Genomic DNA, 57,671 nt, shown 5'->3' on the forward strand with positions numbered 1-57,671 from the left:
GAAGAAGAAGAAGGAATCCCGAACCACCATGTTGCCAAGTTCCAGATAATTGCAGCAATCAGTGTCGCAATAACGATCTCTATACCGTTATCCAAAGTTGCTGGATCTGCTACACTACCACCTATCGTTTTGGCTACGCCTGTGAACGTGATCGCTCCCAGAAAGTTCATCACTGCCGCCATCAAAATCGCTGTACGTGGCGGTAACGCTCGAGTAGAAACCGATGTAGCAATCGCATTTGCTGTATCATGGAATCCATTAATAAAATCGAACGCTAAAGCCAAAAATACGACGATAGCCAGTATCCATATTGAGGTTTCTACCATATCATTCATCGCCCAGATGGATCTCTTGCACTCCAATCAAGAGAATCTGCGCAATCCTACCTCCTTAGTTATCTGTTACAGATTATTGCATCTCTGCATATTACATCCATCTATACTCAGCAAAATGGATCATATGCGTATCTTGTAAGCAATTTTAGGAATTGCGCATAATAATAGATTCGAGTCTATTCGCTACATCTTCGCAAGCATCAGTCGTTGTTTCCAAACGCTCATATATTTCTTTTTTCTTAATAAGTTCGATCGGGTCTTTTACTGTGGCAAACAAATCTTTAATACAGTTACGCAATACGTCATCACCCTGATTTTCCAGATCATTCAGACGAATCGTGTGTTCACGAATAGCCAACAGTTTTTTATGAGACAACAAGTGAATAGCTTTTTGAATTTCATAAGCAGATTCACGCAAAATTTCAGCAAATTGAACAATATAGTTATCCGGCTCAGTCATATGATACATATCAAAACGAGAAGCACAAGCTTCCAGACCGTCTAATACATCATCCATCGTTGTCGTCAAATCCATAATATCATCACGCTCAATAGGTGTGATAAATGTTTTGTTCAGTTCGGTAATAATGGTGTGCGTGTAATCATCACATTGATTCTCGTAAATCTTCATTTGCTTCGTAAACTCTGGAATATCCTTCAAGTTAGGTACTTGTTCCGCAAAGTAATCTGCAGCCTGCACAATTGCATCTGCCATGTTCTCCAGCGTTTGAAAAAAGATATCCTTTTTCTTAACACGCATTTCTATAACCCCTTTTCGAAATTTTGCCGAAAAATGTCGTAAATTAGAATTATGAAAACAAAATGATTTCATAACAACCTTTGTTATCTTATCAATCTGTACATAGGTTTGTAAAGATTCTGTTTACATTTATCATACAAAAATCATACAAAAATCGACTTTACTTTCATCATTTTAGCATATTTTTCCTTATTTACCCGTTTTCGCTCAACTTTTTACCATCTATTGTTAAATGATTTTCAAACGACGGGCTATTAGGGACAATATTGTAATACGTTACGCCAGGGACAAGCGGCACTTCTTGACCACTGCTCATAAAGCGAATTACATCACCACTTTTTTTACTCCATTGACCTTTAATCTGTTGACCCTTTTGAAATAAAATAGCTTCTCCGCCAGCGTCCAGATCCAGACTTAATCTACCAATATCATCTAATACTTTGTAATCTCCACCCAGCACAATAACATTGGACGCGGTTAATGGCTTTCCACTGTTCAAATCAATATGAGGTTCATTGTTCATACTGCGAGTATAGACTCCACTTTTGGCATTGTAGTCATAACCCACTTTATAACTTTCCAGCAAAAATTGAAGTTGGATCGATGTTGCTTTGACTCTTGTGGTAGCAGGTGTTGTCGTGGTTGTGCTGGTTGTAGAATTTGTATTATCTGTAGGATCGGTAGCACTCTGGTTAGGAGTAGCACTGTCAGCAGGCTTATCATTATTATCGGCAGAATCGGTATAGTTATCGAGTGATTCTGTATTTGTAGTATCTGTTACTTCTGTTGTAGATTTCAAAAAAGGATATGTTGGAATAGTTACTTCTTGTTTGTAATCTTTTTTGAGTGCACCTTCACGTAACTTCTCTTCATTTGTATACAAATTATGAGGAGCTTTGCGACTGGAATCTCGCCAGAATGGAGCACTTGCATTAGTAATCTCATCGAGGTGTTCTTTGTGTCCTTGTTGCAAGATACTGTACGCTTCAGGGCTACCACCCGCATGAACCAGTAATGCACCGATACTTTCCCCGATTCCGATCAAGTACGGGCGAATACTTCGCACAGGGCCGATCGTCACATCACCATGATAACTCTGATATACAGCGATTAGACGGGTAATTCCTCCCTCTGCTAGCACTTCATAGACCATATCGGCTTGAGCTAATCCAGATTGCGGACGGGCAGCAGGAGCATTATTGATCATCACTGCAATCGGTCTAGATAGAGAAGGCTGATCAACAGGTAATCCTGTAAGTGGCGCTGTATAGACGACTTCTGCGGGTTTTTCCGGTGTTATCGGTTCTGTCACTTTGGCTGGTTCCGGTTGTTGCTGTGGTGCAGGGGTAGCCACTTCCTCAGATCCGCAAGCGATCAAGCTCATCGTTAACACAAGCGGTACTGACCATTTGGTGACTTTCCATAATCGGGATTGATTCATTACAATAGTATCCTCCTCGGTGTTGAACATCATTAGACAGATCAGTAGCTCATTCTGATGTGCACTAGCAGGATACACTCCTACTATAGAACACACATATGAACTCCAAATGAATTCAATAGTCTCTTTCTTAACGTATGTATGATTCAGAAGATGTTAAACACAGCTTACTATGTATTAAAACATAAGCTTCTTCTATATAGAATACATATAGCGTAATTCACACATTCAAAAGCTCAAAAGTGTTCTCTCAACTATATATACCATATTTTAACAGTACAATAATAAAATATTAAAAATTTATATAAGATTGTGATTTTTATCACATTTAAAAATTTAGTTGTGATTTAAAATAAAGACATGGAAGAGATGATCATCACCAACTCAACAAGTTAACACAGACTTAAAAAAATAATACATTATTCAGGGGAGTGGCAATCATGAACAGATGGCTAAGAGAAAATAGTGTGGCAATGTGGTTATTAACTATCTTACGGGTATACATCGGATTCAAATGGATCACAGGTGGATGGGAAAAATTAAGCAGTGGCGGATTTGATGCTAGTGGATTTTTGACAGGTGCTATCGCTAATACAGGCGGAGAACATCCAAGTGTACAAGCAGGCTGGGGAGCATTCTTACAACACTTTGCTTTACCAAATGTCGGATTATTCAATGTTCTTGTTCCAATCGGTGAATTCCTTGTCGGACTTGGATTGATCTTAGGAGCTTGTACTACACTAGCAGCATTAATGGGAATGGTAATGAACTTTGCCTTCTTATTCTCGGGTACTGTAAGCACTAACCCTTACTTGTTACTTGCTGAAATCTTTATCGTAGTTGCTGGCGCAAACGCTGGTAAAATTGGTCTGGATCGCTGGATTGTTCCTTACCTACGTACTCGCTTTTTCAACCGTCGTAACAAACAACAAGATACCTTGCCTAATCAGCATAAAATAGCTTAACGATACAAATAAACGCATTACTTGGCTTCTACAGAATGATCGATGTTATTCGCAGTAACATACAGATCATCATAAGAATAGCGGAAAGAACCTACTGTTACGTTACACTATACAAACAGAAAATAGTGTTTACCATTCAAAGTCATTCGACACACCGTACTGTAAGCTACGGTATACCGAATGACTTTTTTTGATGGGGTCAACAAACATGTATTCAGCATTAGATCGTATCGTGGTGATTAGTTCGCAATCAATCGACGGGTAAGCGTATTTAACTGCTGCGTCGCTTGCTCTATATCTGTCTGTCCTGCGATCGCAGAGATCACTGCTATTCCATCTGCGCCCGCGTTAAAGATCGGCTCGGCATTACCTGCATGAATTCCTCCAATACCGACTAATGGAATATCAATATGATGGTTCTTCAGTGCTGTAATAGTGCTTGTTCCTTGTACGGCTTGCGCATCAGCCTTAGAGATTGTAGGGTAGATCGGTCCTATGCCTAAATAATCAGCGCCATCTTCAATAGCTTGTCTGGCTTCAGCTACGCTATGAGCAGATACACCAATGATTTTATCATCCCCTAGACGTGCCCGAATCTGATCTGCGGGTGCATCTTCTTGTCCTACATGAATTCCATCCGCATTCAGAGCGATCGCTAACTCTACATCATCATTCACAATAAACGGAATCTGATGAGTGTGGCATATCTGTTGCAGACGTTCTGCCAGCTTATAATACGCTTGCCCTGTTAAAGCGCCAACCCCTTTTTCCCGAAATTGAAAAAGAGTGATCCCTCCTGCAATAGCAGACCTTAATACTTCTTCTGGTGGTCGAGTACAATTGACGCTTCCCATCACTAGATAAAGGCGTAAGTACTGGCGTATATGCTGAGTATCAGGCTTGGTGATCATAGACTCGGCTCCTTTGCTGATAAGCAAAATGATTGGTAGGCCCATGACCGGAACCGATACCCAATCCATCTTCAATCGCTGCTTGAATAAATTGCTTCGCGGTATGTACAGCTTCATAAATAGTTTTGCCTTTAGCAAGTTCTGCTGTTAATGCCGCTGAAAAAGTACATCCTGTGCCATGAGTATGAGGCGTATCAATCCGCTGACTTTCCAAATAATCAAATTGATTTCCATCGTATAACAGATCGATTACAGTAGACGTCGATGTATCATGTCCACCTTTGATCACTACATATGTTGCTCCCATTTCTACAAACTGCTTGGCGGCTTGTTCGCGCTGCTGTAGATTGGTAATCGATAGACCTGTTAATAACTCGGCTTCTGGCAAATTAGGCGTGATAATCTCTGCCAGCGGAATCAGATCAGAGATCAGCGCTTGCAACGCTTCTTGTTGTAACAGCACAGAACCTCCTTTAGCGACCATCACCGGATCAATCACTAGATGTTGCCATTGATACTGTTTTACTTTTGCTGCGACATAACGAATAATATCTGCACTAAATAACATCCCTGTTTTGACAGCCTGGGGTTGTAGATCCGTTCCGATCGAATCCAATTGCTGTACAACACCTTCAATCTGAACCGGATAGACACCTTGTACCCCTGTCGTATTCTGCGCTGTGATAGCAGTAATAACAGACATGCCATAGACACCGAGTTCTTGAAATGTTTTGAGATCGGCCTGAATGCCTGCGCCTCCTCCACTATCTGAACCTGCAATCGTCAATGCTTGATACACGTTCATCTTGTCTCGCTCCTTTATCATATGAATGTATGTTCAATATTAAGCTTTGGATGAAGTGATCTGGGCTCGTGCAGTTACGATCTCCGGGGTGACTAGAGACAATTGATTGATAAATTGCATCTGAAAACTGCCTGTGCCTTGCCCTGCTGTCTGTTCATAGGCAATCTCTGCGGCTATACCGTAAAATGCTAAAGCTTCTGTCACGGCTTCCAGACGTTCTTGAGCTTGTGTAGGATCAGCGACTGCGATAAATGCACCGACTACGGCACTTAGTAGACAACCACCGCCTGTCACTTGCGTTAATATCTGATGACTGTTAGCAATGGTATAGGTGTTCTGTCCATCGGTTACAACGTCTTTTTCACCGGTGATGGCTACAATGCACTTTAATTTTTGAGCAGCCTGCTCTGCGATCTGGATCATATTGCCTTCGCCTGCTCCTGCATCGACACCTTTGATCTGCCACGATTCGCCGATCACATTAGCCACTTCAGCTACATTGCCACGTAAAACATCTACTTGAACGTGTTCAATAATTTGCAAAGCCGATTGTGTACGATACGGGGTAGCTCCTGCTCCTACCGGATCAAATACAACAGGCACACCTGATTCATTCGCTGCACGTCCTGCACGTTGAATCGATTCGACGGTGTATGGATCAAGCGTACCGATATTAAGCACAACTGCATTCGCTATAGCTGCCACATCGGCTACTTCTTCATGCGCATATGCCATAAAAGGAGAAGCCCCCAGCGCCAGCAATCCGTTTGCTGTAAAATTAGTCACGACCATATTCGTAATATTGTGAATCAGTGGATGTTGCGCCCGTACTTTGGCTAGAAAAGTCATTGATATTGCCTCCTATAACGTAATAAAGACCCATCCATCTCCAGAAGAGACAAATGGGTCAAACATTCATTCAGGTATATCACAACATGAGTGAAAATTCAGCCTCCACTTCCCTCCGCTAGTATAATCCAGATCAGGTTCCAAGGGTCCGAAATTGAATTTTCGTCTCAGCCAACAGGCTCCCCTAGTGAAATCAGTAACTATTCGATTGTTCTTTCTTACCATACCACTGGTGAATGATCTGGTAAAGGATTACACTAGAAGAAATCGCGTTTGTAACTGCCAAGCGCTTAGCGAAAGATATTTTGCTATGCAAAAATCATGTTGGATTATATTAGAAGAAGTCGCGCTTATACTGCCAAGCGCTTAGCGAAAGATATTTTGCTATGCAAAAATCATGTTGGATTATATTAGAAGAAGTCGCGCTTATATTGCCAAGCGCTTAAATCATCCAGTGTTGCCAATCGGTCTGAGCGACTTTGCGTTCGGTGAGCCATTGGCGGGTTTTGTCCAGCAGTTCGCGGCGGTGGGTTCCATTGGAATATGTGTGATCTGCTTGGAAAATAATTTCTTTATCACAGCGTCCTTCTGAACGTGTCCAGAATACTTTTTGATACAAAAAAGCATAATCTACCGGAATCACATCATCCCCTGTACCATGAATCACCAGCACATCGCCACCAAATTGCTTGGCTTCTTGAAACGGTTGGAAATTGCCTAGCGAATCAAAGTATACAGGTGTAAACGAGTAACCTAAATGATCGGCTTGTCCTTCGATCACTGCTTGATCGTATTTGTCCCGACCGGTTAATTTGATAATATCGTTAAATGGATGTCCTACTGCTGACCATAGCACCAGACTTTTGACACGATGATCTCGTACAGAAGTAAGAATTGCTACAGCACCACCCAGACTATGACCGATCAATGTGACGCGGGTGGGATCAATGTCACTGCAATTCATTGCATAATCCAGTACAGTACGAGTCTGAGCGACCATTGATTCAAGTCCTTCTTTGCCATAGTCGCCGCCACTTTCACCGCAACCTGCATAATCAAAGCGAACCACCATATAACCGTCAGCCGCCAATTCACGGGCTGTACTAACAAATAGGCGATCCACTCCAATACGGCTGCCAACAAAACCATGGCAGATCACAATTAGCGGTGTACGGCTTTTGCCTCGTCCTGCTGATTGTGGTTCCTGTTCAGGATAATGAATACTAGCTGTCAGATCCAAGTCGTGATGTCGAATGACGATATTGCGTTCCATGATGATTCCTCCTCTTAAATAAACAATTCCGATCAGTTTAATATGCTTTAATCTTGAAACCATATTATCATTAACGCTAGATCATTGTCAACGCAAGGAAAGTATGGCAAAATAGTAGCTTCGAACAACGAGAATGGAGGAATGAATAATGAGCTCAATACGCCAAATGGTTAAAAATATTAACACCGTACGGGATCAATTAAAACCAGAAAATTTGGATTATTATGATGATGTTATTGTACATGTACGGGATGCACGAATTGATCGTGAAGCAGGCGAAGAATTGCTTTTAGAAATGGGTCATCATTTGCTAGAAGCGCAGAAAAAAGGTAAAACTGCCAAACAGTTATTCGGTAAAGAATCGATAGAGTACGGCAATATATTAATTCGTAATTTACCGGAAAAGAAACAATTGAGCAAGCCGATGTATTACTTGATGATTCCGTGGGTAGCGTTAACATGGGTATTTCTTATTCAAGCATTAATGGGACTGTTCAAAATCAGTATTAGCGATTCAGGCATTGTCGGGCAGATCAATGTAGCGACTCTTATTATTGTAGCTGTAGGTTCGATTGCTCTGGTCGAAATGCTTACAAGATTTACCGATCAGCCTGTTGAACAAAGTGATGCGACAAAGCCAGGCATGCAAATCAATGCACGCGCTATCTTAACGTATCTGGTGATTTTGGTACTGATTTTTGGTGTGGGAATCTTTTTACGTGAAGTGATGCCTGTGATTACGATTGCTCCATGGGTAAGTTTGTTGTTATTTGTGATCGGTGTAGTCGGACAGAAATTTATTTTTATGCGCAAATAAAAGATCAGCAAGCCTATCTATTATTGGATAAAGCAAAATAGAAAGATTGCATTTTATTTTGCCAAAGGTATACCTATCGCTTACAATAAATAAGATTGATGAATATCGTTAGCTTATACACAAATCTTATTCATATTCTACGAACAGGTATAGTTAAAGGAGGTTTATGCTTTGCCACCTCGCACCGGGCTTAGTCTTCATTCTATTTTGCAAGCAGCTACAGAACTAGCAGATGAACGTGGATGGAATGAAGTGACACTTACGATATTATCTCAGAAGCTAGGGGTTCGTTCGCCTTCTTTGTATAATCATGTGAACGGATTACCCGGATTACGTCGTGAAATGGCATTAACAGGATTGGATCAACTCAAAGACGCATTGATGCGGGCTGCAGTAGGACGATCTGAAGATAAAGCGATACGTGAAATGTCGCGCGCTTATCTTGAATTTGCTCGTGCTCATCCAGGATTATATGAAGCTACGTTCTATACATCAGATATAGATGATGCAGAGATCAATGATAGCAAACATCAAATGCTGGAATTATTCATGCAAGTATTAACCGGATTTGATTTGAGTGAAGAAGCATTGATTCATGCGATACGTGGACTACGCAGTGTTTTGCATGGCTTTAGCTCACTAGAACGTATCGGTGGATTTGGCTTGAATGTGGATATAAATCAAAGTTTTGAATTGATTATTAATACTTTTCTGCAAGGTCTGCATACGGTAGAGTCCAATCATAAATAAGCAAATACACCACTTGTACAGAGATAGTAACGTTTAAATATGTTACTTCTGTCTGTAGAGTGGTGTATTTTTTATGCTTTTTGGTAACAGAATCATCGTTAGATTAGCAAAGAAAACCTCTTTCTTTTACAAAAGACTTATAATTTTTTCAGAAAAATGAATACAGTTATTGATTAAACTAATAATATTAGTTTATAGTGTAATCAAGAGGTGATTGATATGAAAATAATTAGCAAGAACAACTTACATCAACTTATTTTTTTACCACGTATATTTCCGGTAAATTGTTATATCGCCGAAGAAGAGTCTAGTGTGACTTTAATTGATGCAGGATTGCCAAATAGTTATAAAGGTATTCAGCACGCGATTTCTCAGATCGGCAAACCGTTAGGCGCTATCGTTCTAACTCATATCCATGATGACCATGTCGGTTCATTAGATACATTACATCAGCTTTATCCTGATATACCTGTCTATGTATCACAGCGAGATGCACGCTTAATGATTGGTGATATGAGCTTGGATGCAGATGAACCTCAGACTAAGATCAAAGGCAGTGTTCCCAAGCGTTTACAAACTCGCCCTTCTGTTTTGCTCCATGAAGGGGATCGAATAGGTTCTCTTCAAGTCATCGCCACACCGGGTCATACGCCAGGATCTATTTCGCTGTGGGATACTAGAGATCAATCACTTATAGCTGGTGATGCTTTGCAGACTAGAGGTGGGATCGCTGTGGCAGGTTCAGTACGTCTGACATTTCCTTTCCCTGCTCTGGCGACATGGAGCAAAGAACGTGCTCTACAAAGTGCTCACAAATTAGTAGCATTACAACCGAGTTTACTTGCTGTAGGTCATGGTGCGATGATCACCGATCCGTATCAAGCTATGCAAGATGCTATTCAGCACGCAGAACAACGTTTGCCCTCTTCCTTATCAATCAAACAATCGCTGTAATCATAAAAGAAACGCCAAAAAACCGCACAGATCTAACTTCATCCTGTACGGTTTTTGCTTTTGTACTCACGCCATAATAAAAATAGAAAATACGGTGCTCCAATGACCGAAGTAACCAATCCTACAGGAAACTCTAGAGGTGGCGCCAGAACACGTCCAATCACGTCTGCTAGTAACATCATGATCGCCCCTACCAGTGCTGCTACTGGCACAAAATAACGATGACCACCAGATACCAAGCGCCTTGCAATATGAGGGCTCACCAGACCTACAAAGCCTACCATACCTACAACCGCTACCGAACCGCTGGCTAATATCACTGTCAGTAGCAGCAATATAGTACGCATCCACTCTATGCGTAATCCTAACCCTTTGGAAGATTCTTCGCTTAATCCGAAAATATCAATAGATTTTGCTAATATCCAGACGATAGGTACAATAATCAAGATAATAGGTGCTAATTGAACCACCTGCTCCCAATTACGTCCCCATAACGAACCATTTAACCATAAAAGAACGGTATTCGTATTCGCAGACGATTGTGTAATCAGTAATTGTACCAGTGTGCTTCCACAAGCACTGACCGCAATTCCGACCAATGCCAGCCGAACAGGATCGACTCCATTTCGATAAGATAATAGATATACGCAAAAAGCCCCGAGAGCTCCACCGACAAAAGCTGTTAGCGATGTCAGCCATGTACTCTGTATACCTACAGGCAAAAGAAGTACAGTACAGACCGCTCCTAAAGCAGCTCCTGCGGAAATTCCTAGTGTATCAGGAGCGGCTAAAGGATTGCGCAAAATGCTTTGTGCCACCAGACCAGACACTGCAAGCCCGCTACCTACTAAGATCGCCAGTATAATGCGAGGCAATCGATAATGAAAAATAATATAGGCTAGATCAGCATCTCCATACTGTGTAAATGCTCTGCCGATATCTTGCCAGCTTATATCGACAGCACCTACTTGAATACTTATCATGATCAAAACAAAAGTAATCACAATAAGCCCGATCATGATCATAACATTCCGCTTTTTCCCGATAGAATGAATCATAATGAACTCCTGCTCTGCCGTCTAGCTAAATACACAAAATAAGGCGCACCAATTAGAGCTGTTATGATCCCTACAGGCGTCTCTGCTGGAAAATGTATAAACCGAGAACTGATATCTGCAAGCGTTAATAAAATAGCTCCAAATACTCCAGCAAAAGGAATCAACAAACGATAATCTGTTCCGATAAGATAACGTGTAATATGCGGTACGATTAATCCGACAAACCCAATCGGCCCAACAACAGAAACCGATATGCCTGCTAACAAAATAACGATCACACTACCAACTATACGTACTGTCCATATTTTCTGACCGAGTCCGCGTGCGATATCTTCACCTAGACTTATCAGAGATAACGAACGGCTAAGACCTATAGCCATGATCAAGCCAATAATGCTTACGACCGCTAATAATCTGAGTTCGTCCCATTTGACTCCTGCTGCTGATCCGGCAAGCCAGAACAATATTTTACTAGCCGATTCTTCATTAAAGATCAATAATCCCTGTGTAAACGAAGATAATAATGCTTGAATAACCACACCGATTAATGCCATACGAACTTCGACTTTACCTCCACGAATCGCAACACTCATTATCAATACAATCATCACTGTTAGCAATCCACCTGCAAAACCTGCCCCTGCTAGAATCCATCCATTGACAGCAGGTAAAACAATCGTACACAAGACGATCATAAAAGAAGCGCCTGCATTAATTCCAAATATACTAGGAGAAGCTAATGGATTACGGGTCAAAGCTTGCATAATACAGCCAGCAATACTGAGATTAGCACCAATTAGTATTACTGCTATTGCGCGCGGCATTCGTAAAATATGCAAAATAATATGTTCTTTGACTGTCGTAGAATAATGAAATACATAATCGATCACTGTCGGTAAAGAAATCCAGGATGAACCTATCATTAGCGAGAGCATCAACAACGTGATCAAGATTGCTAGACTCCCTACTGCTAAGATCAGCTTGTTGATCATTTAAAATAAGTAGTCGCTTCACTCATAATATGGTTCAATGCCGGAATACTGCGTTGTCTAGACCATTTGGCTAATTCAACTTCATGCGCTTTGCCTGTTTGCACAGCTTTTAATTGATTCCAGAGTAGATTGTCTTTTTGCCCTGCTAATACAGATGGATCATCTTCGTTAATCAAAATGAGTAGTTGATCAGGATCGATCGCTAATAATTGTTCTGTAGTCATTAGTTGACTTACTTCTTCTGCATCAGTCAAAGCATAATTCAGACCTAACGCTTGAAGAAATGAAGCATGAAATGCTTGATCTGTCCGTACTTGGAACGAATTGCTTGCTTCTTCATCAGCTGCAATAATAAGCACAGATTGATTACTGTTAATCGATTGCTTTACATTGTCCAATTGTTGTTGATGTTCTGCTAGCATCGCTGTTGTCGCATCTGCTTTACCCAAAGCTTCACCGATCGCCTGAGTAGAATTTATAATATCAGAGTAATTTGCTGTATCATTTTTGAAAACAATTGTAGGTGCAATCGCTGATAATTCTTCATATACATTGCTATGACGACTTGTATCTGCAATAATCAGGTCCGGCTCAAGGGTACGTATCACTTCCAAATTCGGCTCCGAGCGTGTACCTACAGATGTATATCCTTCAATATAAGCTAGCGTGTCTTGCGGGAACCGTTCAGGTTTATTATCATCTGCTACACCGACAGGTTTGACTTGTAGTTCTGCCACAGTCTGGGTAAATCCTTGCTCTAATACAACGATACGCTTCGGTTGATCAGGCACTTCAGTACTGCCAAGATCATGAGTGATCGTGCGTGTAGAGCTTTGCGTCGCATTTTCTTCACTCGTACTTTGTTTGCTTGAAGCGGTCTGACTTGTTGAAGAAGCGGGAGCTGAACAAGCACCCAGTAAAAGAGTAAAACTCAGAAGCAGCATCAACACTGCTGAACGTCTTATCGGATTATGCATCATTAAAGAACCTCCACTTACTATAATGTTTTGAGAATCATTATCACTATAGCGGTGTCCATCTAACCCAACAATAGAGAAATCGGACATGTTGGATGTCATATTGAGACTTTGTACGTTCTGGCGATGTTGTTGACGATAACGTATCGGAGACAAGCCCATATACTTTTTGAACATACGACTAAAATAATATCCATCTTGATAGCCCACATTAATCGCAATATCTTGTAAGGTTAGCTCTGTCTGAGTCAGCAGTTCACTCGCTTTTTGCATACGAAACTGAATCAGATAATCCGATGGACTTTGACCAATATCACTATTGCGGAATAATCGGGCTAGATGACGTGGACTGCATTCTAATATAGAAGCCAGCGAATCAATCGTAAGCGGCATTTCATAATGCTCGTGAATATAACGAATAGCTTGTGAGACAAGATCTGTAGTTGTGGGCTGATGACCTGCGGTCTGTAACTGTTCCAAAATGTCATATACGATTTGCAAAAAAGAAGTACGGACTTGCAATTGTTGTAATGGATGAACATATGTCCATGCTTGGTGCAATTGTTTGATTTTATCGTGCAACAGAATAGGATGATGTGGTTTAATTTCATACGCAGTATCTAATACCGGATGATGCTCTAATAACGAGCGGGCAGATGAATTGGAGGTGAATAATTGTGGTCGGTATAATATCAGATAGTATTCTAATAACTCGTCATATACTTCAATCTGAAAGATACTTTCTTTCCCACTATGAATAATATGAAATCGTTCTGTTGTGTATGTGTTATCATTGATCGTAATCAACGCATTCCCACGAACAGTATATAAAAATCCGTTTTCCGGTACATAATATGGTAGCGATAATTGCTTAGCTGTCAGTACATGATGCTGAACATCCATGACTTGAATAGAAGCTTGATTCCACAGCTTGATATAATGATCTAGATTCATGATTAACCCCTTTGAACAAACCTATTCTACTTGAATACCTATCTATACTTCTTTCTATTTTAATGATAATCATTATCAATTACAATCCATTTCATACTTTTACATCTTTCTATGATCTCAATCGCGAGCAAAAATGACATTCTATTTACTTTCGATTCACCTCAGATAAGCAAGGGTAGGGATATACATAAAGCTTTGGTATCGTTATTTTGTTGAATCTGATATGGATATGTATTTATATTTTTCTATCGAGGAGAATGATCATTAATGAAATTATCCAATCCGATCACTATATCTGCTGTGGGCACACTGCTTGTTTTACAGACGCTAGGATGTAGTCAACAACAGACATCTACGCTCCCTACAGTTAATTCTTCATTTGAAAGCACGGCTGAACTTGCAGCTCCCGCTCAAAAAAGTACCACTAGCCATGCACCAACATCTGCTTCATCTACAATTACTGTTGCTCATTTCAAAAAAATGCTGACAAGCAGTTCCAAACTTCCTCAAGCAGTCTCTTACCTCAAAAAGAATATAAAAAAAGTGACTCCTTCCACTGGTACTTTACTGGTTCTAACTTTGGAAAATGCTCAAAATAAATATCTGGATGCTTGGACAGATCAATATACCGAATCGATCCAAAAGAAACTGATGAATATGTATGCTTCAACCGGTGTATATGGCGATGAAAAAATAGAAAATATGATCAAACACACTACCGATCCAGCGCTTAAAAAGTTACTGTCCAACACCAAAAATAGCGGTTATCAAATTATCAATGTCGAAGGCTATTTTATGCCTATTATTGACTACGATCAGTATGATGCGTATGACGACTATGTCACCAAAGACATTAATGATTATGTAGATATTATGGCTGAAGAGTCAGATGAACCAGCGCTGATGGATGCAGGGCTTGTGATCGGATGGGATAAGTTATTAGTACGCACACTGGATATGGAGCAATTTATTTTAAAATATCCTCATTCTAATCGTCTCTCAGTTATTCAGCAAAATTATAGTTATGCTGTTTATACGGTATTTTATGGTGCAGACAACACTCCACTATTTGATAGCACGTCCAAAACTATCGATCCTGATGCCAAAAAGCAATATCTCGATTTGTTAAATGATACGGATACCGCAGAAGATTATCCGTCTAGTACACTTCTTAGTGACCTGCATGGATTGATGGATTTGGCGGCACAATCTAATTACAAACTGACATCCAAGCTAGAAGCATACCGAGCACAAGTTGCTCCTCTGGAATTATAGAACTTCCGCCAAAAGTGCAACATAACCTGTGATCTGACCGTCTTTGCTAGTATAGGGAGACGGTTTTTTACTGTTTTGGATCAATCGTGAAAGTTGTCGATTTTGTCATTTTAGGGATATCATAGATAACTATGGGTAATAGAAAAAGGACACCATTCTACCGAATAGGTCTTTGACTTCGCAAAAATCTGTTCTAATTGAATGTGTCGCATTCTACTAGCATATGCTAAAAGTGATGTTTGCTAAGCAAACGATTCTTCACTATTTATGACAAAGGAGTTTTATGATGAAAAAAATCAGTTTAATCCTAACCAGTATTTTGTTAATGTCTGCTCTTGCAGCATGTAACAGTAATTCCAGTACGACAAATCAACCTGCAACCACGCCTACTACTGAAAATACAGGCACAGGTAATCCATCAGCTACCAATCCAGAAGCAACGACACCGACAGAAGGTAGTACTTCTACTGATCCGGCTAGTACAGAGTCAGCTTCTGCTCAAAATGCTAAAATCGTAGCAAACAAAAAAGTTGTTGCGAGTATGTACCAAGACGTACTCAATGGGCATCAGACCGATAAAATAGATATGTATCTTGCAGACGATTACAAAGAACATGATCCTATGATTGCTACAGGTAAAGAAGCGTTCAAAACGTATATCGCTTCCTTTATCAAAGCGAACCCTGATTACAAAGTCAATGTCAAAGGTATGATCGGTCAAAATGATCTAGTTGCTGTCATGAACTACCCAATGGCTAATCCAGATGATCCCGGTCAAGCGGCTGTAGACATTTTCCGTGTAACTGACGGTAAAATTGTAGAGCACTGGAATACGGTTCAACCGGTAACAGGTGCTTCTAGTATGATCCAAAATCTACTACCAAGTGCGTCTACGAGCGCAGATGTTGCTGCTACTGATAAAGCAGTCGTAGCTTCTAATGCTCAATTTGTAAGCAACTTCTTTAACAGCTTTTTTGTAGAGCATAATACAGATGCGGCTTCAGGCGTTGTGAGTGAATCATTGGTTCAGCATAATGTGAAAATGAAAGACGGTATTGAACCATTAGTGAACAACTATCTTGCTCAATTCCGCGCTAACCCGGACAGCACTGCTACTGTAGTTAATATGGTTGCAGAAGGTGACCTTGTATTGATCCAAAGTCAGATGAAAAAGAACGCTGACGATGCCGGTCAATCTGTAGTCCAAATCTTCCGCGTAGAAAACAATGAAATTGCTGAAATGTGGATGCTTTCTCAAGACGTCCCTGCCAAAACAGTAAATGAAAATGGTATGTTTTAAAAATATAACTGTTTCCCTATGATCTTTATAAATATGTAGACAAAAATGCACCTTTCATATCACTGTTAGAAAACCTTGCGGTTAACTAATGGATATGTAAAGGTGCATTTTTTATTTCACAGCATATGGTTTAACAATGATGTATGCCAAATCAGTATTACCTATTAATGTTCTTGTTTTGGTAATAGACTCACCTGGTTTTACTGCACTATGCTTTTCACGCATATATTTGTATAGTTCTCCCTGCGAATTACCATTAGCAAGCATATACGAAGAATGAATATCTTCTTTTCCTTGCTCGATGGTTTTACCTGTAACATTTTTAGATGTATAGGTTATGCTACCTTTCCAAATACCTGCTTTTTTATCCGTTGCTCCTAGATTTATTTGATATGAAGTGACTTGGAATGCATTTTGATTTTCATCCAACCCTACTCTGTCTTGAGTTTCTTGGGTTAACTGAGGGGTATTCTTCATATACTTAGGATTATTTAATTCAATTATTTTAGTGTTAGCATTGTAAGCTCCATCTACATCTAAATATTCTAACATTACTTTAAGAGGAATATAAAGAGCATTCCTTTTTTGTACAGGTATAGTATCCATCTGCTCTATATTTTGATCAATAGTCACTTCTTTAGAGCCTGTAGTCAAAACTAAATGATGATTATTAAAGTTAATAGTTGCTTGCTTTTTATCTTTATTATATGCCACATCTGCTCCTAAAAGATCACTCAATGAACGTAAAGGTACAAGTAATCTATTATTTTGATCCACATAAGGTGAAGTTGGATAAGTAAATAAAATATAATACTGATTTATTTTGAGAATAGGTGGTGAAGATGTCTTTATTTTTGATTGAGCAAAAGTTGAATCAGGAAAAATTATTAATGTAATTAGAAAGAAAATAAGTAAAGATTTAAAATATTTCAAAATATCATCTCCTTGATTATTTTACTTTATAACGTTATATACATAATAAATGTTGCAGGTAAATAAATCTGTTTACTCTTGAAAAATTCAATTTTATTTTCAAGTTATATTACAAATCAATACTTACTGTTTCTTCTCCCTGATTAGTATAAGATGTTTTCACTTTAGTATTATTGGGATAAGAACACAAGCCACCTGATTGTGATCCACTATTCCAAGGCGTATTATTAATTGAGCTCTTACCAATATTAACGTCATACCAATGAATATTATTCATATAACTACCAGTCGCAAAATTTTCTTTACCTTTAGTCTGACCAATACTAGTAATTCTTTTTAATATATTATTTGACCCATCCAGAGTAAAACCTTGCGCTTCAGCAACTACTGTTTGAGTTTTTTTAATACCATCAATCAAAATACCAGTGATAACTAATGTAACAGAGTTATTAGCATTGACATAAAATTTCATCTGAACGTCTTGATTAGGTTGATAGCGATTGGTCATATCGAAAGGAGCAGAATTTCCAGAAACTCTTATTGCACCAGACCAATTTTTCTTAAGCGTATTATGTTGCATTCCTGCATCAACCGTCAAAGATTTATCACCACCCCAACCTCCTGTATAAATATAACCAGTATCACCAGTTGAAGTACCTGGTCCTAGGTCTTTAATTTCTGTTTCAGATGGAATATGAACTTTCATGGAAAGCCAAGAATATCCTGTACTACTATAAACTCGTCTATACGGGCCTGTGCCGCCGTTTGAACAATTAGGAGCGGCCACTTTACTAACTGAAAAATACGTATTTTTTACTACTGATGGTTTAGGGTCTGATTTAGGGAATATAAATTGCTCACCTATACTATTTTTATAAACATTATCTTTTACTGATGTTAACTCTTCAATATCATCTTTCAACTCAGGTTTATTGGCATAAATATCTCCTCCCTTTGTTATATAAATAACATTCTCTCTGTCTTCAATAGGAAGAGTTGAAATGACATCTTCCATTATTTTCTTTTCTGAACCTTGTATACTATTATTTATGTATAAATCTGGCTCTTGACTATTCTGTGCTTGGACTCCATTAATTCCTATAGTTGATACTCCTAATACAATACTTGCTAATAAAATTTTTACTGTTTTCTTTAATCTCATACATCAGTCTCCTTTTAAAATGTTAAATAAACTTAATTTAGTAAGTTTTATTTACATTTGTATTATATATATTTATTTCCATATAAGTAAATGATACTTTTTACATATATTTATAAGCAAGAAAAAATATATTAATCATTTCTAGTTAAAAAGAACTAAATATGATACTTTAATTTCAATGTACATTTTAAATCAAAATTATAATTATTAAATCTTTATTTATATTGAAAAATATCTCTATAATTTATATAATCTTATACTCCCTTAGATATTGATTTTATTTGTTTTGTTATATAAGACAACTCTTTACTTTATCTCAAACTCTTTAGCATATGATGCTTAATTTTATAATAAAGAAGAGGCATTACCAGTTTTACTTAGGTAATACCTCTTCTTTATTTTTATTGAACAATAACTTATTTATACGTATGAGCGATAGCATTAGCAGCTACAATCGCATTGTAGACATCATCTGGAGTTACAGGGAAAGGCATATGTCCCATTGTATCGTCTGGTGCACAAGCACTTTCAGCAACTTGTCTCCATTCAGCTTCTACAAATTCAGTCATACCTAAATCTTCAAGTGTCAATGGAAGACCTACTGCTTTGATCAAATTGACTACTGTTTCGAACTCTTCTTTAGGCGAGTTTTCTAGCACCAATTGTGCTAACAATCCGAATGTCACTTTTTCACCATGTTGTGCACGGTGGATCGAAGGAACAGCCGTCATTCCGTTATGAATCGCATGAGCAGCAGCAAGTCCGCCAGATTCAGCACCTACACCGCTCAAGTAGATTGTTGCTTCGATCGTATTTTCTACCGCTTTGGTTACTACTTTTTGTTGAACAGCTTTAGTTGCACTGACTGCATTATCAAGCAACATTTCATAGCATAGTTTAGCTAATCCAAGTCCAGTAGCTGTTGGTTTCATAAGAGCCAGATTATCTCCATTAGAAGCATAACACGCACGAGCTTCAAAATAAGTCGCTAACGCATCGCCGACACCCGCAGCGAAGAAACGAACAGGTGCGCCTGCAAGAATACCCATATCGGCAAGCACCGTATCCGGGTTATTAGGTAAGAATAAGTATTCGTCAAACGAACCGTCTTTTTTATAAATAACAGCAAGTGCTGTACAAGGTGCATCGGTAGACGCAATTGTTGGGAAAATGACTACAGGAAGTTGCTCATAGTAAGCAGTCGCTTTCGCTGTATCTAGTGTTTTACCGCCACCAATTCCGACAATAACGTTAGCGCCAGATTGTTTAACCAATTCGCGGTGACGCATTACTTCTTCTTTGGTACATTCATATTCAAATTTCTCAAAATGTGCTTTATGATTAGCTGCTGTAAATGTAGGTTCAGCTTCTGTTTGTGCACGTTCTAATATAAATTCATCACAAATAACATAAGCATGATCACCATAACCACGCGTATAATCATTTAATTTAGATAATAAATGCTGACCTGTAATAAATTTTCTAGGTGAAGTTACGGATCTGACGAAATCTGCCATAATGAACACATCCTTTTGGATAATTACAGTCTACTACATAAAAAAATTGATGTTCCTGACCGACATAGTGACCTTGCTACGTACGCTTCTACTGCCAAGCGCTGAACGTAAGATATTTTGCTTATGCAAAAATCATTTTCTATAGAATCAGTAGATGTCGCGCTTTTACTGCCAAGCGCTGGGCTGTGATACTTATCACTACACACAACTATACTCCTTCATTGATCCAAACCAAGTGAATTATGTCACTGACAGGTATAATTAAGTATGTTATAGTAAAGCGTTTACAATAGTTTATTTCTTTATTTTTACATCTAGTTTTATCCTGTTTAGCAGAAAAAGAAGAAATATATTTACAAGCATATAGAAGAATAATTCAATACCTATGGATATAACAAAAAGCTGATTTCTACATACTAACAGGGAATCAGCTTTTTAGCTTTTTGTTCTAAATTTAGAGTATTCTTCTAAAATAATTACTTATTTAAGATATTAAAATTGTACCTATCATCATATTAAAAAGGCGTTCAGCTCGTGATGCAGATGAAGGCTGATCGCCAAGCCATGCTAACGCAGCAACCAAAGAAAATAAATCTTCACCATCTATATCAACACGAGCCAAACCTTCTGCTTGAGCACGTTGAAGAAGTCTTCCTCCAGATGCCCGTAATGTGACGCATGAAGCATGAAGGGCAGACTCTGTATCTTCCATAGCTGCAATCATCGCAGATACAACTCCTTGATAAATGCCTGTACATATAAAGACATCATGTAACCACGATACAAGGGCATCCTCGGCAGAATTCGCTTTTTCAAACTCAGATGCCTTTGTAGTTAACTCATCAAATTGCGTACGTAGCAATGCTTCAAGTAGTGCTTCTCTAGTAGGGAAATGACGGTATAACGTGCCCAGTCCAACTTCTGCTTTACGAGCGATATCACGTAGTGAAGCATCGGCTCCATTTTGAGTGATGACCGTATCGGCAACTGCTAGTATATGATCATAATTTTTTTTGGCATCGACGCGCATATCCTTCCTCCTTGACAATTGGAGCACTGCTCCGTATAATCATAAACGGATCACCGCTCCTTTTAATCGAAATGTGAATCAAGTAAGTATAACTCATCTATATGGAAGGGGAAAGTAAGATGTCTAAAGATACAATGAAAGCTATTCGTTTGCATGAATTTGGCGGTCCCGAAGTACTACATTATGAGGAAGCACCAATTCCGCAGTTAAAATCAGGTGAAGTACTTGTGCGTGTTCATGCTGTTGGTATCAATCCTCCCGATTGGTATCTGCGTGAAGGTTATAAAGATCTTCCGCCTGATTGGCAACCACAAGTAGCTTTTCCACTTATTCTAGGATCGGATATATCAGGTGTTGTGGAAGCAGTAGCTATAGATGTAGACCATTTCTCTGTCGGTGATGAAGTTTTTGGTATGGTTCGCTTTCCAAGCGTAGGGGAAAGTGCAGCTTACGCGGAATATGTTGCTGCACCAGCTTCCGATCTAGCACTCAAACCAGCCGGTATTGATCATATACATGCTGCTGGCGTACCTATGGCTGCTCTTACTGCTTGGCAATTTTTAGTGGATTTAGGGCATGATGAAGCCAATCCATTTCAATCTTATTCCCATCATCCGGTGCCGCTTAAAGGTAAGAAAGTACTTATCAATGGGGCTGCAGGCGGTGTAGGGCATTTAGCATTACAATTAGCGAAATGGAAAGGCGCACACGTTATCGCAGTAGCATCTACTAGACATGAATCGTTTCTTCGTGAACTTGGAGCAGATGAATTTATAGACTATACCAAAAATAAACCTGAATACAGTGTCCACGACATTGATCTTGTTCTGGATACGCTCGGTGGTCCTACAACGGGTCGTTTTTTACGCACAATTCAACGTGGAGGTGCTTTGTTCCCCGTCTTTTTGGGTTTCTCTGATGAAGAAGAAGCTACAAATCTAGGCATCACAGTATCAACGACTCAGGTACGTTCGAATGGCTCACAACTAGCAGAGCTAGGGCAATTACTGGATAGCGGAAAAGTTCAGGTGGCTATCGACAGTACGTTTGCACTTGCAGATGCTCGTCAAGCTCATGAAAGAGCTACCAGCGGACATATTCAAGGCAAGATTATATTAACAGTGCTGTAACACAACAGCTCTAATAATTATAGGTACACTGTCCCAAAATCCAAATCATTTTTAACCAACTTTACTCCGAACCCCCTCATGCCTATAGCCTGCTCACTTCGAAAAGTGTTGAGACTATAGGTATCTTTGGGCTATAACCAGATTAATATTGCTCTAAAATAGCAGTGTAGGAAAATGTAAATGGTAAGATATAGTGCAGATCAGAGTAGCTAGTGCTCCTAAGATAGAACTACAGCACCATAAAATTTTATTATGATTTAGCCGATGTTATATATAGAAACAAAGATATCTAATTCATAATATCACTCTTAGCTTTACTTTATAAAGAAGTGACGTTTATATTGCCAAACTCTTAGAAAGGAGAATTACAGTTATGCGGGCTCGACATTTATTTGTACTCATGCTCTATATTTCAATCGCATTTGTGATCACGTTCTACATACTTAGCTTAAAGTATCCGCATGCCTCAGCTTTTTCTTATAAGACTTGTAAAGCTTCCTATGATACCAAAAATGATTTGTTTGCTAATTTGCTCAATGCTGGTGAAGATAATGTGGCTTCAGCTTCAGAGTCGATCAAAACTGCTCCTAAAGGCAAAGCTGCACGTATTCCTGTATTGATGTACCATTATGTTGTACCTGAGAAATACAATGTAGAAAAGAAAAATAATGCTCGCATGAGCTTAGAATCTTTTACCAAAGGTATGAAATATCTACACGATAATGGCTACAAAACAGCCACTTTGTCCGAGCTAGAGCAATATGTGAATGGAGAAATTCAATTACCTGAAAAGACGGTTGTCATTACATTTGACGATGGATACCAGAATAATGTGGTCTATGCGTATCCCGTATTGAAGAAATATGGATTCCACGCTTCGATCTTTATAGTAGGAACTAAGCTCAAAAGCAAAACACAAAAATTTCTACCTAAAGAAAAAACAACGATTTCACGTAAAGAAATGAAAGCGACCAAAGATGTATTTGAATACAATAGCCATACGTACAACCTTCACTACAAAAATACGATTCAATGCGGAGATACTGCGGCGGTCGGTCTAGAAAATGATCGTCTTAAAAACGATATTGAATTAATGAAAACCAAAACAAAGATCGATACGCCTTACTTTGCTTATCCTTATGGAGAGTATCAAGATCAGATGATCTATACGTTACGAGAAAATGGATATCGTATGGCGTTCACGGTTAGACCTGGCTTTGTTCATCCGGGTGATGATTTGATGCATTTACCACGACTAAATGTTAATTCGCATACTGAACTAAAACATATTCTTCATCTAAAAGATTAAACCCAAATACCTGACATCTACGATGCGTTTGACGCCAATCATGTAGAGATCAGGTATTTTTTTCATACCCACTATATTATCAAAACGAATGTATAAGGGTAATATATATTGAAAGTAAGCTATGTAATTATTCAAAGGAGCCTACACTTGATGACATTAGCAGAATGTTTGAGTCATTTACATCATGATTTATTACTTGTGAATATGCACAAGCCCGGTTATCTTACCCGTTCTGTTGCTGAATTGCAAAAAACGATCCCTCCAGACCAGTTGCATGAGGACGGTTATGAACTGCGTACTCATGGCTTTAACTTTGGACGTACTCAGAAAAAAGCGATTGGCAAAGTAGGCGGTCCTAATTTGTGGAACGAATGGTAATTCGCTTTTACACAGCGTTAACAATTGAACGTTATAATGACTCTATACGAGTTGTTTTGACACCTTATGACAAAAGTATTTGCATACCCCACATTTGGTATTCCGCATACTGCACGTTACACTAGATTAGAGAATATGATTGGATAACAATGATTAAGCGGAGGCATTATGGAAAACAAACATGTAAACCATCCTACTCATTCAAGCTATATTAACCGTGATCTAAGCTGGATCGAATTCAATAGTCGAGTACTGGAAGAAGCGCAAGATTCAGAAGCTCCACTGTTAGAACGTATCAAATTTTTGGGGATTGTGTCCCGTAATTTAGACGAATTTATGAGTGTACGTGTTGCTGGGATTCGCAATCAAATCAAAGAAGGCTATCTCAAAAAAGATTTTACCGGCTATACTCCGTCTGGTCTATTCAAGCGTCTGACCAAAAAAGTAGAAAAAATGGTTCATACTCAATATCGTACATACCGCGAACTCATGCGTCTACTTGGCAAGCAGGGCATTACGGTCAATCGTTATACCGATCTTAGTGCCACTCAGCGCAAAGCGGCAGATACGTATTATGAAGATGTAATTTTCCCTGTACTTACACCGATGGCTGTCGATCAGAGTCGTCCGTTCCCACTTGTTCATGGACTGAATGTGTATTTGTCTGTCGTGCTTGAACATGGAGGTAGAGAACCGATTACTGAAGATGAGCATGATGCCTTTTATTTTGCAATTGTTCAGATTCCATCCAATCTTCCTAGATTGGTAGCACTACCTCACCGTCAAAACAGTAAAAAACAACAATACATTATGATCGACGAATTAATTTGTCATCATATTCATACATTATTCGGCGGATATCAGCCTGTAGGCGTGAATGCTTTCCGTCTGACACGTAATACAGATCTAGATATCAATGAAGAAGAAGCAGAAGACTTGTTAGAAGAAATCGAGAATAAATTACGTAAACGTCGTCGTGGCGCTCCTGTACGTCTTGAAGTGGAGAAAGATTTTCATCCATTTGCTCTTCGAATGTTACAAGAAGAATTCGACGTGTCTGAAGCAGTGTACGAAATCGATGGCCCGCTTGATCTTGGATTTTTATTGCCATTTTCAGATTCGGTGCAAAATCATGAATCGTTACGTTATCCGCCAGAAATTCCGCGTTATGCACCAGAATTTCCAGAAGGTAGCGACACTGACTTTTTCAGCGTCTTAAAAGAACGTGATGTATTGTTATATCATCCATACGAATCATTTGATGTGATTAGTGATTTTATAGAACAAGCTGCTGAAGATGATGATGTGATGGCGATCAAAATGACATTGTATCGGGTCAGTGGTCGCTCTTCGATTATTCAGGCACTTGCCAAAGCTGCTGAATCTGGCAAACAGGTTACAGTAGTGGTAGAACTGAAAGCAAGATTTGATGAAGAACGTAATATCGCTTGGGCACGCACACTGGAAAAAGCAGGTTGTCATGTGGTCTATGGTCTGGTTGGACTCAAAACACATGCCAAATTAATTCTAGTGGTACGCCGCGAAGCAGATGGACTCAAACGTTATATTCATATCGGTACAGGTAATTACAATGCTTCTACAGCGAAGTCATATACAGATATCGGTCTGTTAACGATGAATCCTCATATTGGTGAAGATGCTTCTGAAGTGTTCAACCATATTACAGGATATACAGAAAGTCATGAATGGCAAGCTGTCGCTGTCGCACCGGATACAATGATGAACAAATTTATCGAATTGATCCAGCGTGAAGCTGAACATGCACGTAACGGCAGACCTGCACGCATCATTGCCAAAATGAACTCATTATCTAACCAACAGATTATTGATGAACTATATATCGCTTCTCAAGCAGGAGTGAATATTGATCTCATTATACGTGGAGTGTGCTGTCTACGTCCGGGTGTAGTTGGTCTGAGTGAGCGAATTACAGTTCGCAGTATCGTCGATCGCTATCTAGAACACTCTCGTATTTACTCTTTTGAAAATGGAGGCGATCTTGAGATCTGGTTATCCAGTGCAGATTGGATGACTCGTAATCTCACTCGTCGTGTTGAACTGATGTGTCCATTATTCGATAAAAGCACAAAAGCCACTATGCAGCGCATTCTGGATCTTATCCTTGCGGATAATATCAAAGCCAGATTGCTACTACCTAGTGGCAGTTATGAGCGATTTGATAACGGAAAACCTCCGTTACGCAGTCAATTCAAAGCGTGGGAAATTAACTCTTGGAAACCATATGTACCACCAGTCTCACTCTCACGTCCCACTCCTTCTCCAAATCTCTAACTGCTTCTGTAATTTCATGTGTTTCCATAGAGGCTTCGGTATGACAGTGAACTGTCAGCTCGAAGTCTCTTCCTTTGCGTACAGCGACCAAGCGATCCACAGGTTGCGTCTCGCTCACATCCATCGCAGCAGCTAATTGCAATACAGCACCTAAGCGGCGAATACGCTCTTCGTCTTTGGGATGAAGAATATCAGCATACTCTGTCGAGATGCGTCTTTTTTTGATTTTGCCTTTGCTACCAAAAATAGCGATAAAAGCAACTAGAACCGTTTCGCGATGATTAAGTCCGGCTACCGCACGAGTGGTCAGCAAATAGCGGGTATGTTCTTCAAAGTCATGGTAACCAATTTTCATACCTACCCGATACAATAACGAAGCTGTACGTAATATTTTGCGATTAGAAACGTCTTCCTGACCTTCTCCAAGCGCTTCATATAGTTCAGAAGATAACTGTTGTACCCAGCGTAAATGGCGTTGACGTGGCAAAGGCTCTCCATGTAGCGCTGCACCAATCTCATACTCTAATACATCTTCGACAATCACATTATCTTTACCGCGTTCCCATTCAAAAAACAATCCATCCCGTAACCCTGTTCCACTAATCACATAATGCGAACAATGCATATAACGGAATAATGTATTTAAAATAATAACGCCCGGTACAATAATATCACTGCGTGTTTTGGATAGACCGGCAATACGCTTACGTTGATCATTACTCATTGCAGGAAGCTGTTGATAGTAATAATCCGTATCTTCTGCTTCTAATGTATAATGGTGAATCTGTTCCAGCGAATATTTTAATTTGCGTTGATGCATTTTACCTACAGCACGAATCGTTCCTCCCAGACCGACCATAGGAAGATCAGGATACTGACTGATCCAATCATGCTTTTCTGCGGCATCCAGTACCAGTTGTTGCAGTTCATTAACAGACGATTCGTCCCAGCGTCCTGTCGTTTCGTTACCAAATCGCACATTCATATTGACAGCTCCGAAAGGGAAAGACACTGTAGAGACGCGAGCCCGATCGCGGAACAAAGTGACTTCGGTACTTCCGCCACCAATATCAATAATATATCCATCTTCGATATCGATTCGGTTCACTACCCCGATAAATCCATAATGCCCTTCCATTTCACCGGGTAACAATTCGATGGTAATTCCAGTTTCACGATTCAAATATTCAATTACTTCTTCGCCATTGCTAGCGTTGCGTATAGCCGCTGTAGCGACAGCTCGAATCTCTTCTACTTCATAAGCAGCACTGACATCGGCAAATTGTTTTAAAACAGGCACGATGACACTGACTGCTTCCAGTGGCATATCTCCTTGAGGAGTAACAATAGCACTGAGTCTAGCAGATTCCCGGCATTCTTTAAGAACCTGATATCCACCACCATTGCCTGTTTCATAAATAACCAGTCGAATCGAGTTCGATCCTATATCCATAATGCCTACACGGCGACGTTCTTCCTGTTCTTTCATGGTAGCTCCTCCTGACCTGTACAAGCTTCTATTTACAAAATATGAATCATATCTTGATTACAGTTAAAGTCAGTCTATCTTATTTGCATCATTGTCACAATCGTTTTTCGATTAAACCTGTGTACATATTTACTTACGTAGTTATTCAAATTTTGTATGGATAGTATATTTTTTATAGAATATCTTTCTAACCGATAAAATCTAATCCCTATAAATATCCGCAACATATAGTTTGATGTATTAAAATAAAAAAAGCGAAAATCCTCAGATAACAGCCAGAGAACTTTCGCTTTTGTATATTCACTATCTATTATCTACTTAGTAGAACGTATAGCGATTAGAGATTATAGCAATTCAAGCATCGCTTTCGCTGTGCTTTCACTAGAAGCAGGGTTTTGTCCTGTTACTAATTTACCGTCAACGATTACATGATCTGCAAAAGCAGAAGCGGCTACAAATGCTGCACCTTGCTCACGCAATTTGCTTTCAAGTAAGAAAGGAACATATTTCGTCAATTTCACCATATCTTCTTCTTCATCAGTGAAACCTGTAATGTTTTTGCCTTGTACATAGTAGGTACCGTCTGCTTTTTTCACATCCACAAGAGCACCAACACCATGACATACAGCACCAACTACACCGTTATGAGCTTCTGTATCATGAATCAATTGAGCGATTACCGGGTTGCTTGCAAAATCGACCATAGGGCCATGTCCACCAGCAAATAATACGCCATCAAAGTCGCTTACATTGACGTCTGCAAGAGCTTTGGTGTCTTCAAGCATATCAGCTACCGATTGCAATTCAGCAGGAATCCCATCTGGAATAGAGTTTTTGTCGATGGTTACTTTACCGCCTTTAACCGATACGATAGTAGGTTCTACGCCTGCATCTTGAAATACATGATAAGGTGCAGCCAATTCTTCTAACCATAGTCCTGTAGGGTGTCCGTTCATTTCTGTAGCACTTGTCGCTACTAACAATACTTTTTTAGTCATATTAATCGACTCCTCTATTTATATTTAGAAAACATCAGTCAATGATTTCTGTTTTAGATTATGAACTTTTATACATAATACATATTTAGTATTATACAACTTTTTTGTGCACAATCAAATTTTTAGCAAAAAAATTTTGACTATAAACAATAAACAAGATTAATTTGTCATCTTCGTCCTTTATTACTTTACCCTTAAATCAAAGATGTCAAACGATATACATAAAAATGATTACTTATCATGTTTGTTATTTTATACTTATTGCTACAAGTCATCCTATCTCCACCAGAAGAACATATCTAATACACTGTGCAAAAAAGATTCTATCTTTTTCTCTCTTTTTCGCTTAGATCCTTTTGTTTTGCGTCGCATACTTTATTATCTCCTTATTCGCTTTATATTACTTTTTATTAGGATACAGCTATGGTAGCAAAAAATAAACAGATTAAAGGATATCCCTCTAATCTGTTTATTACTTTCATCGTACTTCATAGTTCAGATATTTCGCTGTTTAACCTTACTTATCAAATCTGCTTGGTGGGATCACTCTGTCGTAGTCCATGTTGATACAAATCATAAAAATGATGTGTAGGTCCCGGACCTGAACCTATATGAAGTGAATGACGAATCGCTGTCGTTACATAAGCTTTGGCCTGCTTCACCGCTTCGTGCAAATTATCAGTTAAGGCAAGCCCTGCTGCAATAGCAGAAGAATACGTACATCCTGTACCATGCGTATTCAAAGTGTCTATTCGTTTTTCTGTAAAGTAATACATCTGCTGACCATCATACAGTATATCTGTGGCTTCATCGCCAAGTGAATGTCCACCTTTAACAAGGACATGACGGACACCTTGATCGGCTATTCGCTTAGCGGCTTCTTCCATATCATGTATAGATTCAATCGTTATCCCAGTGATCCGCTCTGCTTCTGGAATATTAGGCGTCAGTACATCCGCAAATGGTAAAATGTCTCGAATCAATGTACCTACAGCATCTTGTTGCATGAGTGGGCTTCCATTTTTGGCATACATAACAGGATCGATCACAATATGCTTCGGACGATACTGCTTCAGCTTATAAGCAACAGCTTCCATACATTCATGATCCGATAGCATGCCAATCTTGACAGCATCTGTTCCAATATCTTCATAGATTGCATCGATCTGATCACTGATTACTTCTGGAGTGATATTCTGAATACTTATCACACGCGCTGTATTCTCAGCCACTACAGATACAATCACACTCATACCGAATACACCATACGCGGAAAATGTTTTGAGATCCGCCTGTATTCCAGCGCCTCCACTACAATCAGAACCTGCAATCGTTAGTAGTTTTTTCATCATCAGTCTCCTAATCTTACTAGAATAGAAGTAGCTTTGGTTACTGAACAGCTACAGTTGCTAATCGATCTGTAATCGTTACTTTAGCTTGTTCGATCCAATTTCTTGCATCCGGTCCCATTTTGAATATTTTGTTATCAGGATGAGTAGCAATCGGGATCAATTGGCTATAAATCGGAAATTGTTGCTGCATTTTTTGGTATACACTATGTCTTGCAGGTAACAAATATTGAGGATACACTTTAGCTTCATTTGGAGAAATAGCATCTACCATCGTTTGGCTGGCTGTAATCACATTTGCCAATTTGATCGCAATATCTTGCTTAGCAGGATCTGTAATTGCCGAATTCACACCAACCATATCTCCATAAAAAACAGGAATATCTGTTTTACTCGACATTGAGATGGTTTTAAAATTCACATCATCTGCATAATCACCCATACTGGACATCGCTTCGGTATATCCAATAAATGCACGACCTATACCACTACGGAACCAATCTGCTCGGATATAAGCATCGTTGTTGTCAGGCCAGTACTCAATCTGATCTTTACCACCCATTTTTTGTAATTGTTTTAGACTTTTAAATGCTTTTGAATTTAACGTATTAGGATCAGGCAAAACAGTATAATCCGTATATTGTTGACGGGTGTCTAACAACGCATCCAGATACATGGCTGCTTTGGTAGTACCACCAGACATGTCGATCAGCAATCCTTCATTATTGTCAGGAATAACGCCTGTTGATTGTCGTTCACCTAAAATGCGATATAATTCCGGTACGCTACGGACAGAGGCAAGAGCTGTATCATCTTCTCGATAAAATAATAAATTAGTACACACAATTTGTGGAATACAGTAGGCTGCTCCATTTACTGTGCATCCTTCCATTGCAAAATCAATAATATCTTGGCGATCTTGAATTTGATTCTGTGGTATCGCTTTCAAATATCCTTTGTCTACAAAATGAGATAAAAAGATCGCATCAAATACAAACACATCTACATTCGCATCTGGATCGGCTTCATATCCATCCCATTTAACAAAATTTAAGCGTACATTGGGTTCAACTTCTGCCCAATTTTTTACGACTGCTTGCTGAAAACGCTCAGGATCAGGAACATAATCGTATAAAGCTACATTAATGACTGTCGGTTGATCGGTAGCTGCTGCATAACTGTAACTCGCATTCGGCATAATACCAAACATCAGCAAAAATGAAATAAATACCAAAAACCCTTTTTGACGAACTGTACTATTCCTCATTATCATTATCCCACCTCTTCGTAGCAATTTGTCTATCCCATGCTTACACCGATTTTATAGCTTTATAGATCACAAAAGGAGCATGATACTGTTCATCACCCCATTTCGGATGATCGTATTGCTCTTCGTACTCGCGCAATTTGCTTACCGAAATATCATCAATACATGGTTCCATGATCTGAATCGAATCAAACCCTGCTTTTTCTAACATCTCTTGATAAAAACGCTTGGACCAGTAAAAATCATTTAAAATTAAATCTGAACTTTCAGGAATCTTGAGAAACTGTTGTTTGCGGTCTCCGTCTGTATATTTCTTTCCTTTTTCTCCATTGCGAAATGTAGTGAACTCATACCCTGTTGCATCTGGATTCGAATCCAATACCAATAACGGCTTGCCCGGCTTCAATACCCGGTAGATTTCTGTAAGCATATGATGAATATGATCTACACTAGAATTATTGATAATTACAAAACAGTTCACAGCACAGTCTATCGAATCCGATTCTAAAAAATCCAACTGATTATTGTGAATCAACTGATAATTGATCTGTGGATGTGACCGTTGAGCCGTTGCTATTTTTAGCATATTTTCTGATTCATCTACAGCAATAACTTGATAACGTTCATGTTGCTTTGCTATGCGCTCCGCTACTTTTCCAGGTCCGCATCCATAATCAAGTACTGTACGAATGGTAGGATCTGAATCCAGAACAGCGAATAAATAGCGGAATCCTAATATATCTTCTAACATATCGTTATACGCGTTGAATTGACTGGATACATTATTTTCTTTCCAAGAAGTATGCATTACGATTCCTCCATTGTGATCGAAAAGTAAGATTCCCACTTCTGCTGAACAAGTATCTGATAAAGTGGAATCAATTCTTGGTAAAGCGCAGGGTCTACTGCTTGCTTTTGTTGAATCGATTGATACACAGCTAATAACAAAATCACTTGCTTCCAGTAATCGTCTATATCCAAACAACGAATATCTGCTAGATCTAAAGTCGTGATTCCTTGTCTAAGTTGCTGTTCGTATTCAAAAACAACTTGCAAATCTGATCTATTATCTTTTTGCGGCATATGCGGGAAAGGATACGCTGGTACAGCTCCGATCTGTTTAGCTTTGGAAAGGACTGTTTTGGTCTGAGCATAATCTGTTTCGTAAATGTGTACAGAAGCTACATTGTGATAATAGGCGCCCACTTCTATTCCAAGCTCAGTAGCCATAAGTTCTTGTAGAAAAGTAAACGAAAACACATCACTCAACATGCCACGATAAGCATCATTTGCACGCATATAACTGCTCATATGCAATTGATTTTCACGGATAAAAAACTGCAATCCAAGTGTACAAGACACATCAATATTTTCTAGCTGAAGTACTTCATTCGGGTCAAAAATAGATAGAAATGCACGTTTGGAATCAGGATCTTCACGAAGCACTTCTTTAATACGCTCCCATTGATTTAAGCGCTTGTCGCCATAAGTAAATAGCTTTGGCCCATAAGCTGTGCCTGTCAGTGTCCGACCATCTGCTGAATATTTACTCATATTGCTGGCATAATAACGGATAAAGTCCAAATCATTACTCCCTGATAAATACCATAACGCTTCTGCAAAATTAAAAATAATATTAGTTTTCCGCTCAGGTACATAACAAATACGTTCAACGGGCGATTCAATTCCATACGTATAATTCAGAATTTCTCGGCTTCGGTTACCACGCGGCTGATTGTAGAATTGGGGCTTATGATACACTTTAGCAAGAGTATACAAATACGCATCATGAAAATGATTAAAGATCATAAGCAATAAGCCTTTCTTGCAGTAGCTGTTCCAACTGCTGAATACAATCTTCTTCCGTATGATACGTTACATAATCAACCGGACATACCGTGTGTAAACCTCTAACCAGATAAGCATATTGTTCAAGATCATGATCCAATAGCAAAATCATATTTTTTTGCATAGCAGACGCCCAACCTATTTCTATATGTGTTCCTGGTGATGCTGGGATACCGGGCAAAGCTACAAATAAATCACATTTCTTAATCTCATCAAAATCAATTTTGGTACATTGTTCTGGAGGCATAAACTTCTGTCCCCACTGTTCTCTTTTGTGCGCATTATGTACCTCATAACCTCGATGTTCAAAAAACTCAATTAATCTGATCAAAAAATCCTGTGTACCTTTTTCTAAAGTAGAAGTTTCCATATTCATCAGATTTTTAAAAGGAGCTGCTAAAAATAATTTTTTATTCATATTCTATCCTCCAATGATGGATTTAATTCCAATATATACTAAATAATATCATTTAATGTTATTTTAGTAAATAAAGGGTATTTATACAGAAATGTTTTCTACTATGAGGAAAGTGTATAATAGACTCAACATTTAATGATGATATTTCATTTAGGAGGAACTACTTTGTCTGTCGTTATTGATGAACTGTATGCAGGGATTGCTGTTATTATTTTTAATGCTGAAGGTCATGTCTTTTTGCAAAAGCGGCTTGATGTCGGACAATGGGGCATACCTTCAGGACATATTGAAAAAGGGGAAACCGTCACACAAGCAGTTGTACGAGAGATCAAAGAAGAAACAGGACTAGACGTGGAAGTGACACGCTTAATCGGAGTTTATTCGGATCCAGATAGCCAGATTTTTGAATACCCTAATGGAAAAAATGTTCATTTTATTACCAATTGTTTTGAAGCGATGATTATCGGTGGCGAGCTTATCGTTGACCCCAAAGAATCGCTTGATTATCAATTTTTCCCGACCGACCAGTTACCTACCAATTTACTTCGTATGCATCCTAGATGGTTAGCCGATGCACTAGAACAGCGTCCTCAAGCTTTTATTCGCTAACTCTTTTTTATACAGGTCAAAAATATCAGGCTAGTGATGTCTCAAATCAAATGACTATCGAGAATAAAAAAGAAGGTAGACCTTGATCAAGGTTTACCTTCTTTTTGCTTACTCAAACTTTTATTTCAATTTCCTTACCACCCTTTTTTTACCAACCATAAGCAAAAATATTGTTACTATTTCAAGAAGGCGATGTAACTTTTTATATATTCATTTCGTTTACAATAAAGTGCAGATGTCATGTTTCTGCTTAAATGGATAGCTGGGATTAGCGAATTTATTTTCGTTAATTACTTGTTGCGTCCATTTAAAAAAAGTAGCATTTGTCCGATAATAAGATTTGACCACCAGTATAAAGGAGTACTTAGATACGCATGAAAAAGCATTGGAAGAAATACTCACTTGCCCTAATGGCAGTGTTGCTCGTTGTCTATGTTCTAGGGGTTAATTTCCCCAAATCGTCTGTTCTTGCACACAAAATATGTAGCTCCTGGGTAGCCGCTCAAAACGAATTATTTTACTATGAGCATCATAATGTATTAAATGAACGTAATGTCGCACTAGCCGCAGATTATGTTGTTCCTACAGGTACAGCCGATAAAATCCCTGTACTGATGTACCATTATATTACTCCGCAAAAAGATAATACTGAACCGACAAACAATTCTATTGTGAATTTGGAAGCTTTTGAAGCAGATATGAAATACTTGCACGATAACGGTTATCATACAGCAACACTACAGCAGTTAGAAAAATATGTAGATGAAGAAATATCGTTACCCGAAAAAACAGTGGTAATCTCATTCGATGATGGATATCAAAATAATATTATTTATGCGTATCCTATTCTGAAAAAGTATGGTTTTCATGCCACCCTATTTGTAATTGGTTCACGTATTCAAGCCAAAACAACAGTGTTCGATCCACACAAAACAAGCTATGTGTCCAAAGAAGAAATGGAAGCTTCGAAAGATGTATTTGAGTACAACAGCCATACGTACAACCTGCATTACAAAACATTACTTCACTGTGGCGATGATTATGCCGCAGGTATGAATGAAGCTAGCTTTATCGCTGATGATAAAATTATGCGTTCTGAAGCAGGTATCAATACACCGTATTTTGCTTATCCTTTTGGAGATTTCCGGATGCAAATGGTCTATGCACTTAAAGAGTCAGGTTACCGAATGGCATTCACTGTCCATCAAGGATTTGTCCGACCAGGCGATGATCCGTTAACATTGAAGCGATTAACCGTCGTATCCAATACCAATATCGGAGAATTGCTGAATATGGATCATGATCCTGACGGCACCTCCCCTGTTGCACCTTAATATAAGAATGATTATCCAATAAAAACAATCAAAAAAGCGACTTCTGGATAGGCATACATCCTATCCGTTGAAGTCGCTTTTTTTGCTTATGAATAATAGAAAAACTTAATTGGCTGTCGGCAATGCAGGAAGGTCGGCTGGATTTGAAGGTTCAGTTGGACGATCAAGCAAACCACCTACTCCATAATCTGCAAAGTTTTTGATAAACTGCAACGCTTCGGCACGAGTTAAAGCTTTACTTCCTTTGAATGAAGCGATCGATACTTGAGAAGCATCACTACCGTTAGCTAGGCCCAAAGCTAACATATATTGAATCGCATTATTACCGCTGTAATTGACACCTTCCGCAGAAGAGATTAATTCAGCCACTTGAGTACGGGTTAGAATTTGATTACGAGTTGATGCATTGGTATAGCTACTCACCGGATAATTCAAAGCTTTGGCACGAACATAGTAAGGATTCGCCCAGTTGCCTGTTTTGCTACTGGTTACTTCGGGTTCAAACGTACGAATCAACATCGCCAAAAATTCGGCTTCACTGACTGTTTTGTTCGGTTTGAATTGACCGTCTTTGTATCCGTTGACTAAGCCAGCTTCATAACCCCATTGAATCGTATCTTTTGCCCAGTAATTATTGGAAATATCTGAAAAAGGAAGTCCATCTGCCGCTTGTGCTTTATTAGCAAACATAGTGCCGAACAAAGACACTACCAGACAAAGCGTAAGTCCAATCTGAAATACTGATTTTATTTTCATCGGTGTGCACCTTTCTGATCTGTGTTATTTTAACGTGTTGTAAATTGCAAGATTAGTGGAGTGGTCGATGTGACTTGTTGATCACTATTCGCTGATGGCTTCGCCTGGATGCCTTTTTCAATAATGATATTATACGTTTCATTTTTGGCAAATCCACTAGCTGTTGGTGTGATAAAGATACGATTCCATTTGACAGATAGATTCACATTGGTGACTACTTCTCCGTTACTGTTAAGCACGGTGACATGATCGGCTGTAATCGAAGAAGGATCGATATATTTATATTGTTTATTTTTGAGTGCAACTTGCAAGCTAATACTTACCGGAATCGAAGGAGATAATTGCGCTTTGCTTGGCAAGTCTTTAATACCCATAGACTGTTTGATTTGTGCTAATTGCTTCTGGAAATTAGCATCTGTTACGTTTTTGCCATCAAATTTAGCTTTTAACCAGTCTGAGGCTTTACCTGATGTTTTGGCTGTATTTAGTTGTTGTGTTGCTTGTTGAGTCGGTGTTGGTGTTGGAGCAGCCACAGGTGCAGTAACACTTGTGCTTGGTGTAGATGGTTGGCGTGGAATACCGCCACCTCCACCACCGCCGCCTCCTCCGCCCCCACCACCTGATGGAACAGCCGCTACCAGATTAGTAGGTGCTGGCGTGGTCACGACGGGTACAGTTACGACTGGTGTTGGATTCACGACAGGTGTTGGTGCTGGAACGACAGGCTTACTTTCAACGATCGGTGTAGAATCACTAGGTGTAGATAGTGTCTGACCGGAGATAAATTTGCCTGTGGATTCATTACCTGTTGTATCTACTGTTTTTAATGTAAATGAGTACGTTGTCGATGGAGATAAATCTTCTGCTTGATATACATTTTGAGTAACAGAAGTTACGAATTTGCCTGCATCATTGTAAATATTTACTTTTGCAAAATCTTTGTCTGCCGGGTTTTGCCAATTCAATGTTAAGGAGTGAGTAGTTGTATTACTTACAGTTAAGCCACTCACTTCTGCTGGAGCTGTTTTGTCTACTTTAGGAGCGAATGTAACAAATCCATATCCGTATGAATTATCTCTTCCTGTTGCTCCTAGATCGACCGTATAATTTTCCAAATCGGTACGTAGATTCGCTATAGATTCGGAAGGATGTTCTTGTTTTAAAATTGCTAGTATACCTGCAATATGAGGAGCTGCTTGAGATGTACCGCTAGCTACAGCATATTTGCCATTAAGATACGTAGACACAATATCAACCCCAGGTGCAGAGACTTCTACTTTGGGACCTGTAGATGAAAAGTCACCACGATTTAAATTTTTGTCTACTGCTGCAACAGCGATTACACTACTGTATTGTGCAGGGTAATTGACTGTATCTGTGCCTGCTCCACTATTTCCCGCAGAACATACAACCAAAATTCCATTTTTATATGCTTTGTCGACCATATCGTGCAATGCTTGTGAATCATATTCGGTTCCCAAAGACATATTGATAATATCCATATGATTTTGGATCGCCCAATCTATACCTTCTAATACATCTTGTAGATTTCCTTTACCATCTGCGCCCAATGCTTTGACACCGTATAATTGCACTCCAGGAGCTGTTCCTGTTACAGCACCATCGCCGCTATGAGCTGCAATAATCCCGCTGACATGAGTACCATGTCCATTATCGTCTGCATAAGATGTTGTATAATCTACAGTCGATACACCGCCAGCAATAGTAAGTTCACTATGAGGGGCTACACCAGAATCAATCACAGCAACTTTGATGCCTGATCCGTTGTATCCTTTGTCCCACATTTGGTTAGGCTGTACTGCTTGATAATTCCATTGTGATTGTTCGGTGGCATTGACTGTCGAACCTAACACTTGAAAATCGGATGAATCAGTGACTTGAAAAGGAACATTACGTTCGATATAAGCAATATTAGGATCTTGCACAAGGTCTTGTAATTCACCTGCACTGACAGTCGCAGAAACCGCAGGCAATGTTTTAAATTCATGCTGTACTTCTACACTTTGATCGATAGCTGCTTCTTTACCTGCTGCATTTTTGTACACAATCACGACTTCTTGATCTGGCCCTGTTGCAGAAGGAACTGATTCTTCCCCGTACACTAAGCCGGTATGAACTAGAGATAATGTAAGCAACGAAGAAGCTACGATAGCGATATATTTTTTCATTCACTGATTCTCCTTTGATAGATAAAATGAAAGCCTTTGATGCAAGATACTATTTATAGTACGCACATTTTCTCAATTAAGATTACGTAAAATTAAATAGCGAAAAATATAATTTTAGACAGTAAAACACGACGTTACATTCTACTCAACTAATGCCTTTTCTACTCTTTCGAGCAATTTCGACATTTACCTTATAGCATTTATCGGATGGCTTTTAGGAATTATGTATACTAAATAATAAAAAAAACGTCCTTTCCAATGGAAAGAACGTTTGCTTACGTAACTATTTAGTTATCCATACCAAATGATGCAATACGAAAACGATTGTTGCCACGCAACATATCTATTTTAGCATCGAGATACAGGTAATTAACCTCTTGGTACTTCTGTTGCGTTGAACAGTTTTGCATCCAAAGGTGCCCCTGCAAATTCTTGCATATCTTTAACGAATTTTTGGAAATGAGCGCTTGCGTTGTGTTCTTGTACCGCTTGCTCATCTTTCCATTCTTCAACCATTGTGAACAAGTTCGGTTGGTGAAGATCACGCATTAGTGTGTAACGGATATTACCTGCTTCTGCTTGAGAAGCACTAACCAAACCTTCTGCTTCTACTAAAAATTCTTCTACTCTGTCAGGTTTAATCGTGATATTAGCATGAATAACAAACATATAAGTAAACCTCCTATAAGTATATAATGTAATATGATTTTTTTAATGTTCTAAAAATCTCACTTACTAATTATAACCTATATGATGTTAAAACCCAAATTATATTGTAAACCTACGAAATTTAGCTACGGCTAATAACACATATAGATATACAAAAGGCTACTTCCCGAAAGAAATAGCCTTTGTATAGTACAGACTTATTTACTTATTAAACTACAGGCAACTGCATCACTTCATATACTTTAACGTTCAAAGGTGCAGCCGCCATATCTTTTGTATCATTGATATGCTTCAGAAAATGAGCACTTTGTTCGTGGGCGGTAAGCGCTTCTTGGCTTTCCCATTCTTCAACCATGGTAAATAGGTTGGATTGATGTAAATCCACCATCAGTGTATAACGAATATTGCCTGCTTCTGCTTGTGAAGCACTCACAAAAGGATCAGCAAGTTGTAGAAAATTTTCTACGTGTTCTGGTTGAATCAATATTTCAGCATGAATTACTAACATTGGGGTAAAGCCTCCTATAAATAATAAACTGGCACGACTTATTAATTATATAGTAATTCCGCTCAAAACCCAACTATAACTCTAAGAATACTCATTAGATAAGCAAATTGAACAAATTCAGATCCCGATTAAGCTCTGTATATTTAATCCCATGAGCTTCCATTCGTTCGACCAGTGCACCGTAATCTTCCGGTGTACTAAGTTCGATACCGACTAACGCTGGCCCATTTTCTTTATTATGTTTTTTGGTATATTCAAAGCGAGCGATATCATCATTTGGCCCTAATACTTTTTCCAAAAATTCACGTAGAGCGCCTGCACGTTGTGGGAAATTAATCATAAAGTAATGCTTCAATCCTTCATAGATCAGTGAGCGTTCTTTGATCTCTTGCATACGATCAATATCGTTATTACCACCACTGATAATACAGACAACCGTTTTTCCTTTGATCTGCTCGCGGTACATATCAAGCGCCGCAATAGGCAAAGCTCCTGCTGGCTCCGCTACAATCGCATTTTCATTATATAGATCCAGAATCGCCGAACACACTTTACCTTCTGGCACTTTCACGACATCGTTTAACACCTCACGGCAAATATCAAATGTGAGCTGACCGACACGCTTCACTGCTGCACCATCAATAAATTTATCAATTTCACCAAGTGTGACGACTTCATTACGAGCAATTGCTTCACTCATAGACGCCGCACCTGCTGGTTCGACACCGATCAATTGAGTAGTAGGACTCATCGTATGCATATATTGCCCAACACCAGCAGCCAGACCACCGCCACCAATCGTTAGAAAAATATAATCAGCAGGTACATCTAGACTTTCCATAATCTCCATCCCGATCGTACCGTTACCGGCAATAATCTTCGGATCATCAAATGGATGAATAAATGCCATGCCTTGTTCTTCACATGTTTTCATCGCTTCTTCATAAGCATCGTCAAATGTATCACCGACTAGAATTACTTCTACATTTTGACCACCGAACTTTTTCACCATTTTTACTTTTTGGTTCGGTGTTGTGCTTGGCATATAGATTTTGCCATGAATATTAAGCGCATAACATGAAAAGGCTACACCCTGCGCATGGTTACCTGCACTAGCACACACAATGCCTTTATCCAATTCTGCTTGAGAAAGACTACGAATACGGTTATACGACCCGCGAATTTTGAATGAACGAACGACTTGCATATCTTCACGCTTTAAAAAGATATTACATTCGTATTTTTCAGATAATGTATTGTCTCGCTGTAACGGGGTACGCACAATTACTTCGCGTAATACATGATGAGCACGGACGATATCTTCCATGCCTACGATTTGCGGATTATATTCACCAGTTGCTGTCATTGATTCTCTCCTCACTCCAAACGCCTCATTGATCTCAACCATCTCTATACGGTTCTCAACGTTTTCTCATTTATCTAAAGTACTCCTAACGTACCCTATTTTCAAGCTTAACCGAAGAATTTGTTGAAAATTAATCTAAAACCAACAAAAATCTTACATTTATTTCTATATACAAAAAAACCTTTTCCCTAAAGGAAAAGGCTTAAATGCAGGTAGCAACCATCGCCCTATTACTCAACAACGATGACATCGACACCCATATCTTGTAAATCTTGAATCGCTTCTTGAGGCAACTGATCATCGGTTACAAAACGATTCAAATCTTCCATACCCATCAGACGTACTAATGATTTGCGGCGAAACTTCGTACTGTCTGTTAATAAAATCAATTCATCTGAAATCTCAATAATCTTTTTCTTTAATTGTACATGTGCTTCAGAAGGTTCGGTTAACCCGCGTGTTAGATCAAAGCCATGACAGGAAAATAGAAATTTATCGACATGATAACTTTCGACCATTTTCTCTGCATGAATCCCTGTATTCGCCATTGAATCTCGATCCAGGTAACCTCCAATCACAATCACATTGATCTCGGTTTTTTGTACCAATTCGTTAGCAATCGCTAGTGAATATGTCAGTACAGTTAATGATCGATTAGGCAATTGTTTGACCAAATGCAAGCAAGTTGTACTTGCATCCAGCGCAATCACATCACCGGGTTCAATCAAAGATAAGGCATATTCGACAATTGCTTTTTTCTCTTCTAGGTTCTGTGTCTCACGCTGAACAGCAGGAGATTCATATTGTTCCCGATTACGGTTAAATACGGCTCCGCCATGCGTACGAACTACAGCGCCTTCATGTTCCAGACGTTCCAGATCACGTCTTATTGTCTCTTCAGTTACTTGAAAACGGCGACTGAGTCCGGATACCCGCACAGTGCCTTCCGCTTCCAAAATTCGCAGCGTCTCCAGCTTGCGTTGTGCTGCGGATGTAGTGTCTTGTCGCTTTGGATTCTTGCTGCTCATGGAGTTACACCTGGCCTTACTATTGTATATTGTCAAACGTATATAGGTCAGCATCTAGTACAATGCTCATTCGTGTCGAAACGATTCGTGTAAGCGTTTATCAATAGCTTTAGCTATATACTCTAATGATACCGTATTTACCTTACAGTAACAATAAAAAATGAAAGAGAATGTCTACTTTAGTCGTTTATTTGTACAAATAAATTTCAATTTTATAAAAATTTTGTCAATAAGTGACCCTGTTCAGACATCTATTAGCATTATGATCGGATAACAATAATGGCTCACAGATATCTTTTTGTAGATAAAAGTATAAACCATCATCCAACCCAAATATGTTGAAATCATCTCTATTGTATTCATAAATTTTGGCTAGATCTCATAAAAAAAGCCTGTATAACTCAACAAGGATAAACAACATCCTTATATACGCTACACAGGCTTGGGATTATTTCTATGCAAAAATGCTTACACAATTCGACTTAAAAAATGATTTAAAAAGCGTGAAGAATCTACATCTAAAGCAACATCAATATGCGGTAATAAAGTATCGTGTTTGCCTGTTGTATTTCCTAGTGTATCTTGTTCTGTACATTCTACATGTACTGCATATGAGGTTGTGCGCACGATCGTTGGATCAATCGCTACGCCGACAGCTAATGGATCATGTAGAGCACAACCTTTACCACCTGTTACAATCTCATTGTATGCACCCATATAAAATTCAGTCATATCTGCTAAAAAAACAGATAACGAACTGTTTTCCCGTCTCCACTCATCCAGATGAACACCGGTTAACAATGTTTTCATCGTGACATCCAGTCCAACCAATGTAATCGGCATGCCAGAGGTTAACACAAGCGCCGCGGCATCAGGGTCGGAATAAATATTGGCTTCCGCATATGGAGTGACATTCCCCGGTACCGTTACCGCTCCTCCCATGATTACTAATCGTTCAATAGTATGTACGATCTCTGGATTGGTCTGAATAGCTTTGGCGATATTGGTTAGAGGGCCTACAGCAACCACAGTCACTTTTCCAGGAGAAGCCATAATTTGCTGAACGATAAAGTCAGATGCACTCATCGTCTCTGCTTGACGCTCAGACGGTTCCCGATACTGATTGCCAATACCATCTTCTCCATGAATATGACGGGCAAATGGCTTCGTATATTCTCGACTCATCGGCTTGCTTTCTCCGGCATAGACTGGAATTTCTTCACGCTCTAATTTGTCGAGCACTACCAGTGTATTACGTGTTGCTTCTTCTACTGTAATATTGCCGAATACCGTCGTCACTCCCAAAATATCCAATTCAGGTGAATGAGCCGCATAGGCTAGCGCTAATGAATCATCGATCCCTGTATCTACATCTAAAATAACTGATTTCATATATCCCGTCCCCTTCTTATATGTTCATTGCATTTTATCATATGTGGTGAAGGTGTAAAGGGATACAAATTGAAATTCATTCTATCTATACAATAGATACCAAAACAAGACTGCTGTACATTAACTATATTTGGTTTTTTAGTATAGTATTATTCATAATTTGAGTAATACCTAACATGAATATTTTAATGATACCGTTTACGTGATACCTATTTAGCTGAAAAGTAGAATGAACTATAGTCAATAGCTTGTTTTTTTTGTAGAATGGGAAGACATGTGATGTAAGATATCAATTTGAGATATCTATTGTAAGCAATACTGATCGTAAGTAGATTTGTTCTAGCTCGATCCAGGTATACGCACTACAACAATTGCTGATGTACATGAAGAAGTCAATGAAATGGAGGATTTTATGAAGAAATCTAGGGTAATGTGGTTAGTAATGGCTCTCCTTCTTTTCTTTGGAGTATCTACAGGAAGCTTTGCCACGACTGCAACTGCACAAGCACAGGAAGGCAAAACTTATCAAATCGGTACCGATGTTACATTTGCTCCTTTTGAATTTCAAGATGCTGACCAGAAATTTGTAGGAATCGATATGGATATATTAGCAGCAATCGCTAAAGATCAGAACTTTAGCTATGAAGTCAAACCGCTAGGGTTTAATGCGGCTCTTCAAGCACTACAGACGGATCAGGTCGATGGTATGATTGCTGGAATGAGCATCACTGATGAACGTAAACAAACATTTGATTTTTCAAAGTCCTATTTTGAAGCTGGCGTAGCTATGGCAGTCAAAAAAGGTAACACAGATATTAAATCTTATGAAGATTTACGTGGCAAAAATGTTGCTGTCAAAATTGGAACACAAGGATATACATTTGCTGAATCGATCAAAGATAAATATGGTTTCAGCCTAGTTCCTTTTGAAGATTCTGCACAGGTCTACGATGATATCAAAACAGGAAATTCAGTTGCTGGTTTTGACGATTATCCTGTACTCGCTTATGGTATTCAACAAGGCAATGGACTGCAATTAGCTCCAACTGAACAAGAAGCTAAAGGTTCGTATGGATTTGCTGTAAATAAAGGCAAAAATGAAGAATTACTACAAAAATTCAATGCAGGTTTGGCGAATATTCGTAGCAATGGCGAATATGATCAGATTCTAAAAAAATATTTAGGTGAATCCGGAAATGGTGTACCTGCTGTAAAGCTAAGTAGATTCGAGTTGATTCAACAGTCCTTCCCTTACTTGCTTAAAGGATTATTAAATACAGTCGTATATACAATCGTTTCTCTATTCTTCGCATTTATTTTAGGTCTAATCTTTGGATTTATGAAAGTAAGTCATAACCGCATCTTACGTATTATCGCAACTGTATTTGTTGATATATTCCGTGGTATTCCACTACTTGTATTAGCATTCTTTATCTACTTCGGTCTACCAGGAGCATTTGGATTTACGATGCCATTGTTTGTCGCTTCAGTGCTCGCGTTGAGTCTGAATGCAGGGGCATATGTAACTGAAATTATTCGTGGTGGTATTCAATCGATTGATCGTGGACAAATGGAAGCTGCTCGTTCACTAGGGCTACCTTATCGTACAGCCATGATCAAAATCATTATTCCACAAGCTGTTAAATTAATGATTCCTTCTTTCATTAATCAGTTGGTTATTACATTGAAAGATACATCGATTATGTCTGTTATTGGTCTTGTAGAATTGACGCAATCCGGTAAAATCGTTATTGCTCGTACTTTCCAATCGTTCGATATCTGGTTGGTCGTAGCTATTATGTACCTGATCGTGATTACCATTCTTACTAAAATCTCTAACCACATCGAAAGGAAGGTCAGCAATGGATAAAATTAAAGTTACCGGTCTGAAAAAAAGCTTTGGTTCCAATCATGTACTGAAAGGTATCGATCTGGAAGTTAAAGAAGGCGAAGTGGTATGTGTTATTGGTCCATCCGGTTCTGGTAAAAGTACCTTCCTTCGTTGTATTAATCGTCTGGAAGATATTACAGCAGGTACGGTTATTGTCGATGATCACAATATCAATGACAAACAAACCGATATCAACAAAGTACGCGAAAATATCGGAATGGTATTCCAGCACTTTAACCTTTTTCCGCATATGAGTGTTATCAAAAATATTATGTTAGCTCCAACTGAACTCAAAAAATCTTCTCCCGCAGAAGCTCGTAAAGTTGCGCTTCAACTGTTAGATCGTGTCGGTCTTGCAGATAAAGCAGATGCTCTACCTAACCAATTATCGGGTGGACAAAAGCAACGTGTCGCAATAGCGCGTGCACTGGCTATGAATCCAGATGTGATGTTATTCGATGAACCGACTTCTGCACTTGACCCTGAAATGGTTGGTGAAGTATTGGGTGTTATGAATTCCCTTGCTAAAGAAGGTATGACCATGATGATCGTAACTCATGAAATGGGCTTTGCTCGCGAAGTGGCGGATCGTGTAATCTTTATGGATGGCGGTTATGTTGTCGAAGATGGTACGCCTGAAGAAGTATTTGGTAACCCTCAGCATGAACGTACGATTAGCTTTTTAGAAAAAGTACTTTAAGTTATAAAGCAACATGGTAGCATGAGCATTATGATGTTCGATTGTAGAAATCTGATTGATCTTAGTTGTTAGGTATAATGTCAAACGTTTAATTGATATAATAGACAAAAGACTGCGAATAGATTATTCGACAGTCTTTTGTTTTATCATCGTAGATTGTAGATTGATCATCGTTACCAATACATAGTAGAAAGGTGTAGATCGATATGAAAAAATCAGGTTTGCTGTTAGGATCGGGCGCTCTTTTTCTAGGGTTATTGTATTTGATTCATTTTCTATTACCCTACGACTTTAATGATATTCTTAGAGTCGTCACCATTATTTTAATTATTGCTACACTGGCTCTTTCAGGTACAATGGTCAGTGGAGATCGGATGCGTGCGAATCAAGCAATCGATCCCAGTTCCAGAGATCGCAATATGGTGAACTCATGGAGTATGTTGTTGTTCAGTTTACCTATCTATGTAGTAATGATTGTCTCGTATCTTTGGGGATAAGTTGATTAATAAGTAGTGTTTTATTATTGTAGCTTTATCTTACTATCTATTTTCTCATAACAAATAACACACTAAAAACCCTGCTCAATTGATGGATAAGCACTTTTCACTACAAAGTGTTCTGTATCCAAAAATGGTATGCAGGGTTTTTGATATTTATCATATTCCTATCTATTCTATCAGTAGTAAATGTAATTACTTATTCGACATTGCTGTGTTTGGCAAATACATCACCATGTTGAACTTGCTTGAGCTGTCCGTAATTCAAGCAGACTGCGTCCAGTAATACATGTGTACATTGATCAAATAAAGAACCTAACGGCTGAATACTTGGCGCTTCACCTTCTCGTCTGTACTTGGTTGCTGCTGGAATATGCAAGATTGTATCTGCTAGAGTACCTAGTGGCGATGATTCGTCGGTAGTCACCGCCACAATATGGCATCCTAACTCTTTGGCTTTGTCTGCGGTCCATACAGCCGCTTTGGTGGTGCCTGATCCAGATACAGCGATTAGTAGATCACCCGCAGCAAGTGCAGGTGTGACCGTTTCTCCAATCACATGGGAATCAGCCCCTAGATGCATCAACCGCATTGCAAATGATTTAGCCATAAATCCAGATCGTCCTTCACCGGTTACAAAAATACGCTGACTATTTACTAATTGGGTAGCTAGCTGTTGAATCGTTTCTTGTGGAACCTGCGTGATCACCTGACTAATCTCAGCAATAATCTGCTCTGCGGTTGCTGTCGATTGAACTTGGTTCATTGAATATCACTCCCTGTTATATAGTTATAAAGAAGCTAAAGGGTTAACGTTTGGGATAGCAAATTGATTAATCTGTTCTCGAATCTGTTGCGCCGCTTGTTGGGGTTGAGCAGCTTGAGTAATCGCAGAACCCACAATAATCACAGACGGAGATTGCTGTAAAATTGTCGGTAATGTCGTTAACGTAATTCCGCCTGCTACCGCAATCTGAGGTGTTGCATCATTAGAATGAGAAGTAGCATGAGCTTCATGTCTATTTAATTGCCCAGCCTTTTGTCCGTTATGCTCTTGCTCGTCTTTGCTAACATGATGGCATAATACAGCATCTGTATAGCGCTCAAGATCTTGAATTCGATCAGGCGATACGCTGAGCAGATCAATCATTGTCTGCCCCTGATAGCGACGTGCTGTCTGCATACATAATTCTAATGTAGCATCTGGCGCCGCTCCCATAACAGTAGCCACATCTGCTCCTGCTTCAAAACAAAGCTCGAATTCGTATTTCGCATTATCAAAAGTTTTGATATCCGCAACAATGATTTTATGTGGAAAAGCTTGCTTCATCTGGCGCACACTTTCGATGCCGAACTCTTTGATTAGGGATGTACCCACTTCAATCCAGTCAACATGTTGCTCTACTTGTTTGGCCATCGTTATCGCTTCCTGGATAGTCATTCGATCTAGCGCTAATTGCACACGTACTGGTTGTTGTTCACTCATACTCCTTCACTCCTTTACCAAATATAGACTATATTTTTTTACATCATTAGATATACAAGAATTACGCTGTTGTATTGTTGTGTTATTTTATGTGTTCACTACTCTTTGGATTACGTCGCACTGACTTTGCGTTTCCATTCTGGAGAAGCTTGAGGTTTCTGCGTCTGTGGCTTGCGTACCATCATTGTTAAGATCGCCGACAGAAGCAGTGATCCCGCCATAAACATATACGACGCATCGAACCCACCTGTCAGATCATTTAGATACCCTACAATATAAGAACCGGCAAATGAACCTAATGCTCCCATACTGTTAATCAATGCCATAGCTCCACCGGCTACATTACGTGGCAAGACTTCCGGTACAATCGCAAAAAACGGGCCATACGGCGCATACATCGCTCCACCAGCAATCACAAGTAGTACAAATGAAATCCAGAAATGATTTGGTCCAATGAGATAGGAACCGTAAAAAGCAAGCGCACCAATCAATAAGAACGGCCAGACAAAGTTTTTGCGACTTTGCATTTTATCAGAAAAGAATGAAGTCACTAGCATCAAAATAACAGCCAGTACATACGGAACAGCCGCTAACCAGCCTGTTGATACCATATCCATATTCGGTGCTTTAGCAATAATAGATGGCAACCACATCACAAATCCGTACACTCCAATACTCCAGAAAAAGTATTGCAGACTTAACTTAATAACCGTAGGCGAACGAAAAGCTTCGCGGTAATTTTTTACTTGCTTCATTCCTGCTTGTTCACGTTCTAATTCATCTTCTAATGCTTGTTTTTCTGCATCGGTCAACCATTTGGCTTCTGAAGGCTTATCTTGTACTACTTTCCACCATACAAATGCCCAGATAATAGCTGGCATCCCTTCTATAATAAACATCCAACGCCAACCGACTGCGGTCACTAGATAACCGGAAATAATCGACATCCACAAAACGGTTGCAGGATTACCTAAAATCAGAAAAGTATTTGCACGTGAACGTTCTTTGTTCGTAAACCAGTGTGCATTAAAAACAAGCATCGCTGGCATGACCGCGCTTTCAACAATTCCAAGTGCGAATCGGATGACGATCAACAGATTGACATTGGTGATCATCCCTGTAGCGGATGCAAGTCCACCCCATAGAATTAATGACCAGAAAATCAGTTTTTTCGCACTTTTTTTCTCTGCATAATGAGCACCTGGAATTTGGAAAAAGAAATAACCTAGAAAGAAAAGTGCTCCCAGTAACGATGACATCGCTGCTGAAATATTCAGATCATGTGCCATGCCTGATGCCGCGCCAAAGCTATAATTCGCACGATCCAGATAAGCGAGGCTATACGTAATAAAAATAACCGGAATCAGTCTTAACCAACGAGAAGCAGGTAATGCTGTCTTTTCTTGCATGTTTATTTCACTCCTTCCAAAGATGGGTCATAACGAGTAACGTCCTCAACGACTATATCTGTTGCTGGATATCTGGGATGATGTTCAATCATATATTGTAATTCATTTTCCGAAGGGTACCCTTCATGATCGCCGATCGATTGGACTGCTAAAGCTCCAATGGCACATCCTCTAGTGATCGCTTCTTCTATTGTTAATCCGGCTAACCAACCACTAACAGTTCCAACAGCAAACCCATCCCCTGCACCTACCGTATCAATCACGTGCTCGACGATAAAACCAGGTACTGTGCCTGATTGTTCCTGCGTGCGATAATAAGCACCAGCCGGGCCTAATTTAACGACAACGACTTTGACTCCTTGCTGCAAGTAAAATTCAGCAATTTCTTCAGGTACTGATGATCCTGTTAATATCTGTCCTTCTTCAATACCTGGCAACACGATATCAGCTTGAATAGCAAAATGGTTGATCGTCTCGATCATTTCAGTATGACTGCTCCACAATGCAGGACGCAGATTAGGATCAAATGAAATACTTCGATGGTGAGCACGCATCTGCTGAATTACATGCTGTGCAAATACACGATTATGATCTGATAATGCTAATGGAATACCTGTCATATGCAAATGTCGTGCTGAGCTAAAATAAGTAGCATCCAGATCAGCTATACTCATCTGACTTGCTGCTGAGCCACGACGGAAATATTGAACTTGCGGATCACCGCTGATGACTTTGGACTTGAGCTGAAATCCTGTAGGACGTTCTGAATCTATCCGTACATGATCTAGATTCACATGTTCACTCGCTAGCTTATGTTGTACAAAAGTTCCAAATGCATCGGCACCGACTTTACTTGCCCAACCCGATCGAAGACCGAGACGTGCAAATCCAATCGCTGCATTGGCTTCAGCTCCTGCTAATCGTTTAATAAATAAAGCCACATCATGCAGATCGCCTACTTCTTCAGCTACAAACATAGTCATTGCTTCGCCAAATGTCACAATGTCCAGTGATGTGTTATCACTTTCTACAGGTAAGTTGGATGATGGTAAAAGCTCATTTCCATTTACTCTAGCAGTATCTGTTGTGTGATCCATTGCAATGTTGCTCCTTCCTGCTGTGCTTAGTACATGGTTGTAATATTTAATCTCTGTATCATCAGATAAAGTAAATTCGATCGCCCGCCATGCTTGATTCGGAAGAAGTTCGATTACTTGTCGCCATAATGCTTTTTCCTCTATCGGTAAAGGAAGCGTTAGATATCTATTCTCTTGCTGAACCGAATGCTTCGCATGAATATAAGTCACATAAGGTGATAATTGTTGCGCCGCTTCCAGTGCATCTTGTCCTGCATACAACCAGTTACCGATATCGAATGTTATTCCGATCGAATACCATTGCGAATGCGCTTGCAAAGTAGCTAATTGTTCAAAAAACGAAAGTATATGTGCAGGATCTCCCCCGTATGTTGTCTGATCGTTTTCTATCCATAGACGAATTGGAGATACCGATGACTGTTCAGCAAAAAATTGATCCAAACTTGTAAGCAATACATCTATAGAAGATTGCACATGATCGTAATGACCAAGTGATAACTTGACTGCATCTGCTCCTAATCGCTGTGCTTCTGTGAAAGAACGATATACTATTTCTTGATTCAGTCCATGATTCTTTTGCCATAACGATGCAGGTACAGAATAAACGGTATATAAAAGATTAGCTTGTTGAATCGCTTGTCTACACTGTTCTAAAGGCAAACTATCGTCTGACTCTACAAAAAGTTCACGACGAATCTCTATGCCCTGTGCTCCAAGATCAGCAATACGTGTAGTCACTTGTGATTGTGTAACTTTTCCACTAACGACATCTGCAAAAACAGAAGTCGGAATAATAGTAATCGACATTGATAATCTCCTTTCTACTACAAAGTAGAGCATTACTATCTATTTCATCTGCTCAATTCATATGAAAATGTTCAACACAATAAGTTAATTTCAATTTAATAAATCGGTTTAGTAAATCGGTTTATGAGGTCAGTATAATGCAACTATTTTATAAATACAAGTCTTTTTGTAAACGTTATCTGTATTTATATGGTAAAAGGTACTTTGGACCCATTCTGAAATAAATAACTAATAATTAACTAATAAATATAAATTTATTTGCATTTAAATTCATAATTATGTATATTTATTTTTTACATATAAAGGAGATGATGTTTTTGGAAACTGTGCCGACAGTGATTCGTCAAGCAACTACAGCAGATGTCGAAGCGTTGATAACTATTATGAATGAATATATTGGAGACTTTTATCAAAAGCCCAAACCGCCTGTAGAAAAGCTACATCATCTGATCACGACGTTATTGGATCTGCAATTAGGGGTACAATTTGTAGTCGAGCAAAATGATCAGACCGTAGGATTTGCAACATTATACTTTTCATTCAGCTCGATCAAAGCCGATAAAGTCACAATTATGAACGATCTTTATCTGCAAGAGCATTTACGAGATACTGAAGTGGAAGTTCAATTGTTTAAGCACTGCCAGACGTATACTCAAGATCATGGATTTGCTCATATGAGCTGGGTAGCTGCACCGCATAATACACGTGCGCATCGCTTTTTTGATCGAATGGGATGTACGAGAGTCGATTGGGTCGATTATATGATTGTATAGCACCAAAAAAGACCGTCCAACATCAAGTTGATCAGATGTTGGACGGTCTTTTTTTTGATCACAAACGTATAGTTCTATCTTCATTCTGATGATCAAATATTCATTTTATTGTATATTCAGCGGTTGTGCCGAAGATTCGCGGATCATTAATGTACAAGTAAATTGCTTTTCTTGTATAGCTGGTTGTTCTTGTTGTGTACTCTGTGCAGAAATCGAAGCAAGTAACATTTCTGCGGCTTGTCTGCCCATGTCATGCGAAGGTTGAACAATCGTAGACAATGTAGGGGTTAGCAATTCAGCAAACGGTATATTATCAAATACGATCAATGCCATATCTTGCGGAATCTGCAATTGATATTCTTTGAGAAAAGCAAGAACTTCAAGCAATACCAGATCGTTACCTGCAATAATTGCTGTTGGTAATTGCTGTTGCTGTGCCCAGATGCTTAATGTATGACGTAATTGCTTAACTTCATCCGATAATATCATCGGTGTGATCTGTGGTAATAGCTCCTCCATTGCACGTGTATATCCATGTACTCGCTCTACACGAGTAGAAATAGACAGCGGTGCTGTGAGCATTGCAATATGTTGGTGCCCCGTATGGATCAGATGTTCTGTCGCTTTATACGCAGCTTGTTCATTATCTACAACGACACGACTTACCTGTACCCCTTCCAGCTTCCGATCTACAAATACTAATGGGAAGCCTTCTTGAACTAGCTTCTGATACAAAGGAGTTAATTGACCGGACGGAAAAGCAATCACTCCATCTACTTGCTTGGAGCGCAACAATTCCAGATCTTCACGTTCTCTTGCTTCATCTTCATCGGTATTGCATAGAATTACGCTAATGCCCTGTTCCCGGCAATAACTCTCAATCCCCCGACAGATTTCCAAAGAAAATTGATGCAACATATTTGCAACGATTACGCCAATCGTAAACGTACGTTTTTGTTTGAGACTGCGTGCCAGTACATTCGGACGATAATCCAATGCCTGAATCGCCGCAGCTATTTTATCTTTTGTATTACTGCTCATATATTCATAACGCCCGTTAAGATATTGGGAGACTGTACTTTTGGATACTCCTGCTTCACGAGCTACATCTGCCATTGTCATTTTCGCCATAGTTACTGCCCTTTCTCTATGATCCGAGTGTAGTTACAGATGCTCATACGGATATGGTTGATCTGTGTTTGAATATTATCATAGCGTAAGGACTCATTGTAGCACAAATGGCTATTTTTGAAGAATATCTCATCTGGTTGCTACGCTGTAAAACAAGCATAAAGATTGACATCAACAAATATGTGTATATACTCATATTTATGAGAAACGATAATTCTAATCTGCCCAAAACAATCGATTACACAGCAGAGTGCGCCTGCTTAAATTTTAGAAAAGCGTCACGTTTTATTACTAGCCTATATGATGAGTATTTAAGACCTGTAGGGCTTCGAGCAACCCAGTTATCATTGCTGATGGCACTTGAACAAGCAGGATCGGTCACTATTACGACTCTTGCTGAATTACTTTTGATGGATCGGACTACACTACCACGCGATCTAAAACCACTTGAACGAAATGGATGGGTATCAATTACACCAGGAGAGGATCGTAGAAAACGTTTTATTGCTTTGACACCTGACGGTCAGCACCTTCTTAACACAGCCTTACCACTATGGGAACAAGCACAAGTTCGTGTACAAGAGTATATGGGCGAAGATCGTTATAGAGGTTTACTTGGACAATTATCTGATATTGTGAAGCTAAATAGACAAAATTAATTTTTTTTGATTAATTAGGTGTATATACACTTATTTTAGAAAGGATCGATATATATATGGCTGATATGAAAAAACATCCTACTGTTCTTCGTTATTATGAATCGGTTGCGCAATCTACCCCTGTCAAAAATGAAATTCTTGATTATGATTGGATACGTGAATTATGTCTGGACGCTGGAGCAGATGATGTCGGAGTGATTTCTATGGAACGCTCCGAATTGGATGATCAACGTGAAGATATTCTATCTGTATTTCCACATGCTAAAACGATGATTAGCTTTGTTGCTAAAATGAACCGAGAACCGATCCGTACCCCTGCTCGCTCACTTGCTAATATTGAATTTCATCATACAGGGGATAGAGTGGCAGATATATCTCATAATATTGTATCCACATTAGAAGCACGAGGCATACGGGCTTTGAATGCAGCTATGGGGTTCCCGATGGAAATGGATAAGTTTCCCGGCAAAGCATGGGTCGTTTCACTTAAACCTGTAGCGGTTGCAGCAGGCTTAGGTAAGATGGGGATTCATCGCAATGTCATCCATCCCAAATTCGGTAATTTTATTCTACTAGGCGCTATCATACTAGACGCCCCGGTTAGCAAAGAAGACCGTCCAATCGACTATAATCCTTGTCTGGAATGTAAACTTTGCGTAGCCGCCTGCCCGGTAGGTGCAATCGGAGCAGATGGACAATTCAATTTCTCATCTTGTGCTACACATAATTATCGGGAATTTATGGGTGGTTTTAGCGATTTTGTAGAGACGGTAGTAGAGAGCAAAAATACGAAAGAATTTCGGAGCGAAGTACCAGCAACTGAAGCGGCTTCGTGGTGGCAAAGTTTGAGTTTTGGTGCTAATTATAAAGCGGCTTATTGCTTATCTGTGTGTCCGGCAGGCGATGATGTAATCGGGCCATTTCTAGAAGATCGAAAAGGATTTATGAAAGATATCGTAAAACCGTTGCAAGCAAAAGAAGAGACTATTTATGTGATACCGAATTCAGATGCAGAAGCGCATGTCAAAAAACGTTTTCCTCATAAAACGATCAAACGTGTTGGTAATGGACTGATACCCAATTCGATAGGTCTTCTGGTGACTCTTATGCCTCATGTATTTCAGCCGAATCAGTCAGCAGACTTAAACTGCACGTATCACTTTACGTTCACAGGCGATGAAAATAGACAAACCACATTCGATATTCGAGATGAAAAGCTTCAGGTACAAGACGGTCTACAGGGTACACCCGACATCCAGATTACAGTAGACAGCAAAACATGGCTTAAAATCGTAGCGAAAGAAAAAAATGTAGGCGTAGCCTTACTCACAGGAAAACTACGGCTCAAAGGTAATCCTAAATTGCTGATGAAATTTGAAAAGTGCTTTGCCTAATAGCAAACGTAACATAATACTAGAGTACATTTTTATTTTGTAATTGATATGAAAAAGAAACCCTGATAAGTGATACCGTTCAGGGTTTCTTTTTTTTAGTTTAGCATGTAATAACAGAGACATATCCCTATATAAGCTAATATTACTTATGATTTGGAGCGAGCTATATATTCTTTTGCAAGTATAGAATACAGAGAAGAATCATGAAATTCGCCTTTATAATACCAGTGTTCACGCATAATGCCTTCGCGTGTCATTCCAATCTTCTGCATCACTTTCTCTGAAGCGATATTAGCGGGGCGACAGGTAGCATAGATTCGATGTACATCCAATATCTCAAATCCATAAGCCAATATAGCACGCGCAGCTTCTGTTACATAACCGTTGCCCTGGTAATCAGGATTCAGCACGTAACCTATTTCAGCGTTAGTGTTATGGACATGAATACCGATCCCACCCATCAATACCCCTTCATCTTTCAAGCAAATAGCAAATTCATAATCTTGACGAGAAGATTGCTGTTGCTGAGCGATAGCCTCTTCAACATATGCCTTAGTATCTGCTTCAGTATTAGGCCCCCACGCAGTATATTGGGTCACCTCTGGCAATTGCGTATAAGTATGAATCGCTTCCCAATCACTATGTTGTATTTCACGAATAAGCAGTTGCTGTGTTTCTAATTGCATATGTAAGTCCTCCAACTCGAAATATTTTTTATGTTAAAAATGGAAAAAATATAAATATTATACTAATAGAGATTAATATCAATATTTAATTTATAATTAGAACTCACATTTATTATTGGAAAAAAATAGTTCATTAAGCTTTTAAAAATAAAGCTTAATGAACTATCCTATATTTAAATTTTGAAGTTATCTTAATTTATATTCATTTATCTTTATACCAATTGGCTTGAGAAAGATACATTTCATAATACATTCCTTTTTTACTCATGAGTTCATCAAATGAACCTTCTTCATATATTTCTCCATTATCCATAACTATAATTCGATCAGCTAACCTTGTTGGTCCTAATCGATGTGATATTGTAATAATAGTTTTATTTTTTGCTAATTTATAAAAAACCTCAAAAATATTTAATTCACTTATTGGATCTAATGCTGCAGTAGGCTCATCTAAAATGATAAGATCTGTATTTTTAAGAAAGCCTCTAGCAATCGCTAATTTCTGCCATTCTCCACCAGACAGTTCACTTCCATTTGGCATTTCTTTTGTTAGGTAAGTATCTAGCTTTTTATCAAAATTAATTATTTTATGATATAAATCAACTTTTTTCAAGTTATCAAATAGTTCTGAATCTTTATTAAATTTTTCTAAATCTCCAAAACTTAAATTTTCTCTAACCGTATACTTATATCTACCAAAATCTTGAAAAATAGCAGACATGATATTATATAAGTTAACTTTATCTATTTCTTCGATGTTATGGTTATTTAATTTTATTTGTCCATCAGTAGCACTATATAATCCAAGTAAACAATTTAGTAAAGTTGTCTTACCTGAACCATTATGACCTACTATAGCAATATTTTCTCCTTTTTTTATACGCATAGAAATATTTTTCAATACTTTTTTATCAGTTTGAGGATAAACAAATGTTAAGTTATTAATATCAAGTTTTTCAAATTTATTTGATGAAATATTATTAATAATTTGATTCTTCAATTCATAATTTAATACTTTAATTAAAGAATTGTTATAGATAGCAGTTTCAAATATCGACCCTAAACTTCCACCAATCATACCGAATATTCCTTGTACCGATGTTACAGCTCCTAATAATGCAACATAATCACCAACTGTCAACATATTGGAGGAAATTTGTTTAATTAAAAGTAGCGAAACTACCAGACTTGAAGCTTGTAGTACAAAAACAGCAAAAGTAGTAGTCTTGAATTCCCAAAATGCTAATTTTAGATTATGTGTCTGAATATATTGAAAAAGAGTTTTCCATTTATTTAATAAATATTCACCAGTATTATATATTTTAATTTCTTTTATAATACTTCTATTTAAAAAAAGATCAGAAGTATAGTCCAACTCTCTAGATTTCAAAGCAGTTTCTTTGCTAATATTGTAACTTTTAGTTTTAACAGCAAAAAGCAGTATTATACCAGGCAAAGTCGATATAAACAAAGCTAAAGGCATGGTCCAATGTATAGTTAAAAGTATTCCTAACATACCTAATAATGAAATTATACTTCCTATAATTGTTATTATATTTTGAATAACATTAATCCCACTGGTAGAAATTGCAATATTCGATAAACTAATATCATCAAAAAATTTACTATCTTCATATTCCTCATATGGTATTTTTAATATTTTTTCATAAAGTAATTTTTTTAAAACAAAATTGACATCCCGAGAAATTTTAGTGAAAATATAATCACCAAAG

Annotated in this window: 53 protein-coding genes and 1 riboswitch (2 of these 54 running past the window's edge); of the genes, 18 read left to right on the plus strand and 35 right to left on the minus strand. The window is 38.8% G+C overall.

What is annotated here, in order from left to right; translation table 11 throughout:
• The 3 genes from PQ460_RS20070 to PQ460_RS20080 all read right to left on the minus strand — a co-directional run.
• Positions 1 to 326, minus strand: partial view of an inorganic phosphate transporter gene (locus PQ460_RS20070; RefSeq protein WP_273614916.1) — the start only. The gene continues 676 nt to the left of window position 1, outside the view; only the first 326 of its 1,002 coding nucleotides appear in the window; it begins with the start codon at positions 324 to 326; its stop codon lies off the left edge, out of view.
• A gap of 154 nt (positions 327 to 480) precedes the next feature.
• Entirely contained in the window at positions 481 to 1,095 is a 615-nt protein-coding gene (locus PQ460_RS20075) for a DUF47 domain-containing protein (RefSeq protein ID WP_069327490.1), read from the minus strand.
• A 193-nt stretch (positions 1,096 to 1,288) separates the two neighbouring features.
• Complete coding sequence (locus PQ460_RS20080) at positions 1,289 to 2,536, minus strand: DUF3048 domain-containing protein (RefSeq protein ID WP_274170937.1); 1,248 nt, start codon at positions 2,534 to 2,536, stop codon at positions 1,289 to 1,291.
• 437 nt (positions 2,537 to 2,973) lie between these two features.
• On the opposite strand from PQ460_RS20080, the gene PQ460_RS20085 reads away from it, so the two are divergent.
• Positions 2,974 to 3,501, plus strand: coding sequence for a DoxX family protein (locus tag PQ460_RS20085; protein ID WP_273616231.1), 528 nt, complete (start codon positions 2,974 to 2,976; stop codon positions 3,499 to 3,501).
• Positions 3,502 to 3,740: 239 nt separating this feature from the next.
• On the opposite strand, the gene thiE is transcribed toward PQ460_RS20085, so the two are convergent.
• From thiE to PQ460_RS20105, 4 genes are all read right to left on the minus strand, one after another.
• Positions 3,741 to 4,412 (minus strand): thiamine phosphate synthase, encoded by a 672-nt coding sequence (gene thiE / locus PQ460_RS20090; protein WP_274170938.1) that lies wholly within the window; start codon positions 4,410 to 4,412, stop codon positions 3,741 to 3,743.
• Entirely contained in the window at positions 4,396 to 5,217 is an 822-nt protein-coding gene (gene thiD, locus PQ460_RS20095; RefSeq protein WP_274170939.1) for a bifunctional hydroxymethylpyrimidine kinase/phosphomethylpyrimidine kinase, read from the minus strand. The genes thiE and thiD (PQ460_RS20095) overlap by 17 nt, the downstream gene beginning before the upstream one ends.
• 39 nt (positions 5,218 to 5,256) lie before the next feature.
• A complete protein-coding gene (gene thiM / locus PQ460_RS20100) occupies positions 5,257 to 6,066 on the minus strand; it encodes a hydroxyethylthiazole kinase (RefSeq protein ID WP_274170940.1) in 810 nt (269 codons plus the stop codon).
• 93 nt (positions 6,067 to 6,159) lie between these two features.
• Positions 6,160 to 6,262, minus strand: a riboswitch (TPP riboswitch).
• Positions 6,263 to 6,508: 246 nt separating this feature from the next.
• Positions 6,509 to 7,339, minus strand: a complete 831-nt coding sequence (locus PQ460_RS20105; protein ID WP_273614912.1) for an alpha/beta hydrolase — start codon at positions 7,337 to 7,339, stop codon at positions 6,509 to 6,511.
• Positions 7,340 to 7,487: 148 nt separating this feature from the next.
• On the opposite strand from PQ460_RS20105, the gene PQ460_RS20110 reads away from it, so the two are divergent.
• The 3 genes from PQ460_RS20110 to PQ460_RS20120 all read left to right on the plus strand — a co-directional run bounded on the left by PQ460_RS20110 (position 7,488) and on the right by PQ460_RS20120 (position 9,860).
• Entirely contained in the window at positions 7,488 to 8,156 is a 669-nt protein-coding gene (locus PQ460_RS20110) for a DUF1129 family protein (protein WP_274170941.1), read from the plus strand.
• 171 nt (positions 8,157 to 8,327) lie between these two features.
• On the plus strand, positions 8,328 to 8,906 hold the full coding sequence (locus tag PQ460_RS20115; protein ID WP_274170942.1) for a TetR/AcrR family transcriptional regulator: 579 nt from the start codon (positions 8,328 to 8,330) through the stop codon (positions 8,904 to 8,906).
• A gap of 219 nt (positions 8,907 to 9,125) precedes the next feature.
• Positions 9,126 to 9,860 (plus strand): MBL fold metallo-hydrolase, encoded by a 735-nt coding sequence (locus PQ460_RS20120; protein WP_274170943.1) that lies wholly within the window; start codon positions 9,126 to 9,128, stop codon positions 9,858 to 9,860.
• 38 nt (positions 9,861 to 9,898) lie between these two features.
• Here the strand turns inward: PQ460_RS20120 and PQ460_RS20125 are convergent, their stop codons facing one another.
• Genes PQ460_RS20125 through PQ460_RS20135 form a run of 3 tightly spaced genes read right to left on the minus strand, consistent with a single transcriptional unit; the run spans position 9,899 to position 13,841 of the window.
• Positions 9,899 to 10,918: a FecCD family ABC transporter permease gene (locus PQ460_RS20125; RefSeq protein ID WP_274170944.1), complete on the minus strand. Its 1,020-nt coding sequence runs from the start codon at positions 10,916 to 10,918 to the stop codon at positions 9,899 to 9,901.
• Positions 10,915 to 11,910, minus strand: coding sequence for a FecCD family ABC transporter permease (locus PQ460_RS20130; RefSeq protein ID WP_274170945.1), 996 nt, complete (start codon positions 11,908 to 11,910; stop codon positions 10,915 to 10,917). The genes PQ460_RS20125 and PQ460_RS20130 overlap by 4 nt, the downstream gene beginning before the upstream one ends.
• Positions 11,907 to 13,841 carry an ABC transporter substrate-binding protein gene (locus tag PQ460_RS20135; RefSeq protein WP_274170946.1) on the minus strand — a complete coding sequence of 645 codons (1,935 nt, stop codon included), beginning with the start codon at positions 13,839 to 13,841 and terminating at the stop codon, positions 11,907 to 11,909. Before PQ460_RS20135 ends, PQ460_RS20130 begins: the two co-directional genes overlap by 4 nt.
• 267 nt (positions 13,842 to 14,108) lie before the next feature.
• On the opposite strand from PQ460_RS20135, the gene PQ460_RS20140 reads away from it, so the two are divergent.
• A complete protein-coding gene (locus PQ460_RS20140; protein ID WP_274170947.1) occupies positions 14,109 to 15,116 on the plus strand; it encodes a hypothetical protein in 1,008 nt (335 codons plus the stop codon).
• A 286-nt stretch (positions 15,117 to 15,402) separates the two neighbouring features.
• Positions 15,403 to 16,416, plus strand: a complete 1,014-nt coding sequence (locus PQ460_RS20145; protein ID WP_274170948.1) for a nuclear transport factor 2 family protein — start codon at positions 15,403 to 15,405, stop codon at positions 16,414 to 16,416.
• Between the two features lie 111 nt (positions 16,417 to 16,527).
• Here the strand turns inward: PQ460_RS20145 and PQ460_RS20150 are convergent, their stop codons facing one another.
• The 4 genes from PQ460_RS20150 to PQ460_RS20165 all read right to left on the minus strand — a co-directional run bounded on the left by PQ460_RS20150 (position 16,528) and on the right by PQ460_RS20165 (position 21,058).
• On the minus strand, positions 16,528 to 17,349 hold the full coding sequence (locus PQ460_RS20150) for a copper amine oxidase N-terminal domain-containing protein (protein ID WP_274170949.1): 822 nt from the start codon (positions 17,347 to 17,349) through the stop codon (positions 16,528 to 16,530).
• Between the two features lie 109 nt (positions 17,350 to 17,458).
• Positions 17,459 to 18,511 (minus strand): hypothetical protein, encoded by a 1,053-nt coding sequence (locus PQ460_RS20155; RefSeq protein ID WP_274170950.1) that lies wholly within the window; start codon positions 18,509 to 18,511, stop codon positions 17,459 to 17,461.
• Between the two features lie 416 nt (positions 18,512 to 18,927).
• Entirely contained in the window at positions 18,928 to 20,028 is a 1,101-nt protein-coding gene (locus PQ460_RS20160; RefSeq protein ID WP_274170951.1) for a glycerol dehydrogenase, read from the minus strand.
• A 484-nt stretch (positions 20,029 to 20,512) separates the two neighbouring features.
• The gene (locus PQ460_RS20165) at positions 20,513 to 21,058 is read right to left on the minus strand and encodes a TetR/AcrR family transcriptional regulator (protein ID WP_274170952.1); all 546 of its coding nucleotides are present in this window, start codon (positions 21,056 to 21,058) and stop codon (positions 20,513 to 20,515) included.
• Between the two features lie 119 nt (positions 21,059 to 21,177).
• On the opposite strand from PQ460_RS20165, the gene PQ460_RS20170 reads away from it, so the two are divergent.
• The 4 genes from PQ460_RS20170 to ppk1 all read left to right on the plus strand — a co-directional run bounded on the left by PQ460_RS20170 (position 21,178) and on the right by ppk1 (position 26,188).
• Positions 21,178 to 22,188: an NADP-dependent oxidoreductase gene (locus PQ460_RS20170; RefSeq protein ID WP_274170953.1), complete on the plus strand. Its 1,011-nt coding sequence runs from the start codon at positions 21,178 to 21,180 to the stop codon at positions 22,186 to 22,188.
• Between the two features lie 373 nt (positions 22,189 to 22,561).
• The gene (locus PQ460_RS20175) at positions 22,562 to 23,497 is read left to right on the plus strand and encodes a polysaccharide deacetylase family protein (RefSeq protein WP_273614898.1); all 936 of its coding nucleotides are present in this window, start codon (positions 22,562 to 22,564) and stop codon (positions 23,495 to 23,497) included.
• Positions 23,498 to 23,647: 150 nt separating this feature from the next.
• On the plus strand, positions 23,648 to 23,875 hold the full coding sequence (locus PQ460_RS20180; protein WP_273614897.1) for a hypothetical protein: 228 nt from the start codon (positions 23,648 to 23,650) through the stop codon (positions 23,873 to 23,875).
• Between the two features lie 168 nt (positions 23,876 to 24,043).
• Entirely contained in the window at positions 24,044 to 26,188 is a 2,145-nt protein-coding gene (gene ppk1 / locus PQ460_RS20185) for a polyphosphate kinase 1 (RefSeq protein ID WP_273614896.1), read from the plus strand.
• On the opposite strand, the gene PQ460_RS20190 is transcribed toward ppk1, so the two are convergent.
• From PQ460_RS20190 to PQ460_RS20220, 7 genes are all read right to left on the minus strand, one after another.
• Positions 26,121 to 27,677: a Ppx/GppA family phosphatase gene (locus PQ460_RS20190; protein ID WP_274170954.1), complete on the minus strand. Its 1,557-nt coding sequence runs from the start codon at positions 27,675 to 27,677 to the stop codon at positions 26,121 to 26,123. The two genes, ppk1 and PQ460_RS20190, sit on opposite strands and share 68 nt — an antisense overlap.
• A 344-nt stretch (positions 27,678 to 28,021) precedes the next feature.
• Positions 28,022 to 28,675, minus strand: coding sequence for a type 1 glutamine amidotransferase domain-containing protein (locus tag PQ460_RS20195; RefSeq protein WP_274170955.1), 654 nt, complete (start codon positions 28,673 to 28,675; stop codon positions 28,022 to 28,024).
• A 524-nt stretch (positions 28,676 to 29,199) separates the two neighbouring features.
• Complete coding sequence (gene thiD / locus PQ460_RS20200) at positions 29,200 to 30,024, minus strand: bifunctional hydroxymethylpyrimidine kinase/phosphomethylpyrimidine kinase (protein ID WP_274170956.1); 825 nt, start codon at positions 30,022 to 30,024, stop codon at positions 29,200 to 29,202.
• 40 nt (positions 30,025 to 30,064) lie between these two features.
• Complete coding sequence (gene bcmE / locus PQ460_RS20205; protein WP_274170957.1) at positions 30,065 to 31,291, minus strand: thiamine pyridinylase; 1,227 nt, start codon at positions 31,289 to 31,291, stop codon at positions 30,065 to 30,067.
• Between the two features lie 43 nt (positions 31,292 to 31,334).
• A complete protein-coding gene (locus PQ460_RS20210; RefSeq protein ID WP_274170958.1) occupies positions 31,335 to 32,099 on the minus strand; it encodes a class I SAM-dependent methyltransferase in 765 nt (254 codons plus the stop codon).
• A complete protein-coding gene (locus PQ460_RS20215; protein WP_274170959.1) occupies positions 32,099 to 33,100 on the minus strand; it encodes a thymidylate synthase in 1,002 nt (333 codons plus the stop codon). The genes PQ460_RS20210 and PQ460_RS20215 overlap by 1 nt, the downstream gene beginning before the upstream one ends.
• Positions 33,090 to 33,557 (minus strand): nucleoside 2-deoxyribosyltransferase, encoded by a 468-nt coding sequence (locus PQ460_RS20220; protein ID WP_274170960.1) that lies wholly within the window; start codon positions 33,555 to 33,557, stop codon positions 33,090 to 33,092. The genes PQ460_RS20215 and PQ460_RS20220 overlap by 11 nt, the downstream gene beginning before the upstream one ends.
• A gap of 165 nt (positions 33,558 to 33,722) precedes the next feature.
• Between PQ460_RS20220 and PQ460_RS20225 the strand changes: the two genes are divergently transcribed.
• A complete protein-coding gene (locus tag PQ460_RS20225; protein ID WP_274170961.1) occupies positions 33,723 to 34,166 on the plus strand; it encodes an NUDIX domain-containing protein in 444 nt (147 codons plus the stop codon).
• Positions 34,167 to 34,540: 374 nt separating this feature from the next.
• Positions 34,541 to 35,500 (plus strand): polysaccharide deacetylase family protein, encoded by a 960-nt coding sequence (locus tag PQ460_RS20230; protein ID WP_274170962.1) that lies wholly within the window; start codon positions 34,541 to 34,543, stop codon positions 35,498 to 35,500.
• Between the two features lie 105 nt (positions 35,501 to 35,605).
• Here PQ460_RS20230 and PQ460_RS20235 read toward each other — a convergent pair whose 3' ends face one another.
• From PQ460_RS20235 to PQ460_RS20265, 7 genes are all read right to left on the minus strand, one after another.
• Positions 35,606 to 36,256, minus strand: a complete 651-nt coding sequence (locus PQ460_RS20235) for an S-layer homology domain-containing protein (RefSeq protein WP_274170963.1) — start codon at positions 36,254 to 36,256, stop codon at positions 35,606 to 35,608.
• A gap of 29 nt (positions 36,257 to 36,285) precedes the next feature.
• Entirely contained in the window at positions 36,286 to 38,445 is a 2,160-nt protein-coding gene (locus PQ460_RS20240) for a S8 family serine peptidase (RefSeq protein WP_274170964.1), read from the minus strand.
• 369 nt (positions 38,446 to 38,814) lie between these two features.
• Positions 38,815 to 39,114 carry a putative quinol monooxygenase gene (locus PQ460_RS20245; RefSeq protein ID WP_273614883.1) on the minus strand — a complete coding sequence of 100 codons (300 nt, stop codon included), beginning with the start codon at positions 39,112 to 39,114 and terminating at the stop codon, positions 38,815 to 38,817.
• A gap of 208 nt (positions 39,115 to 39,322) precedes the next feature.
• A complete protein-coding gene (locus PQ460_RS20250; RefSeq protein ID WP_274170965.1) occupies positions 39,323 to 39,622 on the minus strand; it encodes a putative quinol monooxygenase in 300 nt (99 codons plus the stop codon).
• A gap of 94 nt (positions 39,623 to 39,716) precedes the next feature.
• Entirely contained in the window at positions 39,717 to 40,988 is a 1,272-nt protein-coding gene (gene ilvA, locus PQ460_RS20255; RefSeq protein ID WP_274170966.1) for a threonine ammonia-lyase IlvA, read from the minus strand.
• Between the two features lie 230 nt (positions 40,989 to 41,218).
• On the minus strand, positions 41,219 to 42,016 hold the full coding sequence (locus PQ460_RS20260) for a DeoR/GlpR family DNA-binding transcription regulator (RefSeq protein ID WP_204825615.1): 798 nt from the start codon (positions 42,014 to 42,016) through the stop codon (positions 41,219 to 41,221).
• Positions 42,017 to 42,484: 468 nt separating this feature from the next.
• A complete protein-coding gene (locus PQ460_RS20265) occupies positions 42,485 to 43,408 on the minus strand; it encodes a nucleoside hydrolase (RefSeq protein ID WP_273614880.1) in 924 nt (307 codons plus the stop codon).
• Positions 43,409 to 43,820: 412 nt separating this feature from the next.
• Between PQ460_RS20265 and PQ460_RS20270 the strand changes: the two genes are divergently transcribed.
• The 3 genes from PQ460_RS20270 (at position 43,821) to PQ460_RS20280 (ending at position 46,496) form a co-directional block, all read left to right on the plus strand.
• A complete protein-coding gene (locus PQ460_RS20270; protein WP_274170967.1) occupies positions 43,821 to 45,278 on the plus strand; it encodes an amino acid ABC transporter substrate-binding protein/permease in 1,458 nt (485 codons plus the stop codon).
• Entirely contained in the window at positions 45,271 to 45,999 is a 729-nt protein-coding gene (locus tag PQ460_RS20275; RefSeq protein WP_274170968.1) for an amino acid ABC transporter ATP-binding protein, read from the plus strand. Before PQ460_RS20270 ends, PQ460_RS20275 begins: the two co-directional genes overlap by 8 nt.
• A 206-nt stretch (positions 46,000 to 46,205) precedes the next feature.
• A complete protein-coding gene (locus tag PQ460_RS20280) occupies positions 46,206 to 46,496 on the plus strand; it encodes a DUF5316 family protein (protein WP_274170969.1) in 291 nt (96 codons plus the stop codon).
• Positions 46,497 to 46,695: 199 nt separating this feature from the next.
• Here PQ460_RS20280 and hxlB read toward each other — a convergent pair whose 3' ends face one another.
• The 4 genes from hxlB to PQ460_RS23495 form a co-directional block, all read right to left on the minus strand.
• Positions 46,696 to 47,262: a 6-phospho-3-hexuloisomerase gene (gene hxlB, locus PQ460_RS20285; protein ID WP_273614876.1), complete on the minus strand. Its 567-nt coding sequence runs from the start codon at positions 47,260 to 47,262 to the stop codon at positions 46,696 to 46,698.
• A gap of 24 nt (positions 47,263 to 47,286) precedes the next feature.
• The gene (gene hxlA / locus PQ460_RS20290) at positions 47,287 to 47,982 is read right to left on the minus strand and encodes a 3-hexulose-6-phosphate synthase (RefSeq protein WP_274170970.1); all 696 of its coding nucleotides are present in this window, start codon (positions 47,980 to 47,982) and stop codon (positions 47,287 to 47,289) included.
• 110 nt (positions 47,983 to 48,092) lie between these two features.
• Entirely contained in the window at positions 48,093 to 49,391 is a 1,299-nt protein-coding gene (locus PQ460_RS20295) for an MFS transporter (RefSeq protein WP_274170971.1), read from the minus strand.
• A 2-nt stretch (positions 49,392 to 49,393) separates the two neighbouring features.
• Positions 49,394 to 51,295, minus strand: coding sequence for a PfkB family carbohydrate kinase (locus tag PQ460_RS23495; RefSeq protein WP_337993950.1), 1,902 nt, complete (start codon positions 51,293 to 51,295; stop codon positions 49,394 to 49,396).
• Positions 51,296 to 51,621: 326 nt separating this feature from the next.
• Between PQ460_RS23495 and PQ460_RS20310 the strand changes: the two genes are divergently transcribed.
• On the plus strand, positions 51,622 to 52,068 hold the full coding sequence (locus PQ460_RS20310) for a GNAT family N-acetyltransferase (protein ID WP_337994014.1): 447 nt from the start codon (positions 51,622 to 51,624) through the stop codon (positions 52,066 to 52,068).
• Positions 52,069 to 52,173: 105 nt separating this feature from the next.
• Here the strand turns inward: PQ460_RS20310 and PQ460_RS20315 are convergent, their stop codons facing one another.
• A complete protein-coding gene (locus PQ460_RS20315) occupies positions 52,174 to 53,199 on the minus strand; it encodes a LacI family DNA-binding transcriptional regulator (protein ID WP_274170972.1) in 1,026 nt (341 codons plus the stop codon).
• 200 nt (positions 53,200 to 53,399) lie between these two features.
• Between PQ460_RS20315 and PQ460_RS20320 the strand changes: the two genes are divergently transcribed.
• Together PQ460_RS20320 and PQ460_RS20325 are read left to right on the plus strand one after the other, a co-directional pair.
• Complete coding sequence (locus PQ460_RS20320; RefSeq protein WP_274170973.1) at positions 53,400 to 53,858, plus strand: MarR family winged helix-turn-helix transcriptional regulator; 459 nt, start codon at positions 53,400 to 53,402, stop codon at positions 53,856 to 53,858.
• A 65-nt stretch (positions 53,859 to 53,923) separates the two neighbouring features.
• Positions 53,924 to 55,252: an SCP2 sterol-binding domain-containing protein gene (locus PQ460_RS20325; RefSeq protein ID WP_274170974.1), complete on the plus strand. Its 1,329-nt coding sequence runs from the start codon at positions 53,924 to 53,926 to the stop codon at positions 55,250 to 55,252.
• A gap of 146 nt (positions 55,253 to 55,398) precedes the next feature.
• On the opposite strand, the gene PQ460_RS20330 is transcribed toward PQ460_RS20325, so the two are convergent.
• Together PQ460_RS20330 and PQ460_RS20335 are read right to left on the minus strand one after the other, a co-directional pair.
• Positions 55,399 to 55,938, minus strand: coding sequence for a GNAT family N-acetyltransferase (locus PQ460_RS20330; RefSeq protein WP_274170975.1), 540 nt, complete (start codon positions 55,936 to 55,938; stop codon positions 55,399 to 55,401).
• Positions 55,939 to 56,140: 202 nt separating this feature from the next.
• Positions 56,141 to 57,671, minus strand: partial view of an ABC transporter ATP-binding protein gene (locus PQ460_RS20335; RefSeq protein WP_274170976.1) — the 3' portion only. Its footprint extends 266 nt past the window's final position; only the last 1,531 of its 1,797 coding nucleotides appear in the window; the start codon falls outside the window, past its right edge — the gene reads right to left on this strand; it ends in the stop codon at positions 56,141 to 56,143.

The sequence above is a fragment of the Paenibacillus sp. KACC 21273 genome, assembly GCF_028736095.1.
In the GTDB taxonomy this organism is placed as follows: Bacteria; Bacillota; Bacilli; order Paenibacillales; family Paenibacillaceae; genus Saccharibacillus; species Saccharibacillus kyungheensis.

Bases quoted from the DNA above. Each gene is read 5' to 3' on its own strand.
- PQ460_RS20075 (WP_069327490.1), bottom strand. From the start codon at position 1,095: ATGCGTGTTAAGAAAAAGGATATCTTTTTTCAAACGCTGGAGAACATG.
- PQ460_RS20080 (WP_274170937.1), bottom strand. From the start codon at position 2,536: ATGAATCAATCCCGATTATGGAAAGTCACCAAATGGTCAGTACCGCTT.
- thiE (WP_274170938.1), bottom strand. From the start codon at position 4,412: ATGATCACCAAGCCTGATACTCAGCATATACGCCAGTACTTACGCCTT.
- thiD (WP_274170939.1), bottom strand. From the start codon at position 5,217: ATGAACGTGTATCAAGCATTGACGATTGCAGGTTCAGATAGTGGAGGA.
- thiM (WP_274170940.1), bottom strand. From the start codon at position 6,066: ATGACTTTTCTAGCCAAAGTACGGGCGCAACATCCACTGATTCACAAT.
- PQ460_RS20105 (WP_273614912.1), bottom strand. From the start codon at position 7,339: ATGGAACGCAATATCGTCATTCGACATCACGACTTGGATCTGACAGCT.
- PQ460_RS20110 (WP_274170941.1), top strand. From the start codon at position 7,488: ATGAGCTCAATACGCCAAATGGTTAAAAATATTAACACCGTACGGGAT.
- PQ460_RS20120 (WP_274170943.1), top strand. From the start codon at position 9,126: ATGAAAATAATTAGCAAGAACAACTTACATCAACTTATTTTTTTACCA.
- PQ460_RS20125 (WP_274170944.1), bottom strand. From the start codon at position 10,918: ATGATTCATTCTATCGGGAAAAAGCGGAATGTTATGATCATGATCGGG.
- PQ460_RS20130 (WP_274170945.1), bottom strand. From the start codon at position 11,910: ATGATCAACAAGCTGATCTTAGCAGTAGGGAGTCTAGCAATCTTGATC.
- PQ460_RS20135 (WP_274170946.1), bottom strand. From the start codon at position 13,841: ATGAATCTAGATCATTATATCAAGCTGTGGAATCAAGCTTCTATTCAA.
- PQ460_RS20140 (WP_274170947.1), top strand. From the start codon at position 14,109: ATGAAATTATCCAATCCGATCACTATATCTGCTGTGGGCACACTGCTT.
- PQ460_RS20145 (WP_274170948.1), top strand. From the start codon at position 15,403: ATGAAAAAAATCAGTTTAATCCTAACCAGTATTTTGTTAATGTCTGCT.
- PQ460_RS20155 (WP_274170950.1), bottom strand. From the start codon at position 18,511: ATGAGATTAAAGAAAACAGTAAAAATTTTATTAGCAAGTATTGTATTA.
- PQ460_RS20160 (WP_274170951.1), bottom strand. From the start codon at position 20,028: ATGGCAGATTTCGTCAGATCCGTAACTTCACCTAGAAAATTTATTACA.
- PQ460_RS20165 (WP_274170952.1), bottom strand. From the start codon at position 21,058: ATGCGCGTCGATGCCAAAAAAAATTATGATCATATACTAGCAGTTGCC.
- PQ460_RS20170 (WP_274170953.1), top strand. From the start codon at position 21,178: ATGTCTAAAGATACAATGAAAGCTATTCGTTTGCATGAATTTGGCGGT.
- PQ460_RS20175 (WP_273614898.1), top strand. From the start codon at position 22,562: ATGCGGGCTCGACATTTATTTGTACTCATGCTCTATATTTCAATCGCA.
- PQ460_RS20180 (WP_273614897.1), top strand. From the start codon at position 23,648: ATGACATTAGCAGAATGTTTGAGTCATTTACATCATGATTTATTACTT.
- ppk1 (WP_273614896.1), top strand. From the start codon at position 24,044: ATGGAAAACAAACATGTAAACCATCCTACTCATTCAAGCTATATTAAC.
- PQ460_RS20190 (WP_274170954.1), bottom strand. From the start codon at position 27,677: ATGAAAGAACAGGAAGAACGTCGCCGTGTAGGCATTATGGATATAGGA.
- PQ460_RS20195 (WP_274170955.1), bottom strand. From the start codon at position 28,675: ATGACTAAAAAAGTATTGTTAGTAGCGACAAGTGCTACAGAAATGAAC.
- thiD (WP_274170956.1), bottom strand. From the start codon at position 30,024: ATGAAAAAACTACTAACGATTGCAGGTTCTGATTGTAGTGGAGGCGCT.
- bcmE (WP_274170957.1), bottom strand. From the start codon at position 31,291: ATGAGGAATAGTACAGTTCGTCAAAAAGGGTTTTTGGTATTTATTTCA.
- PQ460_RS20210 (WP_274170958.1), bottom strand. From the start codon at position 32,099: ATGCATACTTCTTGGAAAGAAAATAATGTATCCAGTCAATTCAACGCG.
- PQ460_RS20215 (WP_274170959.1), bottom strand. From the start codon at position 33,100: ATGATCTTTAATCATTTTCATGATGCGTATTTGTATACTCTTGCTAAA.
- PQ460_RS20220 (WP_274170960.1), bottom strand. From the start codon at position 33,557: ATGAATAAAAAATTATTTTTAGCAGCTCCTTTTAAAAATCTGATGAAT.
- PQ460_RS20230 (WP_274170962.1), top strand. From the start codon at position 34,541: ATGAAAAAGCATTGGAAGAAATACTCACTTGCCCTAATGGCAGTGTTG.
- PQ460_RS20235 (WP_274170963.1), bottom strand. From the start codon at position 36,256: ATGAAAATAAAATCAGTATTTCAGATTGGACTTACGCTTTGTCTGGTA.
- PQ460_RS20240 (WP_274170964.1), bottom strand. From the start codon at position 38,445: ATGAAAAAATATATCGCTATCGTAGCTTCTTCGTTGCTTACATTATCT.
- PQ460_RS20245 (WP_273614883.1), bottom strand. From the start codon at position 39,114: ATGTTTGTTATTCATGCTAATATCACGATTAAACCTGACAGAGTAGAA.
- PQ460_RS20250 (WP_274170965.1), bottom strand. From the start codon at position 39,622: ATGTTAGTAATTCATGCTGAAATATTGATTCAACCAGAACACGTAGAA.
- ilvA (WP_274170966.1), bottom strand. From the start codon at position 40,988: ATGACAGCAACTGGTGAATATAATCCGCAAATCGTAGGCATGGAAGAT.
- PQ460_RS20260 (WP_204825615.1), bottom strand. From the start codon at position 42,016: ATGAGCAGCAAGAATCCAAAGCGACAAGACACTACATCCGCAGCACAA.
- PQ460_RS20265 (WP_273614880.1), bottom strand. From the start codon at position 43,408: ATGAAATCAGTTATTTTAGATGTAGATACAGGGATCGATGATTCATTA.
- PQ460_RS20270 (WP_274170967.1), top strand. From the start codon at position 43,821: ATGAAGAAATCTAGGGTAATGTGGTTAGTAATGGCTCTCCTTCTTTTC.
- PQ460_RS20275 (WP_274170968.1), top strand. From the start codon at position 45,271: ATGGATAAAATTAAAGTTACCGGTCTGAAAAAAAGCTTTGGTTCCAAT.
- PQ460_RS20280 (WP_274170969.1), top strand. From the start codon at position 46,206: ATGAAAAAATCAGGTTTGCTGTTAGGATCGGGCGCTCTTTTTCTAGGG.
- hxlB (WP_273614876.1), bottom strand. From the start codon at position 47,262: ATGAACCAAGTTCAATCGACAGCAACCGCAGAGCAGATTATTGCTGAG.
- hxlA (WP_274170970.1), bottom strand. From the start codon at position 47,982: ATGAGTGAACAACAACCAGTACGTGTGCAATTAGCGCTAGATCGAATG.
- PQ460_RS20295 (WP_274170971.1), bottom strand. From the start codon at position 49,391: ATGCAAGAAAAGACAGCATTACCTGCTTCTCGTTGGTTAAGACTGATT.
- PQ460_RS23495 (WP_337993950.1), bottom strand. From the start codon at position 51,295: ATGTCGATTACTATTATTCCGACTTCTGTTTTTGCAGATGTCGTTAGT.
- PQ460_RS20315 (WP_274170972.1), bottom strand. From the start codon at position 53,199: ATGGCGAAAATGACAATGGCAGATGTAGCTCGTGAAGCAGGAGTATCC.
- PQ460_RS20320 (WP_274170973.1), top strand. From the start codon at position 53,400: ATGAGAAACGATAATTCTAATCTGCCCAAAACAATCGATTACACAGCA.
- PQ460_RS20325 (WP_274170974.1), top strand. From the start codon at position 53,924: ATGAAAAAACATCCTACTGTTCTTCGTTATTATGAATCGGTTGCGCAA.
- PQ460_RS20330 (WP_274170975.1), bottom strand. From the start codon at position 55,938: ATGCAATTAGAAACACAGCAACTGCTTATTCGTGAAATACAACATAGT.